The following is a 57,671-nucleotide window of genomic DNA, read 5'->3' on the forward strand; positions in this document are numbered from 1 at the left end:
TGGAGAGCGAGTTCGCCAACCGGGCCGACGGCCTGCCCGGCATGCAGAAGGCGTACGGGATGCACGTGCCGCCCGCCAACATCACGCAGATGGACAGCGGCATCATCTACACCCAGGCGTCCAAGGGCAGTTGCACCTTCGGCGAGGTCTACACGACCGACGGCCGGATCAAGGCGATGAACCTGAACGTCATGGAGGACGACAAGAAGTTCTTCCCGAACTACAACGCGGCGCCCTCGATCAACAGCAAGGCGCTCAAGAAGTACCCGGCGATGGCGGACATCCTGGAGCCGATCACGAAGAAGCTCAACAACACGGTCGCCCAGGACCTCAACGCGAAGGTGGACGTCGACGGGCAGGACCCGCACGACGTGGCGAAGGAGTGGCTGGTGAAGGAGGGCTTCGTCAAGGAGTGACGGCCCCTGCCGGGGGGGCTCAGCAGGTGGGGACCTCGCCCGAGCCCTTCTCCAGGTTCGTCAGCGCGGTCGTCGTGCCCTTGAGCGTGCTCACCGAGATCAGCTTCATCGAGTCCGGCGCGGAGGCCTTCGCGTCCGAGCACTCCGCCTTCGGTACGAGGAAGACGGTGGCGCCGTCGCGGTCGGCTGCCTGCACCTTCAGGGACACGCCGCCGACCGGGCCGACCTTGCCCTCGGCGTCGATGGTGCCGGTGCCCGCGATGGACCTGCCGCCGGTGAGGTCGCCGCCGCTGCCGTCGCCGTCCAGCATGTCGATGATGCCGAGGGAGAAGAGCAGGCCCGCGCTCGGACCGCCGACGTCGCCGAGCTGGAGGTCGACCTCGATGTCCTTCGAGGACCTGCCGAGGTAGGAGAGGGCGGCCTCGGTGGCCGCGTCCTGCGAGCCCTTCATCTCCTTCTGGTTGTGCTGCTCGACCTCCTTCGTCGAGTCGCCCGACGGGTACACCGCGTCGCGCGGCATGACCGCCCGGTTCTCGGCGAACCAGCCGTCGAGCACGTCGCCCAGGTGCACGGAGGCGTCGGGGCCCGTCGCCACGATGGTCACCGCGCGCAGCTTGCCCTCCGTGGGGCGGGTGGGGGCGCCGCTGATGTCGATGACGGGTTTCCCGTCCGACTTCCCGAGGACGTTCGTCGTGGGGCCCGGCTGGGCCACGGAGAACGGCAGCGGAGCGAAGCCCGCGATCGCGAGGAGGGCGACGACCGGGACGGCGCAGAGGGCCAGGGCGGCGGGACGGCTGAGGCGATTGAGCACGGGGTGACTCTAACGTGGCGGTTGCCGGGCAAAATCAAGCCCCACCGGCGATTGAGGTGACTACCTGAGCGCGTCCGCCACCTCGCGGGCCGCGTCGAGGACCCTCGTGCCCACCCGTTCCGGGACGGAGTCCGAGAGCATGACCACTCCTACGCTGCCCTCCAGACCGGTCACCCCGAGCAGCGGCGCCGCCGCCCCGCTCGCGCCGGCTTCCAGTTCGCCGTGCGTGAGGGTGTAGCCGGACTCGGGGAGCACGCCCTGGCGGGCGCCGAGGATGGCGCGGCCCGCGGCTCCCCGGTCGAGCGGGTGGCGGAAGCCCGTGCGGTACGCCACGTGGTAGTCGGTCCAGGTCGGCTCGACGACGGCCACGGCAAGGGCCTCCGTTCCGTCCACCAGCGTCAGGTGCGCGGTCGCCCCGATGTCCTCGGCGAGTGCGCGCAGGGCCGGCAGCGCGGCCTCGCGCACCAGCGGGTGGACCTGCCGGCCGAGCCGGAGCACGCCGAGCCCGACGCGGGCGCGGCCGCCCAGGTCGCGGCGGACCAGGGCGTGCTGCTCCAGGGTGGCGAGCAGACGGTAGACGACGGTCCTGTTGACGCCGAGCTTGTTGGAGAGCTCGGTGACGGTCAGGCCGTGGTCGGTGTCGGCGAGCAGTTTGAGGACGCGCAGTCCCCGGTCGAGCGTCTGGGAGGTCTCCGCGGTCACGACGCCCACTCCTTAGTGGTGAGGGACGACGGCCTCCTGCGCGGGGGTCGCGTCACCTGTCCCGTGGGCGACGCGCGTGAGAGGCCGCCGGTCGGTGATCAGGCGCTGGGCTGCTTACGGCTGTCAGTTGACGCACCGGCTGCGCTCCGCGGCGGCTCTGCCACGGGGCGTGTGCGTTGCCCGGAATGTAGCGAGGTCGTCCCGCTGAGCGGAAGACTCCGTCCAGAATCCGGTCAGTCAACGGCCGGAGATGTGCGCGAATGCCCGCACTTGATCCCCATGTCACTTCATGCGGGTGGCCCATTCCTGCACCTTGGCGATGCGCTGGCGCAGCTGTCCGCCGGTCGCCTCCGCGCTCGGCGGGCCGCCGCACACCCGGCGCAGTTCGGTGTGGATGACACCGTGCGGCTTCCCGCTCTGATGGACGTACGCGCCGACGATCGTGTTCAGCTTCTTGCGCAGCTCCATCAGCTCCTTGTGGGAGACGACGGGGCGGCGGTCGGCCGGCAGCTCCAGGAGGTCGGCCTCGCTGTCCGGCTTCTTCTTGCTGTGCGAGATCTGCCGCGCCTGCCGCTTCTGCAGGAGCATCTGCACCTGGTCGGGTTCGAGCAGGCCCGGGATGCCGAGGTAGTCCTGCTCCTCCTCGCTGCCGGGGTGCGCCTGCATGCCGAACTCGGCGCCGTTGTACATGACCCGGTCGAAGGTGGCCTCGGACTCCAGGGCCTCGAAGGAGAACTGCTCCTGCTCGCCGGTGTCCTCGTCCTGCTCCTTGTTCGCCTCGTCCATCTCCTTCTCGGACTCGGCGTAGGGGTCCTCTTCCTGGTCCTTCTTCGGCTTGTCGAGGACGTGGTCGCGCTCGACCTCCATCTCGTTGGCGAAGCCGAGCAGGTCGGGGACGGTGGGCAGGAAGACGGAGGCCGTCTCTCCGCGCCTGCGTGAACGCACGAAACGGCCGACGGCCTGCGCGAAGAAGAGCGGGGTCGAGATCGTCGTCGCGTACACGCCGACCGCGAGGCGCGGGACGTCGACGCCCTCCGACACCATGCGGACCGCGACCATCCACCGGTCCTCGCTCGCCGCGAAGTCGTCGATCCGCTTCGAGGCGCCGGTGTCGTCGGAGAGCACGACGGTGGCCTTGCTGCCCGTGATCTCGCGGATCAGCTTCGCGTACGCGCGGGCGGAGTCCTGGTCGGACGCGATGACGAGGCCGCCCGCGTCCGGGATGCCCTTCCTGACCTCGGTGAGGCGGGCGTCGGCCGCGCGCAGCACGCTCGGCATCCACTCGCCGCGCGGATCGAGGGCGGTGCGCCAGGCCTGGCTGATGGCGTCCTTGGTCATCGGCTCGCCGAGCCGGGCCGCGATCTCGTCACCGGCCTTCGTGCGCCAGCGCATGTTGCCGCTGTAGCTGAGGAAGATCACCGGGCGCACGACGTTGTCGGCGAGCGCGTTGCCGTAGCCGTACGTGTAGTCGGCGGCCGAGCGCCGGATGCCGTCCCGCCCCTCCTCGTACTGGACGAAGGGGATCGGGTTGGTGTCGGAGCGGAACGGCGTACCGGTCAGCGCGAGGCGGCGGGTGGCCGGCTCGAACGCCTCCAGGCAGGCCTCGCCCCAGGACTTCGAGTCACCGGCGTGGTGGATCTCGTCGAGGATGACGAGCGTCTTGCGCTGCTCGCTGCGGTTGCGGTGCAGCATCGGCCGCACGCCCACACCCGCGTACGTGACGGCGACGCCCTGGTACTCCTTGCTGAGCGGGCCCGCGCTGTACTCCGGGTCCAGCTTGATCCCTATGCGCGCGGCGGCCTCGGCCCACTGCTTCTTCAGGTGCTCGGTCGGCGCGACCACGGTCACCTGCTGCACGACGTGGTGGTGCAGCATCCACGACGCGAGGGTGAGCGCGAACGTGGTCTTTCCGGCGCCCGGGGTGGCGACCGCGAGGAAGTCGCGGGGCTGCTCCTGGATGTACCTGTCCATCGCACCCTGCTGCCAGGCTCGCAGCTTGTTGGCCGTGCCCCAGGGGGCGCGGCCGGGAAAGGCGGGTGACAGGTGGGCGGACGAGGCAGAAGGAGTGGCGGATGTAGTAGTCACGGTCTCCGGTTACTCAAAGCTGGACGGCACGGCTACGTATGACAACCGGGCCACCCTACCGGTGCCGAGGTTGACGGGCATGGTCGGCGAGGCCCGGACGGGCGTGGTTGGGACGTGTGTCACAGATCAACTGGACGGCCCCGGCGGCTACTTCCGCAGCCGCGCCGCCACCCACACCCCGACCAGCGCGACGACGGCCATCGGCAGGAACACGGCGGCGAACGCGGCCGGGTGCGAGCCCCCGGCGCCCTGCGCGACCGCGTGCCCCGCCGCGCCCACCGCTCCCCCGCCGAGCGCCGCGAAGGCGGCGCCGCCCGCGGCGAGCAGCAGCGCGTTGGAGAGCCCGTCGGAGATCTGCAGCGCGGCGGAGTTCGACCCGGCCTCCTCGGGCGCGGACAGCTGGAGCAGCAGCACGGACGTGGAGGAGATCACGAGGCCCATGCCCAGGCAGCCGAAGGCCCAGGCGACGGCCACGGTCCACACGGGCACGGCCTGGATCAGCACGCTGGGCGCTGTGGCGATGGCGAGCGCGACCAGCACCATCCCGGCGGCGACGAGCCGCTCCCGGTACGGCTCGACGCGCGGCCGGGACTGCAGCCACGAGCCGAGCGCCCAGGTGCCGCCGCCCGCGGCGAGCGAGAACCCGGCGAGCGTGGGGCTGAGCCCGCGCTGCGTCACCAGCATCAGCGGCACGAAGGACTCGGCCGCGATGAACGACCCGGCCGCGATGCCGCGCAGCAGCACCACGGACGGCAGCCCGCGCGCGGCCCGGTAGGTGCCGCGGGGCAGCAGCCCGAGCACGGACGGCACGAGGAGGGCGGCGCCGACAGCCGCGGGCAGCAGCGACAGCGGGCGCAGGTCCTGGGCGGCGTACTGGAGGAGTCCCGCGCCGAGCGAGATGCCGAGGGCGAGGCGGATGCGACGCCGGTCGAAGGCAGCCGGGGCGGCACCCTCGGGGGCACCGGAGGCTCGCCGTCGGACCTCGGGGAGCGCGAGCGCGAGCGGCAGGACGACCAGGACCGGGATGCCGAGGAACACCCACCGCCAGCCGATGTGCTCCGTCACGGCGCCCGCCGCGAGCGGTCCGACGATCGACGGCACGACCCAGCTCGCCGCGAACGCCGCCATGATCGCGGGCCGCAGCCGCTCCGGGTAGGCCCGGCTGACCACGACGTAGAGCCCGACGATCACCAGGCCGCCGCCGAGCCCCTGCACGGCCCGTCCGGCGATGAACATCCACATGGTGCCCGCGGTCCCGGCGAGCAGCAGCCCGGCGGCGAAGGCCCCGATCCCGGCCGTGACGGGGCCGAGGGGTCCGCTCCGGTCGGCCCACTGCCCGGCGAGCACCATCCCGAACAGGCTGGTCGTGAAGAAGCCGGAGAACGCGAACGCGTACAGCGACACCCCGTCCAGCTCCCGCGCGGCGACCGGCATCGCCGTCCCCACGGCGGTCGCCTCGAAGGCGATGAGCAGCACGACGGTGACGATGCCGATGCTGAGCGCGCGATGGGTGCGGCCGAGGACACCTTCGGTCGCGGAGGGGACGGTGCGTACGGGGGCGTCGTCGGTGACGTCTTCGAGGGCGGCCATGCGGTTCAGAGTAAGGGGCGTACGACTCTCTGACCCCTGTCCTGAGGCGGTCCGGAGCTGGTCCCTTGGTCGTAGGTCCGGGCGCTTCGTGAACGGCGCATGGCAGTCGTGTTGCGGGGCGCCGGGAACCCTTGAGGGGCGGCTGATCAGGCCCGTAGCTTGGTCAGCGCTTGGCCGTGTGCCCGAGTGGCTGAGGGATTCGCCTGCAAAGCGAAGCACGCCGGTTCGATTCCGGTCACGGCCTCCACGCACGAAGGGGCGCCCCGCGAGAAGCGGGGCGCCCCTTCGTCGTGCACGGGGTGCGGCCTCAGCCGGTCGCGTCCGCCACGACCGCTCCGGGCGCCGGCGCGTCCGTGACCACCGCCGCCTGCGGCCTGATCGGCAGACGGTTGACCGGGCGGCCCGTCGCCGCGCGGACCGCCGAGGCGACCGCCGCCGGGGACGCGACCACCGGGGCCGCGCTCGCCGACTTCGCGCCGAAGGGGGCGACCACGTCGCGCTCCTCGACGAGGTTGACGATGTGGATGTCGGGGGCGTCGAGCGCGGTGGGCAGCGCGTAGCCGGTCAGGTCGGGGCGGCGGACGATGCCCTTCGGGGTGCGGAGGTTCTCCGTGAGGGCCGCGCCCACGCCCTGGGTGACGCCCGCCTCGATACGGGCCGCGAGCTGGGCGGGGTTGAGGATGCGGCCGACGTCCTGGGCGACCGCCAGTTCGACCACGCGCACCGAGCCGAGCTCCACGTCCACGTCCACCACCGCGCGGATCGCGCAGAAGGCCATGCCGACGAACGCGTCGCCCTGGCCCGAGGCGTCGAGCGGCTCCGTGGGGTGCGGGCGGCACTGCGCCGTGGCCCACAGCTCCTTGCCGTCCATGGCCTCTTCGACGGTCGTCGACAGCACGCCGTCGTACGAGGTGATCTTGCCGTCCGCGATCTGGAGCAACTCCGTGGACATGCCGAACTTGTGCGCAAGCGGCTGGAGGAGCTGGGTGCGGACCATCTTGGCCGCCCGCTCGACCGCCCCGCCGGACACCCAGGTGTGCCGGCCGCGGCAGCCGGGGCCCGCCGGCGGCTGGTCGGTGTCGACCGGCGCGACGTGGACCTCCTCGATGCCGAGCGTCTCCTGGACGATCTGGCGGGCGAGCGTGGCGAAGCCCTGGCCGGTCTCCACGGCGGCGCAGATGACCGTCGCGACGCCGCCCTGGACCTTCACCGTGGCCGTGGAGACCTCGTCCGCGCCCTCCGCGCCCAGCATGTGCACCATGCCGACGCCGTAGCCGACGCCGCGGCGGATCGCGGCCGGTTCACCGACGCCCTCGGGGCCGCCGGGGAGCAGCCAGTCCTCCTCCGGCGTGTCCTTGGGCAGCGGCGGCAGCGGGAAGTCCCGTACGGACGTGAGCAGTTCGGCCACGGGCGCCGGGCACGTCACCGTCTGCCCCGTGGGAAGGATGTCGCCGGTCGCCAGGACATTGCGCAGCCGCAGTTCGGCCGGGTCGACGCCGAGCTTCTTCGCGAGCTTGTCCATCTGCGCCTCGTACGCGGCGCAGACCTGGAGCGCGCCCTCTCCCCGTACGTGCCCGGAGGGCGGGTTGTTCGTCCGGACCGCCCAGCCCTCGATGGAGGCGTGCGGGACGACGTAGGGGCCGCAGGCGAAGGAGACCGCGGCCGCGAGCGCGTCGGACGACGTGTCCGCGTACGCGCCCGCGTCGAGCAGGATCTGAGCCTCCACCTTGACCAGCCGGCCGTCCGCGTCCGCGTGGTGGCGGTAGCGCAGGAGTGTCGGGTGGCGGTGCGGGTGGCCGAGGAAGGACTCCTCGCGGGACGCGGCGAGCTTGACCGGGCAGCCGGTGTGCAGGGCGAGCAGACCGAGCGGGAGGTGGAAGCTCGGGTCCTCGCGGTCGGCCGTCGCGCCGGGCACACCGGTGACGACGACCTTCACGCGCTCGCGCTCCAGGCCGTAGCGGGCCGCCGCGAGGTCGCGGTCGCCGTGCGGGTCGGTGGAGGCGATGTACAGCTCGACGCCGCCGTCGGGGCGCGGCACCGCGAGGCCCGCCTCCGCGCCGATCGGCGCCGGGTCCTGGCGGCCGATGCGGTAGAGGCCCTCGACGACGACCTCGCCCGTCGCCCCCGCGTCGCCGTGCTGGAGCGGGATGTGGCGGATCAGGTTGCCGTCGGGGTGCAGGGGCTCCGCCGCGAAGGACTGCTCGGGGTCCGTGACCGGGTCCAGGACCTCGTACTCGACGATGATCGCGGCCGCGGCCATGCGCGCCGTGTCCGGGTGGTCGGCCGCCACGGCGGCGAGCGCCTCTCCGTGGTGGCGCACCACGTCGGAGGCGAACATCGGGCGGTCCGACGCACGGTGTCCGGGCAGCGGCCCGCCGGGGACGTCCTCGTGCGTGACGACCGCGAGGACGCCGGGCATCTCGCGCGCGTGGCTGGTGTCGATGCTCACCACGCGCGCGTGCGCGTGCGGGGAGCGCAGGATCGACGCCCAGAGCAGGCCCTCGGCCCACAGGTCGGCGGCGTACGGGAACGTGCCGTCCGCCTTGGCGGGTGCCTCCTGCGAGGGGAGCGACATGCCGAGACCGTGCGGGAAGCTCTCCGCTTCCGGTGCCGTGGGGGCCGCGGAGGGGGTGGCCGTCTCGTTCGTCATGCCTGGCCTCCGTCCGGGAAGTCCTGGAAGTCCTGCGGGTGCTGGGGGTTCGGGAAGTCCTGCGGGTGCGCGTCGCCCTGGATGTCCTCGGTCGCCAGCGGGCCCGCCTGGCGCGGGATCATCGGCTCTTCCGCGGCACCCTCGCCCGACGCGTCCTCGCTCGCGGCGTCGGCCACCGCCCGCCGCTCCTCGGCGACCTGGCGCACGGCGTCCACGACACCCCGGTAGCCGGAGCAGCGGCACAGGTTGCCGCACAGCGCCTGGCGGGTCTCCAGGGCGGTCGGGTTCGGGTTCCCCTCCAGGAGGTCGTGCGCCGTCATCGCCATGCCGGGGACACAGAAGCCGCACTGCACCGAACCGCACGCGGCCAGCGCCCGCTGCACGTCCGAGGGGCGGCCGTCGGTGGCGAGGCCCTCGACCGTCCGGACCTCGCTGCCCGCGGTGGTCGCCGCCGGCACCAGGCAGGAGGCCACGAGACGGCCGTCCACCTGCACGTTGCACGCGCCGCACTCGCCCTGCGAACACCCGTCCTTGGCACCCGCGAGACCGAGGCGCTCGCGCAGCACGTACAGCAGCGACTCCCCGATCCAGGCATCCGTGACGGGCCGATCCGCACCATTGACCCGCAGAACGTAGCTGGCCAGGGGGTGATCGTCGTGGAGCGGGGGCCGGGCGGGGGCCGCGTCCTCGACTTCGGTTTCAGCTTCAGCCTCGGCCTCGGCTTCGACCCCAGCCGCGGGGGCCTCTACGTCGACGGGCTCGGGCACATCGGCCGCTGGAGCGGCGGGCTCCGGCGCAGGGCTCGGCACATCAAGCCCCGCCGGCGATTGAGGCGCGGGGTCCGGGGCAGAGCCCCGCGACGCAGGCTCGTCCGACCGCTCCGGGGCCTCCGGCTGCGCGGCCCACGGCGCAGGCGCCCCACCGGGAAGCGTCGCAGGCGGCTCCTGGCCCCACGCCCGCCCCACCGCGGCAGCGGATGTGGTGAACTCGCCGGACTCGTCCGGCAGTTCCCCCTCGGCCAACGGAATCGACCACTGCCCCGTCTGCCCCTGGTGGGGCGCAGGCTCCACGGGGGCAGGCGGCTCCGCACCGGGACCGACCAGGTTCTCCGGCAGCACCCACACCCCGGTCGCCGCAGGATCCGTCGCGGCCGCACCCGTGGCCGGGCTCACCGTTATCTGCGGCGGCACATACCCGTGCCCCGGCGCCTCCAGCGGCGCCGCGTCGGGGAAGCCCTCGGGGGGCAGCTGCACGAAGGCCGTGGCGTCAGAGTCGTACTCGCCCTGGGGCACCGGCTCCCAGCCGTCGGGTCCGGGGTACTCGTTCGTCACGACAGCGCCCTCCCAAGTGCACGTCGGGCCAGCACGGCGACGGTGCGCCGCAGATGCAGTACGGCCGGCGGCAACTGCTGCTGCGTGCCGTCCGGGGCGGGTTCCGGGTCGGGGACGCAGGCCGCGGCGACGTATTCGCCGAAGGCGTGCACGGCCTCCGGCACGAGGGCGCCGCGCTCGCCGTCCCAGTCGATGAGCGAGGCCACCCACTGCTCGGCCTCAAGGGGCCGCAGCGGCATCGGCGCGATGGCCCCGACGGCGCAGCGCACCCCGCGCCGCGCCGGGTCGAGGACGAGCGCGACGGAGGCCATCGCGCGGCCCGGGCCCGTACGCCCGGTCGCCTTCAGGAACACCTGCGGCGCGTGCAGCAGGGGCACGCGCACGAAGCCGATCAGCTCACCGGGGGCGAGCATCTCCATGCCGGCCAGCAGGTGCGAGACCGGCACTTCGCGTCTCGCCCCGCCCTGCCCCGCGATGATCAACGTGGCTTCCAGCGCGGCCAGTACGGGCAGCGTGTCGCCCGCGGGGGCGCCGGAGGCGATGTTGCCGCCGAGCGTGGCGGCGTTGCGGATCTGGGGCGGGCCCGCGGCCCGGGCGGCGGCGGCGAGGCCGGGGATGAGCGCGGCGAAGTCGGGGCGGCCGATGCGCGCGTGCGTGAGGCCCGCGCCGAGCAGCGCGTTCCCGTCCTGGTACTGCCAGCCGCGGATCTCGCTGATCCGGCCGAGCCCGACGAGGGCGGCGGGGCGCAGTCCACCCGCGTTGACCTGGGCCATCAGGTCCGTTCCCCCGGCCACCGGTACGGCGGCGGGCATGGCGGCGAGCGCCGCGACTGCCTCGTCCAGCGAACCCGGAAGTACCGCGGCCTGTGTCGTCGCCTGCGGTGCGTGCGTGGTCAAACCGGCTGCCCCTTCCCGATGTCCGGCCGCGTGCCTGGCAACGGCGCCGGTCCCCGCGTGGTCCGCGCGTGACCGCCGTTCCCGCCGTTGCGCCTGTTCCGCCGTACGGTACGTGCTGACAGGCCGGACGTGGCAACTCTGGCACATCTTCCTTCCGGCCCGGAGAGGGGGTCCGGTAGGAGGCATTCGCCCCTTCCACCTCATAGATGACCGATATCGCACCAGATCACCTGTGGGCGCGAATTGGCACTCTGCGCCTGTGTATGAGGTGAGGTGCGCGGTGCCGCGCGATCCTCACCGGCCGCAAGCTCACACGTTCGGGGGTTCCCCTTCGAAGGGACGTCCGAGAACACCTGGGCGCCGCTGCCAGGGCAACGGGCCTCCGGGCGGCCGGTAGGCGACCCCCAGTGCGTCAAGTCGCCCGTAGTGCGCGGTCATTCGGCGCTCGAAGCCCGCGAAGTCGCGCGCACCGGGTGCGGGCAGCGCGCTCCACGCGACCTCGCTGAAGGCACAGAGCCGCGGATACAGCTGGTAGTCGAGGCGCCGTTCGTCCTCCGTCACCTCGGTCCACATGTTGGCCTGCGTCCCGATGACGTGCCGCGCCTCCTCCTCGGTCAGCTGCGGGGGAACCGGCTCGAAGCGGTAGACGTCCTCCAGGGTGCGCACGTAGCCGATGGGGACCGGCTCCTCGTCGCCGGGAGCCTGGCGGTAGTTCAAGTAGACCTGCTGCTCGGGGCACATGACGACGTCGTGGCCCGCCCGCGCCGCGGTGATGCCGCCCTCGTAGCCGCGCCAGGAGGAGACCGTGGCGCCGGGCGCGAGGCCGCCCTCGAGGATCTCGTCCCAGCCGATGAGGCGCCGGCCGCGCGCGGCGAGCCAGGTGTCGAAGTGCCGGACGAACCAGGACTGGAGCTCGTCCTCGTCGGCCAACCCCAGTTCCTTGATGCGGGCCTGGGCCGTGGGCGACTGCCTCCACTGGCCCTTGGGACACTCGTCGCCCCCTACGTGGATGAACGTGGACGGGAACAGGTCGAGGAGTTCCTCGAAGACGTCCTCGTAGAAGCGGAGGGTGTTGTCAGTGGGGGCGAGTACGTTCGGGTTGATGCCCCAGGTGTCCCAGACGGGGAGGGAAGACGTGTCGACGACATCAGTGTTGCCGAGTTCCGGGTACGCGTGGATGGCGGCCTGCGAGTGGCCCGGGACGTCGATCTCGGGGACGACCGCGATATGCAGCGCGTCGGCGTAGGCGACGATTTCGCGGATGTCGTCCTGGGTGTAGAAGCCGCCGTGCGGCTTGTCCTCCCACAACTCCGAGGCGCGGTGGCCGAATTTCGTCCGTGACCGCCAGGAGGCGGCCTCCGTCAGCTTCGGTCGGCGCTTGATCTCGACGCGCCAGCCCTGGTCGTCGGTGAGGTGGAAGTGCAGGACGTTGAGCCTGTGGGCGGCCATCAGGTCGAGTTGGCGCAGCACCCCGGCCTTCGGCGTGAAGTGCCGGGCGACGTCGAGCATCATGCCGCGCCAGCCGAAGCGGGGCGCGTCGTCGACGGTGACGTGCGGGACGGACCAGGTGCGCCCGGGGAGCGGGGCACGGCGGTACGCGTCGGGGCCGAGCAGCTGACGCAGCGTCTGGGCGCCCCAGAAGACGCCCGCCGCCGATCCGCCCTCGATCGTGACGCCCGCGTCCGTCGCGCGCAGCCGGTAGCCCTCCGCTTCGAGGGCGGGGTCGATGCGCAGGACCACGACGTCGCCGTCGTCCGCGTCCTTGGGCGGCAGGGCGAGACCGGTCGCCGCGCCGAGTGCCGCGCGCAGCCAGCGCGCGGTGTCCTGGGTCCCCTCCCCCGCCGCGATGCCGGTGCGGTCGCCGAACACGCAGCGGCCGTCGCCCGCGTGCGCCTGCCGACGGGGTGCGGGGATCAGATCCATGACCGGAGGCTAAGAGGACTGGACCAATTCGCGCAATGGTCGGGCGAGCGCGTGGGACCCGGGCACGTGCGGACACGCGAAACCCCGGGCATGCGTCACCGCACACCCGGGGTTCCCCGGGAAGGTCCGCCGGGAAGGGCGGGCAGGGGCCGGTTACTTGCCCTTGCCGCCGCCGTCCTTGCCGCCCTTGTCCTTGTCGCCGCCGGCGCCCATGGACTCGTAGATCTCCTTGCACATGGGACACACGGGGTACTTCTTCGGGTCACGGCCCGGGACCCACACCTTGCCGCAGAGCGCGACGACGGGCGTCCCGTCGAGGGCGCTCGCCATGATCTTGTCCTTCTGGACATAGTGGGCGTAGCGCTCGTGATCGCCGTCGCCACTCGACGTCTGTGGCGTCGGCTCTACGAGGGTCCCCGTACCTGTCCCGCGCTCGGGCTCAAGAGTGCTCATAACCGCCAAGGGTACTTAAGCCCGCCCCGTCCCGGAACGGACCTGGTCCGAGGCGCCGACACGTTCCTGCGGACGGCCCGTGGCGCGCCGCCCGGCGAGGTGCAGGGCGAGTCCCGCCGCCGCGACGGCCGCCGCCGCCCACGGCAGGGCGCGCGGCGCGAGGCCCGCCGCGAGCGCGAGTCCCGCCGCGGCCGAGCCGACCGCGCTACCCAGGTAGAGCGCGGAGTTGTTGAGGGCGAGCGCGACCGTGCCGCGTTCGGCGCGCAGCGCGAGCAGCCGGTGCTGCTGCGGCACCTGGAGCGCCCAGCCCGCGGCGCCCCACACGACGAGCGCCGGGAACGCGGCGGCGCCGAGCGGCGACAGCGCGCCCAGGGCCAGTGCGAGCACGGCCATGACGATGCCGACCAGGGCGAAGGCCCGGCCCGTGCGGTCCACGAGCGGCCCGGCGAGCACGCTGCCGAGCACCCCGCCGACGCCCCACGCCCACAGGTAGGGCGTGACGTCGCCCTCCGCCACGCCACCGGCGGAGGCGAGCACCGGGGCGAGATACGTGTAGAGGCCGAGGCTGGCGACCGCCGCGAGGAACGACACCCCGACGACCGGCAGCACGGCCCGGTCGGTGAGCGCGCCGAGCCGCGCCCGGGCACTCACCGGCGGATCGGCCGGCACGGCGGGCAGCCCCGCCGCGAGCCCGGCGAGCGCGAGCGCCCCGAGCCCGGTCACGGCCCACATCGTGGCGCGCCATCCGGCCTGCCCGGCGAGCAGCACCCCGAGCGGCACCCCCAGCACCGTGCCCGCGCTCATGCCGCCCATCACCAGGGCGAGCGCCCGGCCCCTGCGCTCCCCCGGAACGAGGGCCGCGGCGGCCGCCGTCGACAGCGCCGAATACACGCCCGCGCCGGCCCCGGCCACGGCGCGGGCGAGCAGCAGCACGGCGAGCGAGGGCGCGAGCGCGGTCAGCGCGTTGCCGACCGTGAAGACGCCGAGCGCCGCGAGGATCAGCGTTCGGGGCCGCACCCCGGAGACGAGGCCCGCGACCAGCGGCGCGCTCACCGCGTACGCGAGTGTGAACACGGTGACCATCTGCCCCGCGGCCGAGACGGTGGTCCGCAGATCACCGGCGACGACCGGCAGCAGCCCCGCCATCACATAGGCGTCGAGGCCGAGGGTGAAGGCCCCCACCATCAGCAACCAGACCTTGCGCACGCGCTTCAACTCCCTCGTCGGACCGTTCGGTTTCCGTGCACGAGGGGGAAACGTAGGCAGCCTCCGGTCCGCCGGGGAAATGTCGTCGGCGCGCACTTATGCTCGGTGGGCATGGATCACGTACGGGACGCCGTGGACGGTGTGGAACTGCGCCACCTGCGCGGATTCCTCGCCCTCGCCGACGAGTTGAACTTCACGCACGCCGCCGACCGGCTCGGCGTCGGACAGCCCGCGCTCACCCGCTCCCTGCGCGCCCTGGAGGCGAGCCTGGGCGCCCGGCTCGTGGAGCGCACCACCCGCAGGGTCGCGCTCACCGACGCCGGGCGCCGGCTGCGCGAGGACCTCGGGCCCCTGATCGCCCGCGTCGACGCCACGCTGCGCGCCGCCGCGGGCAGCGGTCCCGCGCTGCTCCGGCTCGGCTTCACCTCGCTGCTGCCCGAGGCCTGCGCCCGGCTCAACGCGGAGTTCGAGTCGGCGACCGGCGCCGGGATCCGGCTCGTGCGCCGCGACGCCCCGCTGGCCGGGCTCACCTCGGGCGCCTGCGACATCGCGGTGGTCCGCGGCGAACTGCCCGAGGGCGCCGCCGTACGCTCCCGGGTCCTGCTGCACGAGCCCCGCACGGCCGTCGTGGCGCGCGGCTCCGCCGAGCTCGCCGGACGCCGTGTCGTCGACTGGGCGGACCTCGCCGAACTGCCCCTCGTCGTGAACACGGTCACCGGCACCACCCGCCCCGACCTGTGGCCCGCGGCCCGCCGCCCCCGGCTCGCCTGCACCGCCGACAACCTCGACGAGTGGCTGGAGGCGGTCGCGGCCGGGCACGGGGTGGGCGTGGCGCCCGAACCGGTGGCCCGCAGGCACGCCCACCCGGGCCTGCGCCACGTACGCCTGAAGAACGCGCCGTCCGTCGCCGTGCACCTGGCGATCCCGGCGCGGGACGCCCACCCGCTGGCGGAGCGCTACTTCAAGGCGGCCGGGGCCGAGGTCAGTTGAGCGAGGGGTCGTCCGGATACGTGGCCACCATGGCCAGTTCGCCGCGCTGGCGCCGAAGGACCGCGCGCCACAGGCCCTCGGGGCGGGTGGCGGAGACGTCGCCGGGCTCCGACTCCACGACGTACCAGGCGCCCTCGGTCAGTTCGTCCTCCAACTGGCCCGGGCCCCAGCCCGAGTAGCCGGCGAAGATCCGCAGGGAACCGAGCGCCGCGGCGAGCAGCTCCGGCGGCGCCTCCAGGTCGACGAGGCCGATCGCGCCGTGCACCCGGCGCCAGCCGAGGGGCGTCTCCCGCTCGTCGTCCCCGGGGATGACGGCGACGCCGAGCGCCGAGTCGAGCGAGACCGGGCCGCCCTGGAACACGACCCCCGGCTCACCGGCCAGATCGGCCCAGCCCTCCAGGATGTCCCCGACGTCCACCGGCGTCGGCCGGTTCAGCACCACGCCGAGCGAGCCCTCCTCGTCGTGGTCGAGGAGCAGCACGACCGCCCGGTCGAAATTCGGGTCCGCGAGGGCGGGTGTGGCCACGAGCAGCCGCCCTGTGAGCGAGGACACCTCGGTCATGCATGACATGATCCCGCATCCGGCCGCCGTCGGGGGCGCCAAGCGCAACACCCGCGTGAACGCAGCTCAGCGCGCGGGGAAGCGGAAGATGCGCACTTCACAAAACCGTCACGCTTTGTGCTCCATCCGGCGCGCTTCGTGTTGTAGCGAACTCATGACGCTCTCCGGCACCCACAGGCATACGAATAAGGGCCGTACCCCCCTTACCCTTGAGCCTGGCCCTGCCCTTCTCTTCGGAACGCGAGATTCATGACCGTCACCGACGATGTCCTCCTTGTCCACGGCGGAACCCCGCTCGAGGGCGAGATCCGTGTCCGCGGCGCGAAGAACCTCGTGCCCAAGGCCATGGTCGCCGCGATCCTCGGCAGTGCGCCGAGTCGGCTGCGCAATGTCCCGGACATCCGCGACGTGCGGGTCGTACGCGGCCTGCTGCAACTGCACGGCGTGACGGTCGGCCCCGGCGAGGAGCCGGGCGAGCTGGTGATGGACCCCTCGCACGTGGAGTCGGCGAACGTGGCCGACATCGACGCGCACGCGGGCTCCTCCCGCATCCCGATCCTGCTGTGCGGCCCGCTGCTGCACCGCATCGGCCACGCCTTCATCCCGGGGCTCGGCGGCTGCGACATCGGCGGCCGGCCCGTCGACTTCCACTTCGAGGTGCTCCGCCAGTTCGGCGCGACCATCGAGAAGCGCGCGGACGGCCAGTACCTGGAGGCCCCGCAGCGCCTGCGCGGCACGAAGATCCGCCTCCCCTACCCCTCCGTGGGCGCCACCGAGCAGGTGCTGCTCACGGCCGTCCTCGCCGAGGGCGTCACGGAGCTCTCGAACGCGGCGGTGGAGCCGGAGATCGAGGACCTGATCTGCGTCCTGCAGAAAATGGGCGCGATCATCGCCATGGACACCGACCGCACCATCCGCGTCACCGGTGTCGACAAGCTCGGCGGCTACACGCACCGCGCCCTCTCGGACCGCCTGGAGGCGGCCTCCTGGGCGTCCGCGGCGCTCGCCACGCACGGCGACATCTACGTCCGCGGCGCGCAGCAGCGCTCGATGATGACGTTCCTCAACACGTACCGGAAGGTCGGCGGCGCCTTCGAGATCGACGACGACGGCATCCGCTTCTGGCACCCCGGCGGCCAGCTGAAGTCGATCGCGCTCGAGACGGACGTGCACCCCGGTTTCCAGACGGACTGGCAGCAGCCGCTCGTCGTGGCGCTCACGCAGGCCACGGGCCTCTCGATCGTCCACGAGACGGTCTACGAGTCGCGCCTGGGCTTCACGTCCGCGCTGAACCAGATGGGCGCGCACATCCAGCTCTACCGCGAGTGCCTCGGCGGCTCCGACTGCCGCTTCGGGCAGCGCAACTTCCTGCACTCGGCGGTCGTCTCCGGGCCCACGAAGCTGGAGGGCGCCGACCTGGTCATCCCCGACCTGCGTGGCGGCTTCTCGTACCTCATCGCGGCGCTGGCGGCCCAGGGAACCTCCCGGGTCCACGGCATCGACCTGATCAACCGCGGCTACGAGAACTTCATGGAGAAGCTCGTCGAACTCGGCGCGAAGGTCGAGCTGCCTGGCAAGGCGCTCGGCTAGCCGTTCGCCCCACGTAGGCAAATACAAGGGCCGCTCCCGGTCGACCGGGAGCGGCCCTTGTATTTGTGTCTTTAGGGGCGCGGGGAACTGCGCGAACGCGACCACACGCAGACCGCACCCACAACGCAAAAGAACGGCCTCCCGGAAGGTTCCGGGAGGCCGTTCTGACGCCTAGGACTTACTTACCCTTGGCGGCTTCCTTGAGCTTCGAGCCCGCGGAGACCTTCACGCTGTAGCCGGCCGGGATGTTGATCGGCTCGCCGGTCTGCGGGTTACGAGCGGTGCGAGCGGCACGGTGGGTGCGCTCGAAGGTCAGGAAGCCGGGGATGGTGACCTTCTCGTCGCCCTTGGCAACGATCTCGCCGACGGTCTCGGCGAACGCGGCCAGCACGGCGTCGGCGTCCTTGCGGGTCACCTCGGCGCGGTCGGCCAGCGCGGCCACCAGCTCACTGCGGTTCATGTTTGTACTCCCGTGTTCTTCTTGCCGTTGAGGCGTGCCACGCGGCCAGGCCGCGTGTTGGGCAACAGCAAAGTTGATGCTGCCAGGGTCTCGGTCAGGCCCAGGACCCGGGTCCGTCGTCCAGACCCTTGCGCCTGAAGAGGCATCCTGCCCCTACCCACGGCGGTAAAGCCAATCCGGCACCCCTTGGGGTCACACGGACAGCGCCACCACGCCGGTCGCAGGGGCGGGCCGGGGGCCTGTTTCCCGGCCAGCCTATGGGGCCCGGGGGCCCCGCAAACCGCGACGCGCCGGTAATCAGGCGGTCGTGGCCCCCGTCACAGCCACTCCGGCGGCCTTCGCGGCGTCGCGGACGGCGCCGGCGACCGCTCCGGCCACCTTGTCGTTGAAGACGCTCGGAATGATGTAGTTCGGGTTGAGCTCGTCCTCGGTGACCACGTCGGCCAGGGCCGTCGCGGCGGCCAGCATCATCTCCGTGTTGACCGTGCGCGACTGGGCGTCGAGCAGGCCGCGGAAGACGCCGGGGAAGACCAGCACGTTGTTGATCTGGTTCGGGAAGTCGGAGCGGCCCGTGGCCACCACGGCGGCCGTCTGACGGGCGATCGCGGGGTCGACCTCGGGGTCCGGGTTCGCGAGCGCGAACACGATGGCGCCCTCGGCCATCGCGGCCACGTCGTCGCCGTTCAGCACGTTCGGGGCCGAGACGCCGATGAACACGTCCGCGCCGACGACCGCTTCCTTGAGCGTGCCGGTGAGGCCCTCGGGGTTGGTGTTGTCGGCGATCCAGCGCAGCGGCGAGTCGCTGTCGGCGTCCTTGAGGTCCTCGCGGCCCGCGTGCACGACACCGTGGATGTCGGCCACGACGGCGTTCTTGACGCCCGCCGCGAGCAGCAGCTTGAGGATGGCCGTGCCGGCGGCGCCGGCGCCCGACATGACGACGCGGGTGTCGCCCATGTCCTTGCCCGCGACGCGCAGTGCGTTGGTGAGCGCGGCGAGCACGACGATGGCGGTGCCGTGCTGGTCGTCGTGGAAGACGGGGATGTCGAGGGCCTCGCGCAGGCGGGCCTCGATCTCGAAGCAGCGGGGCGCCGAGATGTCCTCGAGGTTGATGCCCGCGAAGCCGGGGGCGATGGCCTTGACGATCTCGACGATGGCGTCGGTGTCCTGGGTGTCCAGGCAGATCGGCCAGGCGTCGATGTCGGCGAAGCGCTTGAAGAGGGCCGCCTTGCCCTCCATGACCGGCAGCGCGGCCTTCGGGCCGATGTTGCCGAGGCCCAGCACCGCGGAGCCGTCGGTGACGACCGCGACGGAGTTGCGCTTGATGGTCAGACGCCGGGCGTCCTCGGGGTTCTCCGCGATCGCCATGCACACGCGGGCCACGCCCGGCGTGTAGACCATGGACAGGTCGTCACGGTTGCGGATGGGGTGCTTCGACGCCATCTCGATCTTGCCGCCGAGGTGCATCAGGAACGTACGGTCGGAGACCTTCCCGAGCGTGACGCCCTCGATGCCGCGGAGCTGCTCGACGATCTCGTCCGCGTGGGACGTCGACGAGGCCGCGATCGTGACGTCGATCCGGAGCTTCTCGTGACCGGAAGCGGTGACGTCGAGGCCGGTCACCGAGCCGCCGGAGGACTCCACGGCCGTGGTCAGCTGCGAGACGGCGTTGCCGCCCGCGGGGACCTCCAGCCGGACCGTCATCGAGTAGGAGACGCTGGGCGCCGTTGCCATGGCCGACTTCCTCTGCTTTCACCGTGTAGCTGTTGCCGTCCGATGGTCCCACCTACCGGTGAGTACGTGGTAGTCGCATCGGGTTTTGAAGCTAACGTTCATTCATCTTTTGGAAAGTAGTTTCCACCATACGAGAAGTGGCGGGAAACCGGAAGAGGAAACGGAACGAGGCCCACGCCACCGGAGTGACGTGGGCCTCGTCCCACGTTTACGACACCGACCCGCCATGCTCGCCTCGCGGCAAGTGGTCCCTCTAAGGGACGATGGTTGGGCCCGGGGGCTTGGATCGAGCCGGTGCCGTCATCAACGGTAACACCGGAGACTGCAGGGGCAAGGGTCAGTCGCGGAGCAGGTCCGGCACCCCGTTCGCGTCCGGTTCGTCGCGTTCGCCGGAGACCACCGTGAGCTGCTGCGTCGCCCGCGTCAGAGCCACGTACAGGACCCGCAGACCCGCCGGGGACTCGTCGGCGATCTCCGCCGGGGAGACCACGATCGTGGCGTCGTACTCCAGCCCCTTGGCCTCCAGGGAGCCGAGCGCCACGACGCGCTCGCCGAGCCCGGAGAGCCAGCGCGCGGCCTCCTCGCGGCGGTTCATCGCCACGACGACGCCCACCGTGCCGTCGACCTGCTCCAGGAGCCGGGCGGCCTCCGCCCTGACGGTGTCCCCGAGCCTGTCCCGTACGACCTCGAAGCGCGGCCGGACGCCCGTCGAGCGGACCGCCGAAGGGGACTCGGAGCCGGGCATCGCGAGCGCCAGGACCTTCGCGGCCAGCTCGGCGATCTCGGACGGGTTGCGATAGTTCACGGTCAGTGTGAAGCGGCGGCGCGGCCGGGTGCCGAGGGCCTCGTCGCGGGCCTCGGCCGCCTCGTCGGGGGTCGACCAGGACGACTGGGCCGGGTCGCCGACCACCGTCCACGTCGCGTGCCGGCCGCGGCGGCCGACCATCCGCCACTGCATCGGCGTGAGGTCCTGCGCCTCGTCGACGATGACATGGGCGTACTCGGTGCGTTCCTGGGCGAGCCGCTCGGCGCGCTCGCGCTGGGACTCCTCGCGCTGCGGCATCAGCTCCTCCAGGCCGGTGAGCTGGTCGAGCGGGTCGTACTCGCGCTTCTTCTTCGGGCGGGCCGGGGCGCCGAGGACGGCGGTCAGCTCGTCGAGCAGGGCCACGTCGTGGACCGAGAGGGCGTCCCGCTTCAGCGACTTGGCGAGCTTGCGGATCTCTCCGGGGTTGAGGACGCGGCGGGCCCAGCGGCCGAGGCGCCGCTCGTCGGACATGGCGGTCAGGACCGCGCGGGGCGTCAGTTCCGGCCACCACGCGTCGAGGAAGCGGAGGAACTCGTCCTCGCTCATGACGTCGTCGTCGAAGGAGGAGCGCAGCTCGGCCGCGAGCTCGGGGTCGGAGTGCCGGCTGCCGGCGCCCGACTGGTCCCACAGCGCGTCGAGGAGGAGCTTGCGGGCGCGCGGGCGCAGGTGGTTGACGGGGGCGGTGCCGCCGAGGGCGGCCTGCCGGATCCGGCCCAGCTGGTCCGCCTCCAGCTCAAGGCGGCGCCCGAACGCGACGACGCGCAGCCGGGTGGGGGTCTCGGCCGGGGCGGCCCCGGGTTCCTCGTCGCCGAAGGCGAGTTGCTCTTGAGCGGCGGCCGGGCGTCCCGTCTCCAGGGCGCCGCGCGCCGCCTTCCGCAGCACCTTCAGCATCCGCGACGAGCCCTTGATCCGGGCCACAGCCGGGGAGTCGTAGACCGTGGCCTCGGCCCCATCGACCAGGGAGCCGACCGCGCGGATCGCGACCTGGCCCTCCTCTCCGAGCGAGGGCAGCACGCCCTCGGTGTAGGCGACCAGGAGCGGCGTCGGCGAGACGATCAGGATGCCGCCGGAGTAGCGGCGCCTGTCCTGGTACAGCAGATACGCGGCGCGGTGCAGCGCCACCGCCGTCTTGCCGGTGCCCGGGCCGCCCTCCACGTACGTCACCGAGGCCGCGGGGGCCCGGATGACCTGGTCCTGCTCGGCCTGGATGGAGGCGACGATGTCGCGCATCGAGTGGCTGCGGGCCTGGCCGAGCGCGGCCATCAGCGCGCCGTCGCCGATGGCGGGCAGCCGCTCGCCGTCCAGGTACGCGGTCAGCTCCGGGCGCATCAGGTCGTCCTCGACGCCGAGCACCTTGCGGCCCTTGGAACGGATGACGCGGCGGCGCACCACGCGGCCCGGGTCGACCGGCGTGGAGCGGTAGAACGGCGCTGCGGCGGGCGCGCGCCAGTCGATGACGAGCGGCGAGTAGTCCGCGTCGAGCACGCCGATGCGGCCGATGTGCAGCGTCTCGGCGATGTCGGCCGTGTTGTCCTCGCGGACCGCGCCGTCGGCCGGCTCGACCGCCGTGTACGCGCCGTCCGGGCCCTTCTTGCCGTCCTTGCCCTGAAGCAGGTCGATGCGGCCGAAGAGGAAGTCCTCGAACTCGTTGTTGAGGCGGTTGAGGTGGATGCCCGCGCGGAAGACCTGCGCGTCGCGCTCGGCGAGCGCGCCGGGCGTGCCGACCTGGCCGCGCTTGGTGGCGTCCTCCATCAGGAACTCGGCCTCGTGGATCTTCTCTTCGAGCCGTCGGTAGACGGCGTCGAGATGGTCCTGCTCGACGCCGAGCTCACGGTCGCGCACCGAGTCCGCGTTCGCGTCCTTCGCTGCGTCCGTATCCGATTTCACCGCTGAATCGTGCGGAGCCTGAGCGGCCACCGGGCCCCCTTCTGACGTGCTGGGCAGCCGTCAAAGGTACGCGAAAGGGGCCCCGTAGGGCTACGTGCTGCGCGGCGCGGTCAGGCGTTCACCTCCACGAGCCGCTTGCCGTCGAGCGTCTCGACCTCGAAGTGGTCGATCTGGCCGCGGTCGAAGGCCGCGCCCCCGTGCACGTACAGGGGGTGCTTCGCGTTCGCGTTGGTGCTGCTGTCGATGCCGTAGCCCCACTTCGGGACGGCCCAGGTGGTGACCGTCTCGCGCTCGCCGTTCTTGCCGACGGCGACGAGGGAGCACTTCAGCGGGCCCTTGACGTTCTTCAGCTCCAGGACGGTGTGGGTGCCCCAGGCCTTCTTCTCCATGCCGATCGTCGCCGTGACGTTCGTCTTCGCGTCCGTGGCCTTCACCTTCTCGGGCATGTGGTGGAAGAACGCGTCCTCCGCCGGGCTCGTGGGGTGCGGGTCCGCGAGGGTGTTCGCGCCCCCGTCGTCCGTCACCGCCATGACCGTCAGCGGGCCGCCGATGATCAGGGCAGCGGCGGCGGCCACCAGAAACAGGCCGCGCCTGCGCTTCTTCGCGCGGCGCCGCCCCAGTTCGTCGGCCAGGGACTCCGCGAGGCGGGGGCTCGGACGGGCGGCCAGCGAGTCGCCGACCTCCGGGGTCGCGAGGCGCGGGGCGCCGCGCTCGGGCGGCAGGTCGGCGAGGGCGGCGAGCATCGGCTCCATGCCCGCGAACTCCTCCAGGTTCCGCGCGCACTGCTCGCACGTCGCCAGATGGGCCTCGAACGCGCTCGCCTCGGTGTCGTCGAGGATGCCCAGCGCGTAGGCGCCGACGGTCTCGTGCACGTCGCCGCCCGCCGGTCCGTGGCCGAAGGGACCGTACGCCTCATGCCCCGTCGTCATGCCGTCACCCCCCGTTCCTCCAGCGCCAGCTTCATCGAGCGCAGGGCGTAGAAGACCCGCGAGCGCACCGTGCCGCTGGGGATGCCGAGCGTCTCGGCCGCCTCGTTGACCGTACGTCCTTTGAAGTACGTCTCCACGAGTACTTCCCGGTGGGCCGGGGTCAAGTCCTCCAGCGCGTCGGAAAGGGTCATCAGCCACAGCGCCTTGTCGATCTCGTCCTCCGCGGGGATGACCTCCAGCGGCGACGGATCGACCTCCTGCGGCCGGGCCTGCCGACTGCGGTGGCCGTCGATGACGATGCGCCGGGCGACCGTCACCAGCCAGGGGCGTACCGAACCGGTCGCTCGGTTGAGCTGGCCGGCGTTCTTCCAGGCACGGATGAGCGTCTCCTGGACGACATCCTCCGCGCGCTGCCGGTCCCCCGCCACCAAGCGGAGCACATAGGCCAGAAGCGGCCGTGCGTGCTCGGCGTAGAGCGCGCGCATCAGCTCCTCGTCCGGCTCGGGGGGCCGGGGAGCGCGATGTCGGGCCCGGGGCGGGCGTTCATCGGCCACGGCGGAATCCTTGCGCACGCCTACCTCCGGTGTCCCCTGTTCGGCCATGTCTCTCGGCTGGGCTCACGGGAGGGATACGCAGACGAACTCGCGGATGTTCAAAGGGAGTTGTGCTCGGTGTCTCAGGCCCTGGCCAGGGCCGCCGCTCTGCGCCGGTGTCTGGCCACGCGCTCCCGGTTGCCGCACACCTCACTGGAGCACCAGCGGCGCCTGCGCCCGCGGGACATGTCGAGGTAGATGATCGGGCAGTTGTCGCCCTCGCACTGGCGCAGGGCGCCGCGCACGGCGGGGTCGGTGAGGAGGTCGATCGCGTCCCGCGCGACGGCCGCGAGCAGCGCGGGGCAGCCGGGTTCGATGTGCAGGGAGCGTACGAGGGTGCCGTCGGCGGCACGGACGGCACGGGGTGCGGGCGGGGCCGCGCGGGCGAGCAGGTTGACCCGTTCCAGGGCGGCGGGGGCGGGTTGACCCGAGAGTTCGCCGCGCACCAACTGGGTGATGTGGCCGCGCAGTTCGCGGAAGGCGGCGAGCCAGGCGGGCGAGCGGTCCGGCAGCGCGGCGGCGCCCGGGACGAGCCCCGCGCCGACCAGCCAGGCGCGCAGCAGGTCGGGGCTCGTGAGGCGTTCGTCGGGGTGCGCGGTGGCGAGGAGGTCCAGGCAGAGACGCCCGGAGTCGAAGCGCAACTCGTAGGGGGCAGGGGCAGGCGGGTGGGGCCCAGTGGGTACTGCTGCCATGCCCTCTACAGTGCCCGCCCGCGGGCCGGGCCGGAACCCCCGCTGCCGGAAAGGGGGTTGACGGGCTACCCGCGCCCGTACGCCGGAGGGTCGTCGTGCAGGACGCGCTGGAAGAGGACGTGGTCGCGCCATTCCCCGTTGATGTGGAGGAACTTGGGCGCGAGGCCGTACCGGACGAAGCCGCACTTGGCGAGGACGCGCTGGGACGCCGCGTTGTCCGTGAGGGTGCCCGCCTCGACGCGGTGCAGCCCCAACTCCTCACGGGCGGCGCGGCAGACCTCCTCCACAGCGGCGGGGATCAGGCCCCGGCCCCGGTAGTCCGCGTCGACCCAGTAGCCGAGGTTGGCGCTGCACAGCGGGCCGAGGTGGATGCCGCTGAGCGCGGCGCGGCCGACCACGCGCCCATCGGCGGTCCGGTCGAACAGCAGCCATGTCGCCCCGCTGGGCTCGGCGATCCGCTCGGCCTGTTCGCGCGCCGTGTAGTAGTCCTCGGGCCGGTACGGGTCCCAGGCCCGCATGAACTCCCGGTTGCGGACGACGGCGTCGGCGAGCGCCTGCGCGTCCCCCGGAACGGCGCGGCGCAGTTCGATGTGGTCGTCGATCAGCATGCCCGTACGGTACGCGCGCCTCTGGACGCTCGCGTATGGGGCCGCGCGGATCGACGATGTCCGGCGGCACGGCCCGCGGCTTGACTGGGGCCATGACGACAACGACGCGGGTCACGGGATGGGTCCTGGGGGCGGCCACGGTCGCCATGGGCCTGGCGGCAGGTTCGTTCTACGTGTTCTCGTGCGGCGTGATGCCGGGCCTGGCGCGCAGTGACGACCGTACGTACATCGAGGTGATGCAGAACATCAACGACGTCATCCAGAACCCGGTGTTCTTCCTGAGCTTCGTCGGGGCGCTGCTGCTCACCGGGTACGCGGCCTGGCGGGTGCGGCGCCAACAGGGGCTGCGCGGCTGGGTGTTCGCGGCGCTGGCGGGCTACGCGATGGCGTTCCTGCTGACGTCCGCGGTGAACGTGCCGCTGAACGACGCGCTGGCCGCGGCGGGCGCCCCCGCGGGCATCTCCGACCCGGCGCGGGTGCGGGAGGACTTCGAGGGGCCGTGGATGGCGTGGAACGTGGTGCGGGCGGTGCTGTGCACGGGGGCGCTGGGGTGCCTGGTGCAGGCGCTCCGATCAAGCCCCTGCGGCGATTTTCGATCAAGCCCCTGCGGCGTTTGAGCAGCGGGGTATGGGGCAGAGCCCCAGTCTTTCGGCCCGTCCGGCGCACGCTCACGGGGCTCTGCCCCGGGCCCCGCTGCTCAATCGCCGCAGGGGCTTAATTGGCGTACTTCGCGTCGGCCGCAGGGTCCAGCGCCAACCGGTACCCCCGCTTGACCACGGTCTGGATCAGCTTCGGCGTCCCGAGGGACGACCTGAGCCGGGCCATCGCCGTCTCCACCGCGTGCTCGTCGCGCCCCGCGCCCGGCAGCGCGCGCAGCAGCTCCGCGCGGGACACCACCCAGCCGGGGCGGCGGGCCAGCGTCCGCAGCAGCGACATGCCGGCGGGCGGCACCGGGCGCAGCTCGTCGTCCACCACCACGGCCTGCCCGCGGATCTGCATCTGGTGGCCCGCGACCGGCAACGTACGCGCGCGTGCCGGAAGTTCCTTGCACAGCAGCTGCACCAGGGGCCCGAGCCGGAACCGCTCCGGCTGCACCGTGTCCACGCCCGCCGCCTGCAACGGCACCGCGGTGACCGGGCCGACGCACGCCGCGAGCACGTCGTGGCCGAGCGCCGCGAGCAGTTCCTCCGTGAGCCCCCGCTCCTCCGCGCGGCGCAGCAGCGCCGTGGCGGCGGGGGCCGAGGTGAAGGTCAGCGCGTCCACGCCGCGCGCCACCGTGGCGTCGAGGAGGCGGTCGACCGGGCCGATGTCCTGCGGCGGCAGCCAGCGGTAGACGGGGACGCCGACCACCTCGGCGCCCGCCTCGCGCAGCGCCTCGACGAAGCCGGGGAGCGGCTCGCCGTGCAGCTGCACCGCGACGCGCCGCCCCTGGACCCCCTCGTCGAGCAGCCGCTCCAACACCTCGGCCATCGACTCGGACGAGGGCGACCACTCCTCGGTGAGGCCGGCCGCGCGCACCGCGCCCTTCACCTTCGGGCCGCGCGCGAGGAGCTCGACGCCGCGCAGGCGGGCGAGCAGGTCCTCGCCCATTCCCCAGCCGTCGGCGGCCTCGACCCAGCCCCGGAAGCCGATGGCTGTCGTGGCGACCACCACGTCCGGCGCGTGGTCGATCAACTCCTTGGTGGCGACGAGGAGTTCGCTGTCGTCCGCGAGCGGCACGATGCGCAGGGCGGGCGCGTGCAGCACCGAGGCGCCGCGCCGCTGGAGCAGCGCGCCGAGTTCGTCGGCGCGGCGCGCCGCGGTCACGCCCACGGTGAAGCCCTCGATCGGCCCGTGGGCCGGCTGCGGCCTCGTGGTCTGCTGTTCCTCGTCCATGCTGGTTCTCGCCCCGCTCGACGTTCTTCCGTGCACCGGGTGGACCGGTGCGTCGTCCGAGCCTGTCAACGCTCCGTGTCGGCCCCGGATCAACGTTATTGCGTACGTGTTACGGGGGCCAATGTCACACCTCCGCGTAGCTGAGCTGCGGCTTCGTCTCCGCCGCCGAACTCGCGACGGTGCGCGAGGCGGAGCGGCGAAGGTATACGGCCCAGGTCACCGCGAAGCACACGGCGTAGAAGGCGAGGAAGGCGACGAAGGCCCCGGTGCCGGTGCCCGCCGTCTGGAAGGACTGCCGGAACGCCAGGTTGATGCCGAGCCCGCCGAGCGCGCCTACGGCCCCGATCAGCCCCATGGAGGCACCGGACAGGCGCCGCCCGTACGCGGCCGCCTCCTCGCCCGTGAGCCCCTTGGCCAGCGCCTTCGCCTGGAAGATGCCGGGGATCATCTTGTACGTCGACCCGTTGCCGAGCCCGCTCAGCACGAACAGGGCGATGAACGCCACGGTGAACAGGGTGAGCGACTTCTCGACCGAGGCCAGGGTCACGACGGCCGTCGCGGCGGCCATGCCGACGAAGTTCCACAGCGTGATGCGCGCGCCGCCGAAGCGGTCGGCGAGCCTGCCGCCGACGGGCCGGATGAGCGAGCCGAGCAGCGGGCCGATGAAGGTGACGCCGGCCGCCTGGAGCGGCGTACGGCCGAACTGGGTCTGCAGGACGAGGCCGAACGCGAACGAGTAGCCGATGAAGGAGCCGAAGGTGCCGATGTAGAGGAACGACATGATCCACGTGTGGGCGTCGCGCACGGCCTCCTTCGCGGCCCCGGTGTCGTTCTTCACGGTCGCCAGGTTGTCCATGAACAGCGCGGAGCAGACGGTCGCGACGACGATCAGCGGAATGTAGATGCCGAGCAGCACCCGCGGCCCGCCGCTCGCGCCGATCACGGCGAGCGCGACGAGCTGGACGACGGGGACGCCGATGTTGCCGCCACCCGCGTTCAGGCCCAGCGCCCAGCCCTTCTTCCGCAGCGGGAAGAAGGAGTTGATGTTGGTCATGGAGGAGGCGAAGTTGCCGCCGCCGACGCCGGTGAGCGCCGCGCACCACATGAAGGTGGTGTACGAGGTGCCCGGCTCCATGACCAGGAACGCGGCGATGGACGGCACGAGCAGCATGCTCGCCGAGACGATCGTCCAGTTACGGCCGCCGAAGACCGCGACGGCGAACGTGTAGGGCACGCGCGCGAAGGCGCCCACAAGCGTCGCCATCGACACGAGGAAGAACTTCCCCGCCGGGTCGATCCCGTACTCGGGCCCCATGAAGAGGACCATCACGGACCACAGGGTCCAGATCGAGAAGCCGATGTGCTCGGAGAGGATCGAGAAGGCGAGGTTGCGCCGGGCGACCTTCGCGCCCGTCTCCTCCCAGAACACTTCGTCCTCGGGATCCCACCGCTCGATCCAACTCCGGCGCCGGGTCTGTTCCTTGGGGCCAGGCATGGCACGCCTCCAGGTCACGGTTCGCAGGTGATACGACCGAACGTAGGGAGGCGGGATTTCCGCTTCATGGCCTGACGTGACCACCGGGGAACGTTGCTCTCACCCGGCCGGCGGGCAGGTGGTGAGGCCCGGGCGGAGCCTCAGGAGCGCGCCACCGGGTCGCCCTCCAGCGTCTGCGGGTCGAAGAGCAGCACGGCCCCGGCGAAGAACAGCACGAGGAACGGGCCGATGAGATACGGGACCAGGACCGTGAACACCGCGGAACCGGTGTTGCCGGACGCCGCCATCAGCTCGACGGTGAGCGCCTCCATGCCCAGGTAGTGCATGGCGCAGACGGCGACCCCCATGAGCAGGCTGGCGCCGAGGCTGACGAGGAACCCGCGTACGTTCATGATCAGCCAGAGGGCGGCGGTGGCCGCCACCACGGCCACGCCCACCGAGGCGGCCACGATGGGCGCGCTGTAGTGCAGGGAACCGGAGAACCGCATCGCGGCCATGCCCATGTAGTGCATGGCCGCGACGCCGAGCCCCATGAAGAGGCCGGCGCCGAGCAGGACCGGTGTGCGCCGCCCGCCGTAGCCGGCGGCGAAGACCCCCACGCCGACCACGAGGACCGCGACGGCGAGGCTGAGGAAGGTGAGCCGGGCGTCGTAGTCGAGGTGCGCGCCGTGCACCTGGAAGCCCATCATCGCGATGAAGTGCATGGACCAGATGCCGACGCCCAGCGAAAGCGCGCTGTACGCCAGCCACTTGGGCCGCCCCGAGTCGAGCTGCCGCGCCCGCACGGTGCAGCGCAGCCCGATGCCGCCTCCCAGACTCGCCACTAAGAACGCCGCAACCGGGGTCACGGCCCCGTAGCCGAACCCGTCCACCGTCGCCTGCACGTCACACCTTCACCTGGTCGCCCCGTCGGCGCTCGTCCGTCGCGAACGCCCCGGAGCAACGCTAGCGAGCCCCTCCATCACTTGGATGCGAGATGTCCACATCGCCATCACATCGTGACCCGGAGGGCGCGGTGCGTCAGGAGTGCCGCGCCCGCTTCCGGCCCTTCCGCGCCCCGTCGGGCCACAGCCGCGGTCTGCGCTTCGCGGCGAGGTCCTCGACCCAGCCGGTGGAGACGATCGCGAGACCGATGAGCGGCCAGACGAGGACGAACGACCAGAGCATGTACGTCGAGTCGAGCGCGGAGCTCAACCGGTCGTCCATGAAGGGCAGTTGGTAGAGCAGGTCGACCAGCGGGAACGTCGCCATGATCAGCAGGTTGTGCCACAGGTAGATCGTGACGGCCCGGTTGTTGGCGAGGGTCACCAGGCGGTCCCAGCGGGCGAGCCGGCCGGGCAGCTGCTGCCACGACGGCGCGTACTGGAGCAGGATGACGACGAAGCCGAGGGACCAGGTCGCCTGCGCCAGCGGGATCTCGTTCAGGTCCCAGCCCTCCTCGGAGAGGTGGCCCGAGGCCCACCACAGGCCGAAGCCCATGAGCAGCGCGGCGACGGACACCGCGGCGTAGCGCGGCACCTTCCGCAGCACGCCCTCCTGGTGCGCGAAGCCGAGGACCCAGCAGCTGCCGTACACGGCGAAGTCGGTGACGGCCTCGCCGGTGCGGCCGGGGATCTCCACCAGGCCCGTGCCGACCACGGCCGTGAGGGCGAGCGGGGCGCACAGCGTCGCCCACGGGAGCTTGCGGAAGGCCTTGAGCAGCAGCGGGGACGCGAGCACGAACCACAGGTAGGCGCGCAGGTACCAGAGCGGGCCGATGCCCTGCTCGGCCCATGTGGTCTCCAGGAAGCCGGGCGGGTTGGCGATCTCCCACGGGTAGGCGGGGGCGCCGATCGGGATCACGTAGTTGACGATGCCGAGCCAGCCCCAGGCGCCGCCGCCGGTGTCCGGGTCCTTGCCCGGGTTCCAGCCGCCCATGAAGAGCAGCGGCAGGACCAGCGCGCTGAACAGCCACATCGGCGGCAGCAGGCGCCGCAGCCTTCCCCGTACGACGCCGAGTGCCGGCCTGCTCAGGGAGCGCGCCATCAGCGATCCGGCGAGCGCGAACATCACGCCCATGGACGGGAAGACGACCGAGAGCCAGACCCAGCCGAAGAAGTGGTACGCGATGACCCGGACGAGCGCGATGGAGCGCAGCAGGTCGAGATAGCGGTCCCGGCCGGGCTTCTTGGGCGCGGGCTCGGCCTCCGGCAGCGGGGCGGTGGCCCCGGCCTGCGGCGGGACCGCGGGGAACCGGGCGGTGGCCTCGGCTGCCACGTCCCCGGCGGCCACGGTGTTGGTGAGCGTCGGGCCGCCGCCGGGCCGCTGCGCGCGCGGCACCTCCGGCCGGCCGGACCCGGACACGCCCGCGGGGCCGCGCTCGGGCTTGGCGAACCAACTCCCCTGCCCGGAGGGCTCGTTCGCGCCCCCGCCGTTCGTCGGATACGTCATGCCACCGGCCTCCGCTGATCGTCGGAGACCGAGCTCGACCGCTGCCGCGGCATCCGGGCGCCCGCGTCCGCACCGACCACGCCGGTGCGGCGCAGCTTCTGCCAGCGCAGCCGGCCACCGGTGAGCGCGGTGATCCACGACTGGAGCAGCACGACGTACATCAACTGCCGGTACAGGAGCTGCTGGAGCGGGAGGGATATCAGATGCGTCATGCGTTCCTTGTCGAGCCGGAAGGCGTACGCCGCGCAGACCGCCTGGATCGCGAGCACACCGAACCAGGCGCCGACCGTCTTCTCCGTCGGGCCGAACACGAGCCCGTACAGGAGGAAGATGTCGATCAGCGGAGCGAGCAGCGGGGCGAGCACCATGAAGAGCGAGACCAGCGGGAGGCCGACCCGGCCGAAGCGGCCCGACGCCCCCTTGTCGACGACGGCCCTGCGGTGCTTCCAGATGGCCTGCATCGTCCCGTACGACCAGCGGTAGCGCTGCGACCACAGCTGCTGGACGGTCTCCGGGGCCTCGGTCCAGGCACGCGCCCTCTCGGCGTAGACGACGCGCCAGCCGTCGCGGTGCAGCGCCATCGTGACGTCGGTGTCCTCGGCGAGCGTGTCGTCGCTCATGCCGCCGACGCGCTCCAGGGCGCTGCGCCGGAAGGCCCCGACCGCGCCGGGGATCGTCGGCATGCAGCGCAGGACGTCGTACATGCGGCGGTCGAGGTTGAAGCCCATCACGTACTCGATGTGCTGCCAGGCGCCGATCAGCGAGTCCCGGTTGCCCACCTTCGCGTTGCCCGCGACGGCGCCGACCTTCGGGTCGCCGAACGGCTGGACCAGCTCGCGCACGGTGGCCGGCTCGAAGACGGTGTCGCCGTCCATCATCACGACGAGGTCGAACCGGGCGTTCGCCAGGCCCCTGTTGAGGGCGGCGGGCTTGCCCGCGTTGTGCTGGCGGATGACGCGGACGCCGGGCAGCCGCAGGCCCTCGACGATGCGGGCGGTGCCGTCGGTGGAGCCGTCGTCGATGACGATCACTTCGATCGGCTGCTCGCTCTGCATCAGCGAACGGACGGTGTTCTCGATGCACTTGGCCTCGTTGAAGGCCGGCACGAGGACGGAGACCGGCTCCGTGACGGGCGGCCCCCACGCGAAGCCCTTGCGGCGGACCCTCCGCGCGTGCGCGGCGGACAGGACCAGCATCAGGCCGAAGCGGGACATGACGAGGACGCCGATGACGGCGAGGCCGACGACGAGGACGCCCGTGATGTTGTCCGATGCCTCCACCGCCAGAACCCACGCCTTGCCCTTCCACAGCTCGACGCCGCTGACGGGCGTGTGCGCGCTGGGCATGCCGAGGGCCTCGGTGAGGTTCGCGAACTTGTAGCCGTCGCCCTGGAGATCGGGCAGGAAGCGGTCGAGCGCGGCGACGGTCTGCGAGCGGTTGCCGCCGGAGTCGTGCATCAGGACGATCGCGCCCTTGCCGTCCTTGGGCGTGGCACGGCGGATGATCTCGTCGACGCCGGGACGCTTCCAGTCCTCGCTGTCCGTGTTGTTGACGACGGTGATGTAGCCGCGCGAGCCGATGTACTGGGTGACCGGCCACGACGCGTCGTCCATGGCGTCGGCGAACGAGGAGTACGGCGGCCGGAACAGGGACGTGCGCACGCCCGCCGCGCCCTCCAGGGCCAGCTGGTTCTGCGACAGCTCCCAGTCGATGCGCTTCTTCGACTGGTAGGAGAGGTCGGGGTGGTTGAAGGTGTGCAGGCCCACCTCGTGCCCCTCGTCCACCATGCGGCGCACCAGGTCGGGATAGCGGGAGGCCATGGTGCCGGTGACGAAGAAGACGGCGTGCGCGTCGTGCTTCTTGAGGACGTCGAGGACCTTCGGGGTCCACTCCGGGTCGGGGCCGTCGTCGAAGGTGAGCACCAGTTGGTGCCTGCCTATGGAACGGCTGGTCTCCTGGCCGCCCCGGGTGTCGATGACGGGTCCGCCGTCGAGGATCTTCTCCGGCACCTTGTCGGTGGCCGCCTCGGGGCGGATGCGGTGGTCGGCGAGGATCTCGCTGTGGACGTAGCCGCGCAGCATCAGCATCGCGATCATGGCGACGAGCAGCAGCGAGGGCAGCAGATAGCGCAGCGGAAGGCGGCGCCTGCGGGCCGCGGCCGGTGCGCGGTGCGAACGGCGTGAGCGGTCGGACATCTACAGGACGCTGCTTTCCAGGGGCGGGACGAGGGACTCCACCAGGGGCGCCGCGAGCAGGCGCGCGAGACCGGCGCCGGCGAGGGCGTCCACGCCGTCGGCCCCGGTTCCGTCCGCCGGGCCGGTCGGCTGGCCGCCCGGGTCCGTCGACGGGGTGGTGGGGCTGCCGCCGGACGGCTGCGTCGTCGGCTTGTCGCTGTCGGCCGGCTTGGTGGGCTTCACGCTCGACGACGGCTTGCCACCCGTGGGCCTGCCGGACGGCGATGCACCGGTGGACGGCTTCCCGGACGTGCCGGACCCGGCCGTCGGCGACGCGCTCGCGCCCGGCGCCGCGGGGGCGCTCGGCGGCGCGCTGTCGGAGGCGCTGGGCTGCGCCGCGGCGCCCGGCGACCCGGATGACGAGACGGTCGGCGTGGGCTCCGAGGACTCGGTGCCCACCTTGCCCGCACCCTTGCCCTCGGCGGGCATCGGCAGCCACGGCGCGTCGGAGTTCCCGGAGAAGACGGTGACGACGATGACGACCGCGTAGACCGCGATGGCCAGGCCCGCGGCCACGCCGAAACGGCGGAAGGTGCGGCCGCGCCGCCCCGAATCGTCGACGAAGACGGGGAGTTCCTTGTCGTCCGCGCCCGCCGGCTCCGCGCCGACGGGTGCGGGCGCGCCCGGTCTCGCGCCGACCGGACCGCCCAACTGGCGACCTGTGAAGTCGAGTTGGACCGTCACCTCGTGCGGGTCATGGGTCGGCCCTGACAGGCCGTCTTCTCGCGAGTTCTCCACCGTACGCACATCCCCCCAAGGACACATTCATGGGTGCGCGGGCGATGTCGCGGGCTTCTCCGACCGAACCGGGCCCCCACCCGATCCGGGCGCCCCCACTATCACACCGCACCCGAGTCCAGAATGTAGCGCACACCAGTGACACCCACGCACACACCTCATTCACGACTCAACATAATCTGCACATCTGTGGCTGGAATCCATGCCTCCGGGGGCCTTTCCAGCCACCCGTTCTCCGCCGCGAGGGCGTCAGCGGCGGCCCGAAGTGCCGTGATTCCGGGGTGTTTACGCCCCTTTCGCCACACGAGTGACACAGGCGACAGCGGCACCGGATCGACGAGCGGCCGCAGCACCGAGCCCGGCATGACCGGAAAGTCCACCCCGGTGAGGACCGGATTGCGGTACTTGTCCATGATCCGGCGGAACTCCTCCTTGCCGACGGCGAGCGGCGCGGGCGGCGCGACGCCGATGCCGCGACCCTCGAACAACCGCCTGGCGAGATCGGTCCATTCGGGCGTGCGGGGGTTGCCGGCGCCCGCGTACACCGATTCCCCGGCGAGCCGGTCCAGCGGCACGGCGTCGAGCGCCGCCAGCGGATGGTCCTCGGGCAGCATGATCGCCATCGGCTCGTAGCGCACGGGCAGTTGGGAGAGCCGGGCGCGCACGGCGGGGTCCAGTCCGGCGAAGCGGCCGAAGGACACGTCGAGCCGCCCCGCGAGGAGTTCGGCGGCGGCGCCGGTCAGGCCGCTCTCGTAGCGGGCCATCAGCTCGTGGTCCGGGGCGAGTTCGCGGGCCCTGGCGAGCACCCGCTCGTGCACGAGGCCCGGGCTGTTGACGTCGACGAGCAGCGGCCGGTCCGTGGCGGTGGCCCCGGTGAAGGCGGTGAGCAGCTCGTCCTGCGCCGCGATCACGCGCCGCGCGTGCGGCAGCAGCCGGGCCCCGTCCGCGGTGAGCGTCACCTGCCGCGTGGTGCGGCCGAAGAGGGCGACGCCCAGCTCCCGCTCCAGGCGCCGGATGTCGCGGCTGAGCGCCTGCTGGGCGACGTAGAGGCGGGCGGCGGCGCGGGTGAAGTGCAGCTCGTCGGCGACGGCGAGGAAGGCGCGCAGCAGGCGGGGTTCGACGTTTGCGGGAGGCATCGGGCGAACTTACAACGCAGATGCGTGAATCGGCACCGAGTAAGTGTTGGACCATGCACGTGACCTGCGGAGACGCTCTTCGCATGGCCACCGAGTCCACTGCTGCTTCCTACACCCGCCTCTTCACGATCCCCGGCGCCCGCGCCTTCACCCTCGGCAACCTCATCGCCCGCTTCCCGCAAGGGATGTTCAGCATCAGCGCGGTGATCATGATCTCCGGCTCGCGCGGCTCGTACGCGCTCGCGGGCGCCGTCACCGCCACAGGGCTGGTCGCCAACGCGCTCGTCGGGCCGTGGACGGCGCGGCTCGTGGACCGCCACGGGCAGGCGCGGGTCGCGGTCCCCGCCACCGTCGTATCGGCCTGCGGCTCGCTCGCCCTGCTCCTGTGCGTGCACTTCGGGGCGCCGAACTGGACGCTGTTCGCCGCCTACCTGGCGTCCGCGACGACCCCCAACACGGGCGGCCTGTCCCGGGCCCGCTGGGCACATCTGCTGAAGGAGACCCCGGACGCCCTGCACACCGCGAACTCCTTCGAGCAGGCGGCGGACGAACTCTGCTACATGCTCGGCCCCGTCGTGGCCGCCTTCCTGTGCGGCTCGCTGTTCCCGGAGGCGGGCACCCTGGTCGGTGCCGTACTCATGGTGACCGGCGTGCTGATCTTCACCGCGCAACGCGCGACGGAACCGCCGCCCCACGCGCGCACGAAGGCGACGAGAACGCCGCTACGCGCGCGTGGCATGCCGCCCCTGCTGCTCGCCTTCCTCGCCTCGGGCGCGATCTTCGGCTCACTGGAGGTCGTCACGGTCGCCTTCGCCGAGGCGCAGGGCCACAAGGTGTGGGCGGGCGGCATCCTGGCGCTCCAGGCGGCGGGTTCCTGCGCGGCGGGCCTGCTCTACGGTGCGTGGCGGCCGACGGGCCCGGCGGACCGCCGCCACCCGCTCTGCGCGGCGGCGATGGCTGCCCTGATGACCCTGCCGCTGCTCGCCGCGTGGTCCACGGGCTCCCTGTACGTCCTCGGGGGCGCGCTCCTGATCGCGGGCATGGCCACGGCGCCGACGATGGTGACCGGCATGACCCTGATCCAACAGCGCACACCCGACGGCCAGTTGAACGAGGGCATGACGCTCGCCGTGACCGGCATCCTCACCGGCATCGCGACCGGCTCGGCGTCGGGCGGCGCCGCGGTGGAGCACTGGGGCCCCACCGCGGCGTACACGGTGCCGGTCACGGCGGCGTCGTGCGCGCTGCTGCTCGCGCTGTACGCGTACGTACGCCGCCCCGACCGGCGCTAGCCGCTCAGCACACGGCCGGCTTGCGCCAGGAGCACTCCAGGTCGCCGTCCCGCTCAGCTGCCGGGACGGCGCGCGTGGACTTCGGCACGGCGGCCTTCGCCTCCTCGGCCGTCGACTTCGCGAGGGTCACCACGATGGCGTCCTCCAGCGGCTTCACGGAGTCGACCAGGTAGTTGTTCTGGACGACGCTGTAGACGAGCAGCCGCCCGTCGGCGTCCTTCACATAGCCCGAGAGCGCCGATGCCCCCGTCAACGACCCGGTCTTCCCACGGGCGTTGAGGGCGGCGGGCGTGTCGCACATCCGGCTGCGCAGCGTCCCGCCGACGAACCGGTCCGGGTCGCAGGCCACGGGCAGCGACCTGTACCAGTCGGCGTACCAGGACTCGTCCTGCACGGAGAGCAGCAGGTCGGCGAGTTGCCGGGCGGCGAAGTTGTCCTTGCGCGAGAGCCCGGACCCGTCGACCTGCCGCAGCTTGGTGGCGTCGACCCCGGCGCCCTTCAGATAGTCGGCGACGGCGTCGACGCCGTCACCCCAACTCCCGGGCCTCCCCGTCGCCTTGTACCCCATGGCCTTGGTGAGGGACTCGGCGTGCATGTTGTTGGAGAGCTTCATGAACGGGATCAGCAGGTCCTTCAGGGGCATGGACTCGTGCGCGGCGAGCCGCTTCGCGCCCTTGGGCGTGGCCTGCCCCAGCCTGGTGGGCCCGCCGACCTTCACGCCGTGCGCGGCGAGCGCGTCCCGGAACACGGCGGCCGCGTACCCGGTCGGCTCCCACACGGTCACCCACTCCTTGGTGGTGTCCCCACCCACAGGGACGGTGCCGCTCACGGTGATGGTGTTGGTCCCGTGCCTCCGCTCGACGGCGACGGTGTCGTCTCCCCCGGCCCCGACGGTGGACGCCCGCACGTCCAGGTGCACATAGTCGTTCTTCGGCGTGACACTGACGGCGGGCTTGTCCCCCGCCTTGGCGCCGGGCTTCACCTCGACGATGACGGTCCCGGTGTCGTAGTCGGTGTCGGGCGCGACGCTCAGCGCGCTGATCTGGGCGGCGTAGTACGAGGACTCGTCGTCGCCGCCCCAGGTGTCGCCGATCCGGCGGTCGTCGAACCGGGTGTCGTCCGCGACCAGCCGCCCGCTCACCCGCTTCACCCCGGCCGCGGCGACGTCGGCGGCGAGCTTGTCGTAGTCGGCGGCCAGCGTGGTCGGGTCCCCGGTGCCGCGCAGATACAGGTCCCCGTCGAGCACTCCGCCGCGCACCCGGCCGCCGGCGAGCGCGTCCGTACCGAACCGGTAGTCGGGGCCGAGGGTCCCCATGGCGGCGGCGGAGGTGGCGAGCTTGGTGTTGGAGGCGGGCATCAGCCGCCCGGTCGGATTGTGCTGGTACAGCGTCTCCCCGGTCTTCGCGTCGGCCACGACGACGCTCGCGGCGCCGCCCTCCATCCGCGGATCCCCGAGAATCGTGTCGATGGCCTCCGGCAGCCCACCGGGCGTGGAGTCGGCGCCGGCGGGCGCACTCCACGACAGTCCCGCGGCGGCCACGACGAGCACGAGCGGCCAGGCCCAGCTACGAGTTGATCCCTCACGTCTGCTCATGGCACAGGAGCATCCCGGAACCCCAGAGCCCCGCCAAGACCCACAACTGAGCCAACGAAAAAGGCCCGGCTGTGTGAACAGCCGGGCCAGAATCGCATGGGATGCGGTGGTGGAGATGGCGGGAATCGAACCCGCGTCCAACGGTGAAGGAACAGGGCTTCTCCGTGTGCAGTCTGGTGCGATTTTCTCGGCCCTCCGGATCACCCAGACAAGTCCGGAACGGGCCCAGCCACTGTTTGATTTCCTTTTCCGCCCCGTGGCCGGACGGAAAAGTTTAGTTCCCTAGATTATGCCAGGATCCGGGCCGGGAACACTCCCGGGCTGACACCCTTTTAGGGTCCTTCAGTCGCTGTTATTAGGCAGCGAGGGCGAAGGACTGGGAATCGCTCTTAGAATTGGCGATTATTGGTTGCGACATATGGTTAACGAGATCATTGCCGCTTCCTCGACACGCTTCCCCTGCTTCGACATCCGCTGTCGAAACCGATCATCCCCATGTTGTTTTTTCAATGTGGACCTTGCGGTCCGATGCCCCTGCTGGAGGAGCACTGCCATCGTACGCGACCAACGCACGACGATGCCAGCCTATTCCTGAGGGTCGACGGGAGGCGGGCGTCAGCCCATCCGCTCGTTGTTCCGCTGCCGCCGCTTCGCCGCCGCGATCGCCCGGTCCGAGTCCCGCCGGTCCTGCTTCTCGCGCAGCGTCTGCCGCTTGTCGTACTCCTTCTTGCCCTTGGCGAGCGCGATCTCGGCCTTCGCCCGGCCGTCCTTGAAGTAGATCGCCAGGGTCACGATCGTGTGACCGGTCTCCTCGGACTTCGACTCCAGCTTGTCGATCTCCTCACGGTGCAGCAGCAGCTTGCGCTTGCGGCGCACCGCGTGGTTCGTCCAGGTGCCCTGGTTGTACTCGGGGATGTGGGCGTTGTGCAGCCACGCCTCACCCCTGTCGATCTGGACGAAGGCGTCGGCGAGCGAGGTGCGGCCCTGTCGCAGCGACTTGACCTCGGTGCCGGTCAGCACGATGCCGGCCTCGTAGGTGTCCATGATCAGGTAGTCGTGGCGCGCCTTCTTGTTCTGCGCGACCATCTTGCGCTTGCCGTCCTTCTTGTCGGACGACGCCCCCTTTTTGCCCTGCTTGGGCTGGGACTCCTTCGGTACATACATTGCCTTGGCCATAGTGCTGACCATTTTCGCACTACGAGGGGTCCCCGAGGCCAGTCAATACTGTCTCCGCCCGCCGCAGGGTGTCCGCCTCGGCCTCCAGATCGGGGGTGATGCCCCGACCGTCGACCGCGCGGCCCGAGGGGGTGCGGTAGTGCCCGACGGTCAGCTCCGCCACGGAGCCGTCGGGCAGCCGGCTCGGCATCTGGACCGAGCCCTTGCCGAAGGTCCTGGTGCCCACGACGACCGCGCGGCCGCGGTCCTGCAGGGCGCCGGTGAGCAGCTCGGCCGCGCTCATCGTCCCGCTGTCGACGAGCACGACCACCGGTCTGGACGTGTCTGCCCCGCGCTGCGCGTGCAGGGCCCGCTGGGCTCCGCGCACGTCGTACGTCGCCACGAGCCCGCCGTCGAGGAACGCGGAGGACGCCCTGACCGCCTCGGTGACCAGGCCGCCGGAGTTGCCCCGCAGGTCGAGCACGACGCCCGCGCGCGCGGGTGCCTCGGCGACCGCCGTGCGCACCTGCTCGCCGACGCCCTTGGTGAAGGCGCTCACCTTCACGAGCGTCGCGCCGTCGGGCAGCCGCGTCGAGGCGACCGAGTCGGTCGACAGATTGGCGCGGCGCAGGGTCTCGCTCCACGCGCGCGTGCCGCGCTGCAGGCCCACGTGCACGGGCGTGCCCGCGTGCTTGCCGCGCAGGAGCGCGAGGACCTCGGTGACGGGGCGGCCGGTGACCGGCTCGCCGTCGACCGCCGCGATCCGGTCGCCCTCGCGGATGCCGGCGAGCTGCGCGGGCGAGCCACGGCGGACCTTGGAGACCTGGACCCTCCCGTCGGCGGTGCGGCGGGCCCGCAGGCCGATGCCGGTGTACTCGCCGTCGAGGGCCTGCTCGAACTCCTCGTACTCGCCCTGCGTGTAGACGGAGCCCCAGCGGTCGCCGCTGCGGCTGACGGCGTCCTGGGCTGCCTTGGTGGGCGACTTCCCGTCGGCCATCGCCTCGGCCGCCGCGGCGCCGGGATCGGTCGGGCCCGCGATCGGCTTCTCGTGCGCGGCGACCAGCGAACTGTCCGCGCCTTCCGTGGGTTTGCGGTGCTCCCCCGGCCAGGAGCCGGTCGCGGCGCCCGCCGCGAGGACCGTCACGAAGATCAATGTCAGGGTCGCCCCGCGGCCGATGCGACGGGGCCTGGAGTACAGCTCCGGACCTGACATGTCGGTGAGTCTAGGACAACGAAGGGCGCCGTACGGGCCGTTGACCCGCACGACGCCCCGTGGCGCGAAGGACTCTCGTCACACCTTCAGGTACTTGCGCAACGCGACGAACGCGGCAAGCGCGGGCATCAGCACGCTCACGGCGAGGATGAGCGGCAGCTTCGTCAACACCGAGTCCCAGCCGATGAAGTTGATGAGCTGCAGCTTGTCGGAGAGCGCCACACCGTTGTCGATCACGAAGTACTGGCCGGCCGCGAGGAACACACAGGCGATGCCGCCGCCGATGAGCCCGGCGACCGCGGCCTCCATGATGAACGGCGCCTGGATGTAGAAGCCGGACGCCCCGACGAGCCGCATGATCCCGGTCTCGCGCCGTCGGCTGAACGCGGACACCCGCACGGTGTTCACGATCAGCAGCAGCGCCACGACGAGCATCACGGCCATCACCGCGCCCGCCGCGTAGTTCAGGTAGCCGAGCAGCCGGAAGAGGTTGTCGAGCACGCCCTTCTGGTCCTGCACGGACTGCACACCGGGCCGCCCGTTGAACGCCGTCGCGATGACGTCGTACTTCTCCGGGTTCTTCAGCTTGATCCGGTACGACTCCTGGAGCTGGTCCGGCGTCAGCGAGCTGGCCAGCGGGGAGTCGCCGAACTGCTCCTTGTAGTGCTTGTACGCCTGGTCCTGCGACTCGTGCGCCACGCTGTCGACGACGGGCAGCTTCTTGAGGTCGCCGAGGATGTCCTTCTTCTGCTCGGTCGTGACCGGGCCCTTGGCGCAGTTCGGGTCGGAGTCGGCGTCCCCCTTGTTGCACAGGAAGATCGAGACGTTGACCTTGTCGTACCAGTAGCCCTTCATCTGGTTGACCTGGTCGCTCATGAGCAGCGAGCCGCCGAACAGGGCGAGCGAGAGGGCAACCGAGATGATCACGGCGAAGGTCATCGTGAGATTGCGGCGGAGTCCTACGCCGATCTCCGACAGAACGAATTGGGCACGCATAGCGTCACTAACGCCTTTCGCAGCTTTCTTTGCTCGGTACTTCTCGTACTTCTCGCGGTTCCGTGGTTCTCAGTGCTGGTAGCCGTAGACGCCGCGCGACTGGTCGCGCACGAGACGGCCGTGCTCCAGCTCGATGACGCGCTTGCGCATCTGGTCCACGATGTTCTGGTCGTGGGTGGCCATGATCACGGTGGTGCCCGTCCGGTTGATCCGGTCGAGCAGCTTCATGATGCCGACCGAGGTCTGCGGGTCGAGGTTGCCCGTCGGCTCGTCCGCGATCAGCAGCTTGGGCCGGTTGACGAAGGCCCGCGCGATGGCCACGCGCTGCTGCTCACCACCGGAGAGCTCGCCGGGCATGCGGTCGTCCTTGCCGCCGAGTCCGACGAGGTCGAGGACCTGCGGCACGGACTTGCGGATCTCACCGCGGGACTTGCCGATGACCTCCTGCGCGAAGGCGACGTTTTCACCGACCGTCTTGTTGGGCAGGAGACGGAAGTCCTGGAAGACCGTGCCGAGCTGGCGGCGGATCTGCGGGACCTTCCAGTTGGATACGCGGCCGAGGTCCTTGCCCAGGACGTGCACCTGGCCGTGGCTGGCCCGCTCCTCGCGCAGCACGAGGCGCAGGAACGTCGACTTGCCGGAGCCGGACGAGCCGACCAGGAAGACGAACTCACCACGCTCGACCTCCAGGGAGACATCCCTGAGGGCGGGCCGGGTCTGCTTGGGATAGACCTTGGAGACGTTGTCGAATCGGATCACGGGTGCGCCTCGGTGCATCGGGGGGCGTCGGAGGTAGGTGTGCGTGACCATACGCGAAGCCGCGCGCGGAGCGCAGGCGCCGTCCCTCGTTGAGCGTTTTGTCCCGCTGTGATGCCGCATACGGCGCCGGAATTGTCCACCCCGTACCTGGTCAGGGGCGGCACTTCCGGCGGGACGCGCCGAAAATCCGGGAAGCTGGCACAGTGGTAGGGGGAACGGTTGCGTTTCCCGGAGCGTTGAGCGGAGAGAACCCAGGGGTACCCGGTGGCAGGCTCCGCCGCGCGGGAGGAGGAGAAGCGCATGACCTACGACCGATTGGTGTGCGCGAACTGCGCGGCCCCCGTCAGCGAGGGCCGCTGCCCGGTGTGCCGGGCGAATCGCGAGCGGCTCCAGCAGAACCCGCTGTCGGCACTGAGCCCGATGGCGCTGGTCGCCCTGGTGGCGGTGCTCGTGGCGGCGATGGCGCTCCTCGCGCATCAGACGGTGTAGCCGCCGCACACGGACATGCGAAAGGGCCCGGAGCCGATCGGCTCCGGGCCCTTTGCGTGTGCGCAGTGTTACGCGGCGGCGCCGCCACCGCGGTTGCCCGCGAGGCGCGGCAGGAGTCGGAAGCCGACACCGCCCGCGATCATCGTGGCCGCACCGATCACCAGGAACGTGGTGCCGGAGGAACCGGTCTCGGCGAGCTCACCGGTGGCCTGGGCCTTGCCGGAGCCGGTGCCGGTCTGCTGGGCCGGCTCGGAGCCGGTGTCGTTCAGGCCTTCCTTGCCCTGGCCCTGCTCGACGGGGTTGTTGTTGCCGTCGGGCGTGGTGTTGTCGCCACCGCCGGTGGACGAGCCACCGGTCGAGGAGGAACCGCCGGTGGAGTCGTCGCCACCGGTCGAGGAACCGCCGGTGGAGGACGAACCGCCGGTGGAGGAGCCACCGGTCGACTGGTCGCCGCCGGTGCCGCCACCGTTGCCGTTGCCACCCGAGTTGCCGTTGCCACCGGTGGAGTCGTCGCCGCCGATCGTGCCGCCGGTGGAGTCGTCACCACCGTTGCCGCCGCCGTTGTCATTGCCCTCGGTCACGCCGGCCACGCCACCGTTGGTGTTGCCCTCGGTCACACCCGCGACGCCGCCGTTGGTGTTGCCCTCGGTCACACCGGCGATGCCGTTGCCCGGGTCGTCGTCGCCGGGCGGCTCTTCGTCCGCGCCGTCGTCCTCGGTGGGCCAGCAAATAAGGCCGAGCGGGCCGCAGGTCTCGCCGCTCTTCTCGTCGACGGTGGCGGCGGATGCCGCACCCGCGGCGGTCAGCGAGGCACCGGCCGCGATCACCGCACCGGCCGCTATCCGCGCAACGCGGATCCGCGTCTTCTTGGTCATCTGTCTGCTACCCCCAGTAGCCAATCGTCAATGGAGCAGCGCCAGGGACCGCGTTCAACCGGAGGCAGCAGAGGCCTCGTGCACCCCTCCCCCGTTCACACGCGTCCCACTAATACGCATGCCGCGCGCCAGCCTTTCCACTTTTGGGATCAACGTCAAGGGCGTTGCGCACGCTTTGTCCACACTTGAGCGACTTGGCCGCCTTACGAACATGTGACTGTGACGTAAATGGCTGGCCAGTCTTCACAAGTGCGCCACAACTGAAAGGGGGCGCGGGGCAAAACGAAAGGCAACTGCCGTTCGGTGAACGGCAGTTGCCTTCAATTCGTTGAATCCTGGAGTTACTTCTCCTGCTGCTTGCGCCAGCGAATTCCGGCCTCGATGAAGCCGTCGATCTCGCCGTCGAGAACGGCCTGCGGGTTGCCGACCTCGAACTCGGTGCGCAGGTCCTTGACCATCTGGTACGGGTGCAGGACGTACGAACGCATCTGGTTGCCCCAGGAGCTGCCGCCGTCGCCCTTGAGGGCGTCCATCTTGGCGCGCTCCTCCTGGCGCTGGCGCTCGAGGAGCTTGGCCTGCAGCACGTTCATGGCCGTGGCCTTGTTCTGGATCTGCGAGCGCTCGTTCTGGCAGGAGACCACGATGCCGGTGGGGATGTGCGTCAGACGGACCGCGGAGTCCGTCGTGTTGACGCCCTGGCCGCCGGGGCCCGAGGAGCGGTAGACGTCCACGCGCAGGTCCGACTCGTCGATCTCGACGTGGTCGGTCTGCTCGACCACGGGGAGCACCTCGACGCCCGCGAAGGAGGTCTGGCGGCGGCCCTGGTTGTCGAACGGCGAGATGCGCACCAGGCGGTGCGTGCCCTGCTCGACGGAGAGCGTCCCGTACGCGTACGGCACCTGGACGGAGAAGGAGGTCGACTTGATGCCGGCCTCTTCCGCGTAGGACGTCTCGTAGACCTCGGTCTTGTAGCCGTGGCGCTCGGCCCAGCGCAGGTACATGCGCTGCAGCTGCTCGGCGAAGTCCGCCGCGTCGACGCCGCCGGCCTCCGCGCGGATGTTGACGATGGCCTCGCGGGAGTCGTACTCACCGGAGAGGAGCGTGCGGACCTCCATCTCGTCCAGCGCCTTCTTCACGGCCGTGAGCTCGGACTCGGCCTCGGCACGGGTGTCCGGGTCGTCCTCCTCCTCGGCCATCTCGAACAGCACGCCGAGGTCGTCCAGACGACCGCGCAGCGCCTCGGCCTTGCGGACCTCCGCCTGGAGGTGGCTCAGCTTGCTGGTGATCTTCTGCGCCGCCTCCGGGTCGTCCCACAGGGACGGCGCGGCCGCCTGCTCCTCGAGCACGGCGATATCTGCCCTCATCTTGTCGAGGTCCAGGACGGCCTCGATCGACTCCATGGTCGAGGAGAGGGACTTCAGCTCTTCGGATACATCGACGACTGCCACAGGACCAGCCTAACGGCTGGTGCAAGTGATCCGCCCCGGCCGCCCCCGGGGCCCCCTCTACGGCTGCTCGGGCGCGGAATTGTTGCTGTCTGCGGGGGGCGCCTCGTCGGAGCCCGAGGAGGTCGCCGCCCATACGCCGCCGCCGACCGCGGCGACCAGGACGAGCCCGGCCACGCCGAGCGTGATGCGTCTGCGGCGCGCGGAGTGCCGGTTGCGGGCCGAGCCGGGGCGCGGCGAACCGTGTGCGCGGGGCGCGCGGGCGGTGCCGCGGGCGCCGCCCGCCAGTTCGTCCGGCGCCGGGACCCGCATCGACGTATGGGTGTCGCGGTTGGAGTCCTTCGGCGCGGAGCCGGGGATCAGGGAGACGGCGCCGCGGCGGGGGCGCTCCGGCGGGTCCTGCGGGGTCTCGGCCCGCGGCTCCGGCTCGTCGGGGGCGGGCTCGGTCTCCGGCTCGTCCACGTCGAGCGGGGGCAGGCCCGTGAGCATCGGCTGCAGTTCGCGCAGGCGCGCGGCCAGCTCGGAGGCGCGCAGGCGGGAGGCCGGGGCCTTGGCGAGGCACTGGATGAGCAGCTGCCACAGCTCGTCGGGGATGCCGGGGAGCGGGACCACCGTCTCCGTGACGTGCCGGCGCAGGATGGCGCCGGGGTGGCCGCCCCCGAACGGCGTGAAACCGGCGAGGAGTTCGTACAGGACCGTCGCGAGCGCGTAGATGTCGACGGCCGCGCGCGCGGGCAGGCCCTCGATGACCTCGGGGGCGAGGTAGTCGGGCGTGCCGATGATCTTCGTTGCCCGGGTGCGGCGCGGGGTGTCGATCAGCTTGGCGATGCCGAAGTCGGTGAGCAGCGCGGGGTGCGAGCCGCCGGGGCCGAGCTCGCCCTGCATGTCGAGCAGCACGTTCTCCGGCTTGACGTCGCGGTGCACGATGCCCGCGGCGTGCGCGGCGGCGAGGCCCTCGGCGATGTCCGCGACGACGGCGACCGCTGCCTCGGGCGGCATCCGGCGCTCGCGGTCGAGCCGGGTGCGCAGGTCGGTGCCGCGGACGAGGTCCATGACGAGCGCCAGGTCGTTGCCGTCCACCACCAGGTCGCGCACGCCCACCACGCGCGCGTGGTCGAGGCTCAGCAGGGCGGTGCGCTCCTGGACGAAGCGGCCGACCAGTTCCTGGTCCGCGGCGAGGTCCTCGCGCAGCAGTTTGATGGCGACCGGACCCTCGGGTCCCTCGCCCAGCCACACCGTGCCCGCACTGCCGCGCCCCAGGATCTGGTGTGCGGTGTACCGGCTGCCGATCTTCCGTGCCAAGGCTGCTCCTACAGACGCGTGTTGGCGCCCAAGCTACGCGGCTCGGACGCCAACCATCGCATCAGAGGGGGAATTCACCCGCTGGATGTCGACAAATCTCCAACGTCACCGGTCAGTTGCCAATTCGGCTGCCGGTTCGGCTGTCGCTAATTTCCGGTCTTGCTCCCCAGATCGCCGATCCAGCCGGACACCGTGGAGAACCAGTCGGAGATCTGGGCCCAGTAGCCCTTGCCGGTGCCGATCCAGTCCTGGAGCGGGGTGAACTCCCAGACCAGCCAGCTCACCACGAAGAGCATCACGATCATGAACAGGCAGCCCTTGAGGCAGCCGAGGCCCGGGATCCGCATCCGGTTGGGGCTGCGGCGGCGCGGCTCGCGCGGCTCCGGCTCCCGGCGCGGTGCCTGGCGGGGCGGCGGCTGCTGCGGCGGCGCGTACTGCTGGGGCTGCTGCTGCGGCTGACGCGGCGCGTACTGCTGCGGCTGCTGTTGCTGCTGCGGTCGCGCGACCTGGCGTTGCGGACGGCGGCGCAGCGGGTCCTCGTTCGGGTCGAGGTACTGCACCTGCGTCTGTTCGTTGCGGTCGCGGGCCGCGCGCAGCTGGTTGCCCCAGGCGTCCGGCATCTGCTCCGGCGGGCCCTGCGGCATCGGCGGCATGACGGCGGTCGGATCGGCGGCGTCACCGCCCTGGTCGTTGCCCTGCTGCCGCATGACGCTGGTCGCCGCGTTCGGGTCGTACGCTCCCGCCGCCGCGGCACCGGCCGCCGCGCCCGCCGCCCCCGCGAAGCCGGCGGCCGCCGCGTTGTTCGGCAGCACCTGCGTCGGGTCCGCGTCCGAGGTGCCGGGGGTGCCCGGGACCTGGGCCGGGGTGGGGTCCGGCATCAGGAGCGCGCCGACGCCCTCCGCGGCGGCGATCTGCGCGCTGTTCGCGTGCACGCCGATGCCCTCGGCGACGGTGCGCAGGCCGCGCGCGAGGTTCTCCGCGCTCGGCCGCTCGTCCGGGTTCTTGCGCAGGCAGCGCTCGATGACCGTCCACAGCGGGTCAGGGACCGTCGAGGGACGGCGCGGTTCGGCGCTGAGGTGCTGGTGCAGGACCTCGAGCGCCGAGCCGCCGGAGAACGGAGGCCGGCCCGTGACCAGCTCGTACAGCAGGATGCCCGCGCCGTAGACGTCGACGGCGCTGGTCTGCGGGCGGCCCTCGGCGGACTCGGGCGCCACGTAGGCGGGAGTGCCGACGAACTCGTGGGTGCGGGTCAGGCCCGGGGAGTCGGCGAGGCGGGCGATGCCGAAGTCGGTGAGCATCGGGTACATCTCGCCGGTGTCCTGCTTGAGCAGGACGTTCGCCGGCTTGAGGTCGCGGTGCACGACCCCGTCCGCGTGCGAGGCGGCCAGCGCGTCGGCGACCTGGGCCGTCAGGAGTGCGGCGCCGACCGGCGAGAACGGTCCGTTCTCGCGCAAGTAGCGGTGCAGGTCCGGGCCCTCGACGAGGTCCATGACGAGGGCGAGCAGATCGCCCTCCACCACGAGGTCGCGCACCCGCACGATGTTCGGGTGGGTGAGCCGCAGCAGGACGGAGCGCTCCCTGAGGAAGCGCATCACCACGTCCGCGTCGTTGGCGAGCTCTTCCTTGAGGACCTTGATCGCGACGGTCTCGCCGGGCTGGCCGGCGACGGCCGCCTCCGCGCCCGCCGTCTCGCGCTGGCGGGCTCGCCAGACGGTGCCCGTGGCGCCGCGTCCGAGCGGCTCCTCGAGCAGGTACTTGCTGCCTACCGGCCGCACGTCATGCGCTCCCTGCATCGGTACTTGCTTGGGTCACCTGGTTCCGGGTGTTCCGACCCACTCTAGTGGCGGATCCCCCGGTACCGACTGTCGATCTTCTGTGGCTTTCCGTGCCGGACGGGCGCCTGACGCCCCACCCGTGTACGGCCCCGGGCCTACCCGTGTTCGACGGAAAGACGCACGGCTGGGGCTGTTGGTTGCCGCGGGACGACGTGACCGATCTCAAGCGGGCAACGAGCAGGCACTTTTACGGGCAGAGCCGACCAATCAAGATCACTTACGGGTGGCTGACGGGCGTGTTGTCAGCGGCAAGTGCAAGGATGCCTTCAGCACTGGCTGACGTGCCCGTGGCGGTGGGGGGAATCTGCGGTGGGGGACCGCGGGGCAGCCCCTCTGTTTCCGGGCGCCCGCGCAGAAGGGACCGCAGGCGGCGATGCAGATCCGGCTTACCGTCGTAGACCCCCTGGGCACGCGCCCCGACATGCTCGCACGTGGTGACGACACACTCGCGCGCGGTGTCGACGTACTGGTCACGGCCCCCGCGGGCACGGCACTCGCCGCGGTCGCCTCCGGCCTGGCCACCGCCGTCGCGGGCGGCGAGGCGGGCTCCACGACCCTGTACGCGGGCACGCAGCGGCTCGACGCGCAGCGCTGCGTCATAGGTGAGCCCCCGCTGATCGACGGCGCGGTGATCGCGCTCGGCGCCCCCGTCGACCCCGGCCCCGAGCCGGACGGCGCGGCGGCCCAGCTCCATGTGGTCGCGGGCCCCGACGCGGGCGGCGTCCACCTGTTGCACGGCGGGCAGATCCGCATCGGCCGCTCCGCCGACGCGGACGTCTCCCTCGACGACCCGGACGTGTCACGGCTGCACTGCGCGGTGACGCTCGGCGCCGACGGCCGGATCTCGGTGGAGGACCTGGAGTCGACGAACGGGACGTCGGTGGACGGCCGCCCCCTCGACGCCCGCCCCGTCCGCCTGTCCCCCGGTTCCCTGGTGCGCCTCGGCGAATCGGCGCTGCGGGTCTCCGTCGCCGGTGACGCCGCCCGCCCCAGGCCGCTGCGCACGGCGCCGGACGGGGAGGGACACGTACGGGTGCTGTTCGCCGAGCAGCCGGTTGACGCGCCCGCGCAGGCTCCCGCCACCGACCCCGACCAGGAGACCCGGCACGCGTACGGGGACTCCGCCTGGGGCGCGGCGAGCGATGCCGCCCAGGGCGGCGCGCGGCCCCTCGTGTCCGAGCCGGAGCCGGCCGAGGAGGCGGAGGGCACGCGCGTGAGCACCCCCGCGCGCGGCACCACGCTGCCGCGCGCCCCGCGCAAGCGCGGCGGGCTCTCCCGGCTGCTGCGCCGCGGCAGGCGCGACGAGCACGACGGCTTCGCCATGGACGACCAGCACCACGAGATCTACGAGCCGCACGTGCTGCGCACCCCGCAGCTCTCGGAATCCGTCGCCGACCCCGGGACACTCCCTGATGAGGCCCCCTCGTACGAGGAGGAGCCCAGGCCCGTCACCGGAACCGCCGAGACCTGGCCCGACGCCGCGGCGCTCCTGCTCACCGCGCTCGGCCCTGGGCCGCGTCTGTGGGAGCGCGGCCCCGGTCACGCGGAGGCGCTCGCGGTGCGGCTCGGCAGCGTCGACCGGCCGGGCCCCGGCGGCGTGGGGCTGCTGCCCGCGGTGCCGGTGACCGTGGGGCTCGCCGAGGCCGGGGCCCTCGGGCTCGCGGGGCCGCGCGCGCGGCTCGCCGGCCTGGCCCGCTGCGCCATCGCCCAGCTCACGACGCTGCACGCGCCGGAGCACCTGGAGCTCGTGCTGATCTCGACCGACCGGGCGCGCTCCCTGGAGGAGCGGGTCGCCGACTGGTCCTGGCTCGGCTGGCTGCCCCAGGTGCGGCCCGCCCACGGCCAGGACTGCCGGCTGCTCCTCGCGTACGACCGGGAGCAGGCGGCGGCGCGTACGAACGAGCTGCTGCGCCGCCTCGACGACCACGCGGCGGGGTTCAGGCCCTCGGCGCAGTCCGCCGACGAGCCCGTCGCCGCCACGGTCGTCGTGATCGACGGCGACCCCGGAAGCGCCTCGCTGCGAGAGGCCACGGTGCGGCTCGCCGCCGAAGGGGCCGCGGCCGGGATCCACGTCGTGTGCCTGGCCGAGGCGCCCGCCGCCTCGCCCGCCTCACCGGCCACGCAGAGCTACGAGGCCGCGTGCGCCGAGAGCCCGGCGTTCCGCGCGTGCGGGGCGGTGGCGCTGCTCAGCGGCGACGTGGCGACGACGCTGCGGCTGCACCGGGCGGCGCAGGGACAGCTCGTCGGGCACGGCACGGTCGGTACGGCCGACGCGGTGTCGCTCGCCTGGGCGGAGCGGTTCGCGCGGGCGCTCGCGCCGTTGCGCCCGGACGCGGTGGGCGGTGCCGGGGACCGGCCGGTCTCGCGCGTGTCGGCGCCGCTGCCGCAGACCTCCCGTCTTCTGGACGAGTTGGGGCTCGCGCGTGCCACACCGGCGTCCCTCATGGCGCGCTGGGCGGCGGCCGGGGACGATCCGGACTCGCTCGGCGGGCGCGTGTGGGCCGTGCTCGGGGCCGGGCCGCGCGGCCCGCTGACCGTGGACCTGGCCGCCGAGGGGCCGCACCTGCTGATCGAGGGGCCCGCGGGCAGTGGCCGTACGGAGCTGCTGCGTTCGGTCGCCGCCTCGCTCGCCGCGGCGGAGCGGCCCGACCGGCTCGGCATGGTGCTGGTCGACGGGACGTCGGGCGGGGAGCGCGCGGAGGGCCTGCGCGTCTGCACGGACCTCCCGCACGTGACGACGCATCTCGCCGCCAACGACCCCGTACGGATGCGGGAGTTCGCGCAGGCGCTGAGCACCGAGCTGAAGCGGCGGGCCGAGCTCATAGGGCGTACGCACTTCTCGGAGTGGCACACGCAGCGGGCCGTCGCCGGCCGGGTCGTGTCCCAGCGCGGGGCGCCGTCCTCCGAGAGTTCCGGGGACGTGGACGTGCCGCCGAGCTCGACGATGCGGCTGCGGCCCGGGGCCACCCGGGAGCGGGCGGAGGCCGGTCCTCCGCTGCCGCGGCTCGTGGTCGTCGTGGACGATCTGGACGCGTTGCTCTCGCCGCCGCTCGGGTCGATGGGGCGGCCGGCCGCCGGGTCGGTCGTGCGGGCCCTGGAGGCCGTCGTACGGGACGGGGAGCGGCTCGGGGTGCATCTCGTCGCGGCGTTCGCCTCCGGCGGGGCGGCGGGGTGGACGGCGCGGCCGCGGGTGGTGCTGGACGCACCGGGGACCGGGAGCGAGGATCCGGCGCCGGGGCGCGGGGTGTTGCACGGGGCGGACGGGCGTGACGTGGAGGTGCAGGCGGGCCGGGTCACCGGGCGCATCCCTCGCACGGCCACGCAGCGGCCCACCGTGGTGGCGCTCGAATGGGCCCGCATGGGCGACCCCCCGGACCGCCGCCCGGTCCGCGAACTGGGCAACGGCCCCACGGACCTGGCCCTCCTGGCCAGCGCCCTGGAACGCGCGGCCCGCTCCGTCTCGGCCACCGAGGTCCCGTCGCTGCTCTGAGCACATCAAGCCCCGCCGGCGATTGAGGCGCGGGGTCCGGGGCAGAGCCCCGAGGCCGCAACCGCGGCGCGGCCGACCTGCCACGGGGCGGCGCCCCGTCGGACCCGTCGCGCGGCACCGGGGGCCGCCTTGCCCACCCTGCCGCCCAAGGCGGCAGATTGCCCAAGGCGGTTGCGGCACCCCGCGGGGCCGACGCCCCCCGGAGGGGGGCGGGTGGTGGGAGGTGAGCGGGGTTAGCCGGCCCAACCGCCTTGCGCACTCCGTGGGTTGACGCATCACGACCCCGTCACGATCACCCGGTTTACAGCCCTGGCACCCTTGCCGGTTCTCCCTGGCCGGGCGTAGACCAGTGCGCACGGGACAGCGCTCAGTACGTACGTTCAGCGTTCAGGACGAGAACGGGGCAGTGATGGGCAGCACTCGCAGCACTCTTCGTACACACACACCCAGCACCCGCAGGAGCACCTTCCGCACGGCCCTCGTGGGCCTCGCCATCGGTTCCCTCGCGCTCACGCTCACCGCCTGTGGAGGCGACGACGACAACGGCAAGGACGGCGGGGACGGCGGCAAGACGCCCGCGTCCTCGGTCAAGCTGCCGAAGCTGAACGGCAAGTCGCTGGAGATCGCCGCCGTGTGGACGGGCGACGAGCAGAAGAACTTCAAGCAGGTGCTCACGGAGTTCGAGAAGCGGACGGGCGCGAAGGTCACCTTCGTCCCCGCCCAGGACCCGATCATCAACTTCCTCGGCTCGAAGGTGGCCGGCGGCGCCCCGCCGGACGTCGCGATGCTGCCGCAGCCCGGCGCCATCAAGCAGGCCGTCGACAAGAAGTGGGCCAAGCCGCTGGGCGAGGACGCCCAGGCGCAGCTCACGAAGAACTACGCGCAGGGCTGGCAGGACCTCGGCAAGGTCGCCGGCAAGCAGTACGGCGCGTACTACAAGGCCGCCAACAAGTCCCTGATCTGGTACAACACCAAGGTCTTCGAGAACGCGGCCGCCAAGGAGCCGAACACCTGGAAGGACCTCCTGAGCACCTCTCAGGCGATCTACGACTCGGGTGTCACGCCGTTCTCCGTCGGCGGCGCCGACGGCTGGCCGCTCACCGACTGGTTCGAGAACATCTATCTCTCCCAGGCGGGGCCCGAGAAGTACGACCAGCTCGCCAAGCACAACATCAAGTGGACCGACCCGTCCGTGAAGGACGCGCTCACCACGCTCGCCGAGCTGTGGGGCAAGAAGGACTTCCTCGCGGGCGGCAACAAGGTCGCCGTGCAGACCGAGTTCACGAAGTCGGTCGAGCAGACCTTCACCGGCGGCGAGCAGCCCAAGGGCGCCATGGTCTACGAGGGCGACTTCGTGCAGGTCAACATCCAGCAGACGAAGGCGAAGGTCGGCACGGACGCGAAGGTGTTCCCGTTCCCGGCCGTCGGCTCCGGGGACCGTCCGGTGGTCAGTGGCGGTGACGCCGCGGTGATCCTGAAGGACTCGCAGGCGGCGCAGGCGCTGGTGACGTGGCTGGCCTCGCCCGAAGCGGCCACGATCCAGGCCAAGTTGGGAGGCTACCTCTCCCCCAACAAGAATGTGGACCTCGCCTCGTACCCGAACGCCGTGCAGCGCGAGATCGCCAAGCAGCTGGTGGGCGTCGGCAACGACTTCCGCTTCGACATGTCGGACCAGATGCCGCAGGCCTTCGGCGGTACACCCGGCAAGGGCGAGTGGAAGGCGCTGCAGGACTTCCTGATGAACCCCAAGGACGTCGCGGGCACCCAGAAGACCCTGGAGGCCGAAGCGACCAAGGCGTTCAAGGACTGACACGGCGATGACCTCCGCCGCGAGCGGCGGCGCCCCGGACCCCGGGGCTGCCGCCGCGACGTCACCACGCACCCGTAAGAGCGTGACCGGCACCCGCAGGTCCGTCGCCGCGCTCTTCCTGCTGCCCGCCCTGGTCCTGCTCGGCGCCCTGGTCGTGTACCCGATCGGGTACTCGGTCGTCCGCAGCTTCTTCAACGCCTCGGGCGGCTCGTTCATCGGGTTCGACAACTACGAGACGCTGTTCACGCGCGAGGACACCAAGGCCGCGATCAACAACAACATCTGGTGGGTGGTGCTCGCCCCGACGGTCGCCACCGCGCTCGGCCTGATCTTCGCCGTGCTCACCGAGCGGATCCGCTGGGCCACCGCGTTCAAGCTGGTGGTCTTCATGCCGATGGCCATCTCGATGCTGGCCGCGGGCATCATCTTCCGGCTCGTCTACGACCAGGACCCGGAGAAGGGCGCGGTGAACGCGGTCATGGTGGGGGTGCACGACACGTTCGCCGAGTCCTCCGCGTTCCCGAAGGCGCATCCCCGGGGGCCCGACACGCTCACCGGGAAGAGCGGCGGCCCGTTCCTCACCAAGGAACCGGTCAAGGCCGGAACTCCCGTACTGCTCCCGCTGGTCGGCGTCGCCGCCGACCAGATGCCCAAGGACGCCAAGCCCGCGAAGGAACCCGCCACCGGAGCCACCGGCATCACCGGCACCGTCTGGCAGGACTTCACCCTCGGCAAGGGCGCGGGCAGCCGCGACAAGATCGACGCCAGTGAGGTCGGCTACCCGGGCATGCGCGTCGAGGCCGTCAAGAACGGCAAGGTCGTCGCCTCCACGACGGCCGCCGCCGACGGCACGTTCAAGCTCCCGCAAGCGGCCGACGGCGCCCAACTCCGGCTTCCCGCGGCCAACTTCAAGGAGCCGTACAACGGCGCCGACTGGCTCGGCGACAAGAAGTTCTTCACGATCCACCTCGGCGGCTTCGATCTGTACCTCAACATCGTGACGACCTCGATCATGGTCGCGTACGTATGGATGTGGGCCGGGTTCGCGATGGTGCTCATCGGGGCGGGCCTCGCCGGCATCCCCCGCGAGCTCCTGGAGGCGGCGCGGGTGGACGGCGCCTCCGAGTGGCAGGTGTTCCGCCGGGTCACGGTGCCGCTCCTGGCGCCCGTGCTCGCGGTCGTCCTCGTCACGCTGATGATCAACGTACTGAAGATCTTCGACCTGATCTTCATCATCGCGCCGGGGGCCTCGCAGGACGACGCCAACGTGCTGGCCCTGCAGCTGTACCGCTCGGCGTTCAGTGAGGACAACGAGGGCCTGGCCAGCGCGATCGCGGTGCTGCTCCTGCTGCTCGTGATCCCGGTGATGTGGTTCAACATGAGGCGGCTGCGGCGGGAGACGAGGCGATGAGCACTCTCGACGACACCGTGAAGGCCCCGCGCTCGTTCGCGCGCCGGATCGGCGACATGCTCAGCGGCGGGTTCGTCCAGTTCGTGCTGTTGCTGGTCGGCGCGCTGTGGCTGGTGCCGACGATCGGCCTGCTGTTCTCCTCGCTGCGCTCTCCCGAGGACATGGCGGACAGCGGCTGGTGGACCGTGTTCAGCAAGCCGGCGCAGCTGACCTTCGAGAGCTACAGCAGCCTCCTGGAGAACTCGGACATCACGCGTTCCCTGGTCAACACGGCCCTGATCACGGTGCCCGCGACCCTGCTCGTGATCGTGATCGGCTCGCTGGCCGGGTACGCGTTCGCGTGGATGGAGTTCCCGGGCCGCGACTGGTGGTTCCTGGTCGTGGTCGGGCTGCTCGTGGTTCCCGTGCAGGTCGCGCTCGTGCCGATCGCCCGGCTCTTCGGCGACATCGGCATCTTCGGCTCGATCCTCGGCGTGATCCTTTTCCATGTCGGGTTCGGGCTGCCGTTCGCGGTGTTCCTGCTGCGGAACTTCTTCGCGGAGATCCCGCGCGAGCTCCTGGAGGCGGCCCGCCTGGACGGCTCGGGCGAACTGCGGCTGTTCCTGCGGGTGGTGATGCCGCTCGGCGCGCCCGCGATCGCCTCGCTCGGCATCTTCCAGTTCCTGTGGGTGTGGAACGACATGCTGGTCGCGCTGATCTTCACGGACACCGACAGCCAGCCGATCACGGTCGCGCTGCAGACCCAGGTGCGGCAGTTCGGCAACAACGTCGATGTGCTCGGTCCCGGCGCGTTCATCTCGATGGTGATCCCGCTGGCCGTGTTCTTCGCGTTCCAACGCCAGTTCGTGTCCGGCGTGATGGCGGGTGCCGTCAAATAGCGAACAACCGGGATTTTTCGAGCGGGAGGGTCTCTCGTTCCCTCCCGTCCACCACGAGGACATCCCGGGCACCTACCCAGAGCGGATGGCCTCCCGGGCCCCGTGGGCCGAGCGCGACGCCCGCGGGGCCCGCACCCACGTCATCCGTACTGGAGCTGACATGCAGCACGAGTCCCACACCGCGCCCGCCGAGCTGCCGCGCCCGGCCGCGCTCGACGACGTCAAAGGCTGGTTCCACAACATCGACCAGGTGCTCTTCGACTGGTTCCTGAGCCGGCAGCGCGCGCTCGGCCAGGACGGGGATCTCCTCGAACTCGGCGTCTACCTGGGCAAGAGCGCCATCTTCATGGGGCAGTACCTGGAGGAGAAGGAGACCTTCACGGTCTGCGACCTGTTCGACTCGCCCGCCGACGACCAGGCGAACGACAAGGAGATGAACAAGTCCTACAGCACCCTCACCCGAACCGCCTTCGAGGCCAACTACCGCGCCTTCCATGACGAGTTGCCCGAGGTGGTGCAGGGCCCCTCGAACGTGATCACGTCCGTGGTCGCCCCCGACAGCTGCCGCTTCGTGCACGTCGACGCCTCGCATCTGTACGAGCACGTGCACGGAGACATCGAGGCGTCCCGCGAACTCCTCGGCGAGGACGGCATCGTCGTGCTCGACGACTTCCGCGCCGAGCACTGCCCGGGGGTCGCGGCCGCGACGTGGGGCGCGGTCGCCACGACCGGGCTGAAGCCGCTGTGCATCACGGCGACCAAGTTCTACGGGACGTGGGGCGCGTTCGAGCCGGTGCGCACCGAGCTGGGCGCGATGCTCGCCGGCCGCAAGGACTTCTGGCACGGCGCGGAGGAGGTCGCCGGGCACTCGATGATCCGCATCGACGGCAAGAAGGCGAAGCGCCCGGCCCAGCCGGTGTCGCGCTACGAGTCGACCGCCTCGGCCGTGCCCACACAGGCCCCGCGCCCGAAGGGACGGCTGCGCTCGCTGCTGGGCCGCTGACCCCCGGGCCCCGCCTTTCGTCACCCGCACGGCCCACGAAAGGCGGGGCGGGGCGCGCCGACGGGGCACGCATGCCCCATGCCGTACATGACGACCACCGCACTCGTGCGCGGAGCGGCGCGCGGCGCGACGGCGCTGCGCGGCGGGCAGTTCTGGCGCCCGACCCCGTTCTTCGTCTTCGGCGGCCTGTGCTGGCTGCTGCTGACGCTCGCGTACTGGTGGGTGCCGATGGCCTACGAGTACGGGCTGCACGCGGCCGTGATCGAACGCCTGAAGGTGAGCCTGGCGCACCCGGGCCACCCGCTGGTCGACCTGCCGGGCGCGGGCAGCCCGTACCTCTACTCGCCGTACGCGATGGCGGAGGGCCTCTTCGCTCGGGCGACGGGCCTGACGGGCTGGGAGGTCATGAAGCTCGCGGGCCCGGTCAACCTGCTGGTCCTCCTGACCGGCCTGAACCGCTTGGTCCGCACCCTCACGTCCCGCCAATGGGCGCCGGTCCTGGCCCTGTTGACGCTGACGGTGCTGTGGGGGACGAGCACGGACTGGCGGACCGAACCGCTCGCGCTGCGCTCGCTGACGATCGACCTGGGCTACCCGTCGACGTTCGCGATCGGGCTCGCGTTCTGGGTGTGGGCGGCGGCGTGGCGACTGCGGCGCCAGGGCGCGCAGTGGACCGTGGCGGGGCTCGCGGCGGTCGGCCTGGTGTGGCTGTGGCCGGACACGGACCCCGCGACGCCGCACGTCCCGTGGCTCGCGCTCATCGGCCTCCCGCCGCTGTGGCTGCGCCTGCGACGCGACCGCGGGGACCCCCTCGTACTCCTGTGCGCGGCGGGCGTCGTCGCCCTCGCGTACGCGGCGCTGCTGCACCCCTCCGCGTACGGCGCGGCGATGGTCCTCACGGTGGTGCCGCTCCAGCTCGTCCTGGCGATCGCCCTGGCGGCGCCGCGTCCTTGGCAGCGGCGGCGCCGGGCGCTCGGCGCGCTGGCGGCGACGGGCGCGGCGCTCGGCTGCCTGGCCACGGCCCTCGACCCGCCGCCGAGCTGGCCCGACTACGCGTGGGCCGCGCAGCACATCCCGCCCGGCGACGTGGTCCTGACGGACGGCTACCGCGCGGTCCGCTCCCTGCCGGGCCACGGGCCGACGCTGGTCGCGCCCGCCCGCCCCGACCCGGTCGTCGACAGGGCCGAACGGGACCGGCGCCGGGCGGCGGTGCGCGCCTACCTCTCCCCCGGCTCCACCCGCGCCGAACGCCAGGCGATCGCCGACCGCTACCGCGTGCGCTGGCTGCTGCTCGACCGGGACGAGC

Annotated in this window: 46 protein-coding genes, 1 tRNA gene and 1 other RNA gene (2 of these 48 cut by a window edge); 13 read left to right on the forward strand and 35 right to left on the reverse strand. The window is 71.9% G+C overall.

Annotated elements, in window-relative coordinates; translation table 11 throughout:
• A protein-coding gene (locus ACZ7L4_RS19080) for a glycine betaine ABC transporter substrate-binding protein (protein WP_472104072.1) crosses the window boundary here: on the forward strand, positions 1-416 show its end. 556 nt of this gene lie to the left of the window's left edge; 416 of the gene's 972 nt are visible here — the last part of the coding sequence; its start codon lies beyond the left edge, outside the window; the stop codon is at positions 414-416.
• 19 nt (positions 417-435) lie between these two features.
• On the opposite strand, the gene ACZ7L4_RS19085 is transcribed toward ACZ7L4_RS19080, so the two are convergent.
• From ACZ7L4_RS19085 to ACZ7L4_RS19100, 4 genes are all read right to left on the reverse strand, one after another.
• On the reverse strand, positions 436-1,227 hold the full coding sequence (locus tag ACZ7L4_RS19085) for a YlbL family protein (RefSeq protein WP_472103880.1): 792 nt from the start codon (positions 1,225-1,227) through the stop codon (positions 436-438).
• Between the two features lie 60 nt (positions 1,228-1,287).
• A complete protein-coding gene (locus tag ACZ7L4_RS19090) occupies positions 1,288-1,929 on the reverse strand; it encodes an IclR family transcriptional regulator (protein WP_403855079.1) in 642 nt (213 codons plus the stop codon).
• A 282-nt stretch (positions 1,930-2,211) separates the two neighbouring features.
• Positions 2,212-4,014, reverse strand: coding sequence for a DEAD/DEAH box helicase (locus tag ACZ7L4_RS19095; protein ID WP_472103882.1), 1,803 nt, complete (start codon positions 4,012-4,014; stop codon positions 2,212-2,214).
• A 147-nt stretch (positions 4,015-4,161) separates the two neighbouring features.
• Positions 4,162-5,604 (reverse strand): MFS transporter, encoded by a 1,443-nt coding sequence (locus ACZ7L4_RS19100; protein ID WP_472103884.1) that lies wholly within the window; start codon positions 5,602-5,604, stop codon positions 4,162-4,164.
• 172 nt (positions 5,605-5,776) lie between these two features.
• Between ACZ7L4_RS19100 and ACZ7L4_RS19105 the strand changes: the two genes are divergently transcribed.
• Positions 5,777-5,851 (forward strand) — tRNA-Cys (locus tag ACZ7L4_RS19105).
• Positions 5,852-5,911: 60 nt separating this feature from the next.
• Here ACZ7L4_RS19105 and ACZ7L4_RS19110 read toward each other — a convergent pair.
• The 6 genes from ACZ7L4_RS19110 to ACZ7L4_RS19135 all read right to left on the reverse strand — a co-directional run bounded on the left by ACZ7L4_RS19110 (position 5,912) and on the right by ACZ7L4_RS19135 (position 14,063).
• Positions 5,912-8,254: a xanthine dehydrogenase family protein molybdopterin-binding subunit gene (locus ACZ7L4_RS19110; RefSeq protein WP_472103886.1), complete on the reverse strand. Its 2,343-nt coding sequence runs from the start codon at positions 8,252-8,254 to the stop codon at positions 5,912-5,914.
• A complete protein-coding gene (locus ACZ7L4_RS19115) occupies positions 8,251-9,585 on the reverse strand; it encodes a (2Fe-2S)-binding protein (protein ID WP_472103888.1) in 1,335 nt (444 codons plus the stop codon). Before ACZ7L4_RS19115 ends, ACZ7L4_RS19110 begins: the two co-directional genes overlap by 4 nt.
• The gene (locus tag ACZ7L4_RS19120) at positions 9,582-10,481 is read right to left on the reverse strand and encodes an FAD binding domain-containing protein (RefSeq protein ID WP_472103890.1); all 900 of its coding nucleotides are present in this window, start codon (positions 10,479-10,481) and stop codon (positions 9,582-9,584) included. The genes ACZ7L4_RS19115 and ACZ7L4_RS19120 overlap by 4 nt, the downstream gene beginning before the upstream one ends.
• 309 nt (positions 10,482-10,790) lie before the next feature.
• Positions 10,791-12,404, reverse strand: a complete 1,614-nt coding sequence (locus tag ACZ7L4_RS19125) for a beta-N-acetylhexosaminidase (protein ID WP_472103892.1) — start codon at positions 12,402-12,404, stop codon at positions 10,791-10,793.
• Between the two features lie 153 nt (positions 12,405-12,557).
• Entirely contained in the window at positions 12,558-12,857 is a 300-nt protein-coding gene (locus tag ACZ7L4_RS19130; RefSeq protein ID WP_385760375.1) for a DUF3039 domain-containing protein, read from the reverse strand.
• 15 nt (positions 12,858-12,872) lie between these two features.
• Positions 12,873-14,063 carry an MFS transporter gene (locus tag ACZ7L4_RS19135; RefSeq protein ID WP_472103894.1) on the reverse strand — a complete coding sequence of 397 codons (1,191 nt, stop codon included), beginning with the start codon at positions 14,061-14,063 and terminating at the stop codon, positions 12,873-12,875.
• A gap of 111 nt (positions 14,064-14,174) precedes the next feature.
• On the opposite strand from ACZ7L4_RS19135, the gene ACZ7L4_RS19140 reads away from it, so the two are divergent.
• Complete coding sequence (locus ACZ7L4_RS19140; RefSeq protein ID WP_472103896.1) at positions 14,175-15,053, forward strand: LysR family transcriptional regulator; 879 nt, start codon at positions 14,175-14,177, stop codon at positions 15,051-15,053.
• Here the strand turns inward: ACZ7L4_RS19140 and ACZ7L4_RS19145 are convergent.
• On the reverse strand, positions 15,046-15,615 hold the full coding sequence (locus ACZ7L4_RS19145; protein WP_422430901.1) for a YqgE/AlgH family protein: 570 nt from the start codon (positions 15,613-15,615) through the stop codon (positions 15,046-15,048). The genes ACZ7L4_RS19140 and ACZ7L4_RS19145 overlap by 8 nt on opposite strands.
• A 249-nt stretch (positions 15,616-15,864) precedes the next feature.
• Here ACZ7L4_RS19145 and murA point away from each other — a divergent pair, with 249 nt between their 5' ends.
• Positions 15,865-17,205 (forward strand): UDP-N-acetylglucosamine 1-carboxyvinyltransferase, encoded by a 1,341-nt coding sequence (murA, locus tag ACZ7L4_RS19150; protein WP_266710853.1) that lies wholly within the window; start codon positions 15,865-15,867, stop codon positions 17,203-17,205.
• A 178-nt stretch (positions 17,206-17,383) separates the two neighbouring features.
• Here murA and ACZ7L4_RS19155 read toward each other — a convergent pair whose 3' ends face one another.
• The 7 genes from ACZ7L4_RS19155 to ACZ7L4_RS19185 form a co-directional block, all read right to left on the reverse strand.
• Positions 17,384-17,665: an HU family DNA-binding protein gene (locus ACZ7L4_RS19155; protein WP_016645140.1), complete on the reverse strand. Its 282-nt coding sequence runs from the start codon at positions 17,663-17,665 to the stop codon at positions 17,384-17,386.
• Positions 17,666-17,962: 297 nt separating this feature from the next.
• A complete protein-coding gene (locus ACZ7L4_RS19160) occupies positions 17,963-19,396 on the reverse strand; it encodes an NAD-dependent malic enzyme (RefSeq protein WP_450816110.1) in 1,434 nt (477 codons plus the stop codon).
• A 337-nt stretch (positions 19,397-19,733) separates the two neighbouring features.
• Positions 19,734-22,088 (reverse strand): HelD family protein, encoded by a 2,355-nt coding sequence (locus ACZ7L4_RS19165; RefSeq protein WP_472103899.1) that lies wholly within the window; start codon positions 22,086-22,088, stop codon positions 19,734-19,736.
• Positions 22,089-22,198: 110 nt separating this feature from the next.
• Complete coding sequence (locus ACZ7L4_RS19170) at positions 22,199-23,017, reverse strand: anti-sigma factor family protein (protein WP_472103901.1); 819 nt, start codon at positions 23,015-23,017, stop codon at positions 22,199-22,201.
• Positions 23,014-23,619: a sigma-70 family RNA polymerase sigma factor gene (locus tag ACZ7L4_RS19175; RefSeq protein ID WP_266710860.1), complete on the reverse strand. Its 606-nt coding sequence runs from the start codon at positions 23,617-23,619 to the stop codon at positions 23,014-23,016. The genes ACZ7L4_RS19170 and ACZ7L4_RS19175 overlap by 4 nt, the downstream gene beginning before the upstream one ends.
• Before the next feature lie 74 nt (positions 23,620-23,693).
• Positions 23,694-24,302, reverse strand: coding sequence for a CGNR zinc finger domain-containing protein (locus tag ACZ7L4_RS19180; protein ID WP_472103903.1), 609 nt, complete (start codon positions 24,300-24,302; stop codon positions 23,694-23,696).
• 65 nt (positions 24,303-24,367) lie between these two features.
• Positions 24,368-24,910 (reverse strand): GNAT family N-acetyltransferase, encoded by a 543-nt coding sequence (locus ACZ7L4_RS19185; RefSeq protein ID WP_472103905.1) that lies wholly within the window; start codon positions 24,908-24,910, stop codon positions 24,368-24,370.
• Positions 24,911-25,002: 92 nt separating this feature from the next.
• On the opposite strand from ACZ7L4_RS19185, the gene ACZ7L4_RS19190 reads away from it, so the two are divergent.
• Entirely contained in the window at positions 25,003-25,527 is a 525-nt protein-coding gene (locus ACZ7L4_RS19190; RefSeq protein WP_472103907.1) for an anthrone oxygenase family protein, read from the forward strand.
• A 97-nt stretch (positions 25,528-25,624) separates the two neighbouring features.
• Here ACZ7L4_RS19190 and ACZ7L4_RS19195 read toward each other — a convergent pair whose 3' ends face one another.
• From ACZ7L4_RS19195 to ACZ7L4_RS19225, 7 genes are all read right to left on the reverse strand, one after another.
• Positions 25,625-26,785 (reverse strand): uroporphyrinogen-III synthase, encoded by a 1,161-nt coding sequence (locus ACZ7L4_RS19195; protein ID WP_472103909.1) that lies wholly within the window; start codon positions 26,783-26,785, stop codon positions 25,625-25,627.
• A 124-nt stretch (positions 26,786-26,909) separates the two neighbouring features.
• Positions 26,910-28,280, reverse strand: coding sequence for a nitrate/nitrite transporter (locus tag ACZ7L4_RS19200; RefSeq protein ID WP_472103911.1), 1,371 nt, complete (start codon positions 28,278-28,280; stop codon positions 26,910-26,912).
• Positions 28,281-28,420: 140 nt separating this feature from the next.
• Positions 28,421-29,164, reverse strand: coding sequence for an MHYT domain-containing protein (locus ACZ7L4_RS19205; protein ID WP_472103913.1), 744 nt, complete (start codon positions 29,162-29,164; stop codon positions 28,421-28,423).
• Positions 29,165-29,300: 136 nt separating this feature from the next.
• Positions 29,301-30,710 carry an acyltransferase family protein gene (locus ACZ7L4_RS19210; RefSeq protein ID WP_472103914.1) on the reverse strand — a complete coding sequence of 470 codons (1,410 nt, stop codon included), beginning with the start codon at positions 30,708-30,710 and terminating at the stop codon, positions 29,301-29,303.
• Entirely contained in the window at positions 30,707-32,905 is a 2,199-nt protein-coding gene (locus ACZ7L4_RS19215) for a polysaccharide deacetylase family protein (protein WP_472103916.1), read from the reverse strand. The genes ACZ7L4_RS19210 and ACZ7L4_RS19215 overlap by 4 nt, the downstream gene beginning before the upstream one ends.
• Positions 32,906-33,682 carry a hypothetical protein gene (locus ACZ7L4_RS19220; RefSeq protein WP_472103918.1) on the reverse strand — a complete coding sequence of 259 codons (777 nt, stop codon included), beginning with the start codon at positions 33,680-33,682 and terminating at the stop codon, positions 32,906-32,908.
• A gap of 158 nt (positions 33,683-33,840) precedes the next feature.
• Entirely contained in the window at positions 33,841-34,818 is a 978-nt protein-coding gene (locus tag ACZ7L4_RS19225; RefSeq protein ID WP_472103920.1) for a LysR family transcriptional regulator, read from the reverse strand.
• Between the two features lie 53 nt (positions 34,819-34,871).
• Here ACZ7L4_RS19225 and ACZ7L4_RS19230 point away from each other — a divergent pair, with 53 nt between their 5' ends.
• A complete protein-coding gene (locus tag ACZ7L4_RS19230) occupies positions 34,872-36,110 on the forward strand; it encodes an MFS transporter (protein WP_472103922.1) in 1,239 nt (412 codons plus the stop codon).
• 4 nt (positions 36,111-36,114) lie between these two features.
• On the opposite strand, the gene dacB is transcribed toward ACZ7L4_RS19230, so the two are convergent.
• The 6 genes from dacB to ftsE form a co-directional block, all read right to left on the reverse strand.
• A complete protein-coding gene (gene dacB / locus ACZ7L4_RS19235; RefSeq protein WP_472103924.1) occupies positions 36,115-37,704 on the reverse strand; it encodes a D-alanyl-D-alanine carboxypeptidase/D-alanyl-D-alanine endopeptidase in 1,590 nt (529 codons plus the stop codon).
• Between the two features lie 107 nt (positions 37,705-37,811).
• Positions 37,812-38,199: a transfer-messenger RNA gene (gene ssrA / locus ACZ7L4_RS19240) on the reverse strand.
• Between the two features lie 120 nt (positions 38,200-38,319).
• Positions 38,320-38,868, reverse strand: coding sequence for an SsrA-binding protein SmpB (gene smpB / locus ACZ7L4_RS19245; protein ID WP_399233573.1), 549 nt, complete (start codon positions 38,866-38,868; stop codon positions 38,320-38,322).
• Between the two features lie 31 nt (positions 38,869-38,899).
• Entirely contained in the window at positions 38,900-40,072 is a 1,173-nt protein-coding gene (locus tag ACZ7L4_RS19250) for a S41 family peptidase (RefSeq protein WP_472103926.1), read from the reverse strand.
• Positions 40,073-40,150: 78 nt separating this feature from the next.
• Positions 40,151-41,068 carry a permease-like cell division protein FtsX gene (gene ftsX, locus ACZ7L4_RS19255; protein ID WP_450816088.1) on the reverse strand — a complete coding sequence of 306 codons (918 nt, stop codon included), beginning with the start codon at positions 41,066-41,068 and terminating at the stop codon, positions 40,151-40,153.
• A 69-nt stretch (positions 41,069-41,137) separates the two neighbouring features.
• Positions 41,138-41,827, reverse strand: coding sequence for a cell division ATP-binding protein FtsE (gene ftsE / locus ACZ7L4_RS19260; protein ID WP_266710884.1), 690 nt, complete (start codon positions 41,825-41,827; stop codon positions 41,138-41,140).
• A 300-nt stretch (positions 41,828-42,127) separates the two neighbouring features.
• Here ftsE and ACZ7L4_RS19265 point away from each other — a divergent pair, with 300 nt between their 5' ends.
• Positions 42,128-42,316 (forward strand): hypothetical protein, encoded by a 189-nt coding sequence (locus tag ACZ7L4_RS19265; protein ID WP_450816086.1) that lies wholly within the window; start codon positions 42,128-42,130, stop codon positions 42,314-42,316.
• Positions 42,317-42,384: 68 nt separating this feature from the next.
• Here the strand turns inward: ACZ7L4_RS19265 and ACZ7L4_RS19270 are convergent, their stop codons facing one another.
• The 4 genes from ACZ7L4_RS19270 to ACZ7L4_RS19285 all read right to left on the reverse strand — a co-directional run bounded on the left by ACZ7L4_RS19270 (position 42,385) and on the right by ACZ7L4_RS19285 (position 47,713).
• Positions 42,385-43,191, reverse strand: coding sequence for an LPXTG cell wall anchor domain-containing protein (locus ACZ7L4_RS19270; RefSeq protein ID WP_472103929.1), 807 nt, complete (start codon positions 43,189-43,191; stop codon positions 42,385-42,387).
• 341 nt (positions 43,192-43,532) lie between these two features.
• On the reverse strand, positions 43,533-44,639 hold the full coding sequence (gene prfB / locus ACZ7L4_RS19275) for a peptide chain release factor 2 (RefSeq protein WP_399233317.1): 1,107 nt from the start codon (positions 44,637-44,639) through the stop codon (positions 43,533-43,535).
• 57 nt (positions 44,640-44,696) lie between these two features.
• The gene (locus ACZ7L4_RS19280; RefSeq protein WP_472103931.1) at positions 44,697-45,938 is read right to left on the reverse strand and encodes a serine/threonine-protein kinase; all 1,242 of its coding nucleotides are present in this window, start codon (positions 45,936-45,938) and stop codon (positions 44,697-44,699) included.
• A gap of 146 nt (positions 45,939-46,084) precedes the next feature.
• Positions 46,085-47,713, reverse strand: a complete 1,629-nt coding sequence (locus ACZ7L4_RS19285; RefSeq protein WP_472103933.1) for a serine/threonine-protein kinase — start codon at positions 47,711-47,713, stop codon at positions 46,085-46,087.
• Between the two features lie 433 nt (positions 47,714-48,146).
• Here ACZ7L4_RS19285 and ACZ7L4_RS19290 point away from each other — a divergent pair, with 433 nt between their 5' ends.
• The 6 genes from ACZ7L4_RS19290 to ACZ7L4_RS19315 all read left to right on the forward strand — a co-directional run.
• Complete coding sequence (locus ACZ7L4_RS19290) at positions 48,147-51,263, forward strand: FHA domain-containing protein (protein WP_472103935.1); 3,117 nt, start codon at positions 48,147-48,149, stop codon at positions 51,261-51,263.
• A 409-nt stretch (positions 51,264-51,672) separates the two neighbouring features.
• Entirely contained in the window at positions 51,673-53,073 is a 1,401-nt protein-coding gene (locus tag ACZ7L4_RS19295) for an ABC transporter substrate-binding protein (protein WP_472103937.1), read from the forward strand.
• 7 nt (positions 53,074-53,080) lie between these two features.
• Complete coding sequence (locus ACZ7L4_RS19300; RefSeq protein WP_472103938.1) at positions 53,081-54,484, forward strand: carbohydrate ABC transporter permease; 1,404 nt, start codon at positions 53,081-53,083, stop codon at positions 54,482-54,484.
• The gene (locus ACZ7L4_RS19305; protein WP_450817291.1) at positions 54,481-55,362 is read left to right on the forward strand and encodes a carbohydrate ABC transporter permease; all 882 of its coding nucleotides are present in this window, start codon (positions 54,481-54,483) and stop codon (positions 55,360-55,362) included. The genes ACZ7L4_RS19300 and ACZ7L4_RS19305 overlap by 4 nt, the downstream gene beginning before the upstream one ends.
• Positions 55,363-55,522: 160 nt before the next feature.
• The gene (locus tag ACZ7L4_RS19310) at positions 55,523-56,365 is read left to right on the forward strand and encodes a class I SAM-dependent methyltransferase (protein WP_472103940.1); all 843 of its coding nucleotides are present in this window, start codon (positions 55,523-55,525) and stop codon (positions 56,363-56,365) included.
• An 87-nt stretch (positions 56,366-56,452) separates the two neighbouring features.
• Positions 56,453-57,671: the 5' portion of a hypothetical protein gene (locus ACZ7L4_RS19315; protein WP_472103942.1), read on the forward strand. Its footprint extends 92 nt past the window's final position; only the first 1,219 of its 1,311 coding nucleotides appear in the window; its start codon is at positions 56,453-56,455; the stop codon falls past the right edge of the window.

The sequence above is a fragment of the Streptomyces sp. NPDC107575 genome (assembly GCF_055657265.1).

Bases quoted from the DNA above. Each gene is read 5' to 3' on its own strand.
- ACZ7L4_RS19100 (WP_472103884.1), bottom strand. From the start codon at position 5,604: ATGGCCGCCCTCGAAGACGTCACCGACGACGCCCCCGTACGCACCGTC.
- ACZ7L4_RS19110 (WP_472103886.1), bottom strand. From the start codon at position 8,254: ATGACGAACGAGACGGCCACCCCCTCCGCGGCCCCCACGGCACCGGAA.
- ACZ7L4_RS19125 (WP_472103892.1), bottom strand. From the start codon at position 12,404: ATGGATCTGATCCCCGCACCCCGTCGGCAGGCGCACGCGGGCGACGGC.
- ACZ7L4_RS19130 (WP_385760375.1), bottom strand. From the start codon at position 12,857: ATGAGCACTCTTGAGCCCGAGCGCGGGACAGGTACGGGGACCCTCGTA.
- ACZ7L4_RS19140 (WP_472103896.1), top strand. From the start codon at position 14,175: ATGGATCACGTACGGGACGCCGTGGACGGTGTGGAACTGCGCCACCTG.
- ACZ7L4_RS19145 (WP_422430901.1), bottom strand. From the start codon at position 15,615: ATGACCGAGGTGTCCTCGCTCACAGGGCGGCTGCTCGTGGCCACACCC.
- murA (WP_266710853.1), top strand. From the start codon at position 15,865: ATGACCGTCACCGACGATGTCCTCCTTGTCCACGGCGGAACCCCGCTC.
- ACZ7L4_RS19155 (WP_016645140.1), bottom strand. From the start codon at position 17,665: ATGAACCGCAGTGAGCTGGTGGCCGCGCTGGCCGACCGCGCCGAGGTG.
- ACZ7L4_RS19160 (WP_450816110.1), bottom strand. From the start codon at position 19,396: ATGGCAACGGCGCCCAGCGTCTCCTACTCGATGACGGTCCGGCTGGAG.
- ACZ7L4_RS19170 (WP_472103901.1), bottom strand. From the start codon at position 23,017: ATGACGACGGGGCATGAGGCGTACGGTCCCTTCGGCCACGGACCGGCG.
- ACZ7L4_RS19175 (WP_266710860.1), bottom strand. From the start codon at position 23,619: ATGGCCGAACAGGGGACACCGGAGGTAGGCGTGCGCAAGGATTCCGCC.
- ACZ7L4_RS19180 (WP_472103903.1), bottom strand. From the start codon at position 24,302: ATGGCAGCAGTACCCACTGGGCCCCACCCGCCTGCCCCTGCCCCCTAC.
- ACZ7L4_RS19185 (WP_472103905.1), bottom strand. From the start codon at position 24,910: ATGCTGATCGACGACCACATCGAACTGCGCCGCGCCGTTCCGGGGGAC.
- ACZ7L4_RS19190 (WP_472103907.1), top strand. From the start codon at position 25,003: ATGACGACAACGACGCGGGTCACGGGATGGGTCCTGGGGGCGGCCACG.
- ACZ7L4_RS19195 (WP_472103909.1), bottom strand. From the start codon at position 26,785: ATGGACGAGGAACAGCAGACCACGAGGCCGCAGCCGGCCCACGGGCCG.
- ACZ7L4_RS19200 (WP_472103911.1), bottom strand. From the start codon at position 28,280: ATGCCTGGCCCCAAGGAACAGACCCGGCGCCGGAGTTGGATCGAGCGG.
- ACZ7L4_RS19210 (WP_472103914.1), bottom strand. From the start codon at position 30,710: ATGACGTATCCGACGAACGGCGGGGGCGCGAACGAGCCCTCCGGGCAG.
- ACZ7L4_RS19215 (WP_472103916.1), bottom strand. From the start codon at position 32,905: ATGTCCGACCGCTCACGCCGTTCGCACCGCGCACCGGCCGCGGCCCGC.
- ACZ7L4_RS19225 (WP_472103920.1), bottom strand. From the start codon at position 34,818: ATGCCTCCCGCAAACGTCGAACCCCGCCTGCTGCGCGCCTTCCTCGCC.
- ACZ7L4_RS19230 (WP_472103922.1), top strand. From the start codon at position 34,872: ATGCACGTGACCTGCGGAGACGCTCTTCGCATGGCCACCGAGTCCACT.
- dacB (WP_472103924.1), bottom strand. From the start codon at position 37,704: ATGAGCAGACGTGAGGGATCAACTCGTAGCTGGGCCTGGCCGCTCGTG.
- smpB (WP_399233573.1), bottom strand. From the start codon at position 38,868: ATGTATGTACCGAAGGAGTCCCAGCCCAAGCAGGGCAAAAAGGGGGCG.
- ACZ7L4_RS19250 (WP_472103926.1), bottom strand. From the start codon at position 40,072: ATGTCAGGTCCGGAGCTGTACTCCAGGCCCCGTCGCATCGGCCGCGGG.
- ftsX (WP_450816088.1), bottom strand. From the start codon at position 41,068: ATGCGTGCCCAATTCGTTCTGTCGGAGATCGGCGTAGGACTCCGCCGC.
- ACZ7L4_RS19265 (WP_450816086.1), top strand. From the start codon at position 42,128: ATGACCTACGACCGATTGGTGTGCGCGAACTGCGCGGCCCCCGTCAGC.
- ACZ7L4_RS19270 (WP_472103929.1), bottom strand. From the start codon at position 43,191: ATGACCAAGAAGACGCGGATCCGCGTTGCGCGGATAGCGGCCGGTGCG.
- ACZ7L4_RS19290 (WP_472103935.1), top strand. From the start codon at position 48,147: ATGCAGATCCGGCTTACCGTCGTAGACCCCCTGGGCACGCGCCCCGAC.
- ACZ7L4_RS19295 (WP_472103937.1), top strand. From the start codon at position 51,673: ATGGGCAGCACTCGCAGCACTCTTCGTACACACACACCCAGCACCCGC.
- ACZ7L4_RS19300 (WP_472103938.1), top strand. From the start codon at position 53,081: ATGACCTCCGCCGCGAGCGGCGGCGCCCCGGACCCCGGGGCTGCCGCC.
- ACZ7L4_RS19305 (WP_450817291.1), top strand. From the start codon at position 54,481: ATGAGCACTCTCGACGACACCGTGAAGGCCCCGCGCTCGTTCGCGCGC.
- ACZ7L4_RS19310 (WP_472103940.1), top strand. From the start codon at position 55,523: ATGCAGCACGAGTCCCACACCGCGCCCGCCGAGCTGCCGCGCCCGGCC.